The 57671-nt window shown below is 64.2% G+C and carries 54 protein-coding genes and 1 pseudogene; 10 read left to right on the forward strand and 45 right to left on the reverse strand.

What is annotated here, in order from left to right; translation table 11 throughout:
- Positions 1-201 precede the first annotated feature (201 nt).
- The 10 genes from Q7S20_02230 to Q7S20_02275 all read right to left on the reverse strand — a co-directional run bounded on the left by Q7S20_02230 (position 202) and on the right by Q7S20_02275 (position 11787).
- Positions 202-1269 (reverse strand): IS630 family transposase, encoded by a 1068-nt coding sequence (locus Q7S20_02230; protein MDO8500637.1) that lies wholly within the window; start codon positions 1267-1269, stop codon positions 202-204.
- A 153-nt stretch (positions 1270-1422) separates the two neighbouring features.
- Positions 1423-2802: a glucose-6-phosphate isomerase gene (locus tag Q7S20_02235; GenBank protein MDO8500638.1), complete on the reverse strand. Its 1380-nt coding sequence runs from the start codon at positions 2800-2802 to the stop codon at positions 1423-1425.
- Between the two features lie 10 nt (positions 2803-2812).
- Complete coding sequence (locus Q7S20_02240; protein MDO8500639.1) at positions 2813-3592, reverse strand: MBL fold metallo-hydrolase; 780 nt, start codon at positions 3590-3592, stop codon at positions 2813-2815.
- A 48-nt stretch (positions 3593-3640) separates the two neighbouring features.
- On the reverse strand, positions 3641-5059 hold the full coding sequence (gene pyk / locus Q7S20_02245) for a pyruvate kinase (GenBank protein ID MDO8500640.1): 1419 nt from the start codon (positions 5057-5059) through the stop codon (positions 3641-3643).
- On the reverse strand, positions 5056-6183 hold the full coding sequence (tal, locus tag Q7S20_02250) for a transaldolase (GenBank protein MDO8500641.1): 1128 nt from the start codon (positions 6181-6183) through the stop codon (positions 5056-5058). The genes pyk and tal overlap by 4 nt, the downstream gene beginning before the upstream one ends.
- Before the next feature lie 74 nt (positions 6184-6257).
- A complete protein-coding gene (locus Q7S20_02255; GenBank protein ID MDO8500642.1) occupies positions 6258-6650 on the reverse strand; it encodes a hypothetical protein in 393 nt (130 codons plus the stop codon).
- A 19-nt stretch (positions 6651-6669) separates the two neighbouring features.
- The gene (locus Q7S20_02260) at positions 6670-6861 is read right to left on the reverse strand and encodes a hypothetical protein (GenBank protein MDO8500643.1); all 192 of its coding nucleotides are present in this window, start codon (positions 6859-6861) and stop codon (positions 6670-6672) included.
- A 133-nt stretch (positions 6862-6994) separates the two neighbouring features.
- A complete protein-coding gene (locus tag Q7S20_02265; protein MDO8500644.1) occupies positions 6995-7837 on the reverse strand; it encodes a glycoside hydrolase family 16 protein in 843 nt (280 codons plus the stop codon).
- A gap of 53 nt (positions 7838-7890) precedes the next feature.
- Positions 7891-8979 (reverse strand): ATP-binding protein, encoded by a 1089-nt coding sequence (locus Q7S20_02270; protein MDO8500645.1) that lies wholly within the window; start codon positions 8977-8979, stop codon positions 7891-7893.
- A gap of 309 nt (positions 8980-9288) precedes the next feature.
- Entirely contained in the window at positions 9289-11787 is a 2499-nt protein-coding gene (locus Q7S20_02275; protein ID MDO8500646.1) for a vitamin B12-dependent ribonucleotide reductase, read from the reverse strand.
- 345 nt (positions 11788-12132) lie between these two features.
- On the opposite strand from Q7S20_02275, the gene Q7S20_02280 reads away from it, so the two are divergent.
- A complete protein-coding gene (locus Q7S20_02280) occupies positions 12133-12318 on the forward strand; it encodes a DUF5989 family protein (GenBank protein ID MDO8500647.1) in 186 nt (61 codons plus the stop codon).
- Between the two features lie 620 nt (positions 12319-12938).
- Here the strand turns inward: Q7S20_02280 and Q7S20_02285 are convergent.
- From Q7S20_02285 to Q7S20_02295, 3 genes are all read right to left on the reverse strand, one after another.
- Entirely contained in the window at positions 12939-13280 is a 342-nt protein-coding gene (locus tag Q7S20_02285; GenBank protein MDO8500648.1) for a hypothetical protein, read from the reverse strand.
- 168 nt (positions 13281-13448) lie between these two features.
- Positions 13449-16382 (reverse strand): hypothetical protein, encoded by a 2934-nt coding sequence (locus tag Q7S20_02290; protein MDO8500649.1) that lies wholly within the window; start codon positions 16380-16382, stop codon positions 13449-13451.
- A gap of 64 nt (positions 16383-16446) precedes the next feature.
- Positions 16447-18066 (reverse strand): N-acetylmuramoyl-L-alanine amidase, encoded by a 1620-nt coding sequence (locus tag Q7S20_02295; GenBank protein MDO8500650.1) that lies wholly within the window; start codon positions 18064-18066, stop codon positions 16447-16449.
- A 121-nt stretch (positions 18067-18187) separates the two neighbouring features.
- Here Q7S20_02295 and Q7S20_02300 point away from each other — a divergent pair, with 121 nt between their 5' ends.
- Positions 18188-19108, forward strand: coding sequence for a protein phosphatase 2C domain-containing protein (locus Q7S20_02300; protein ID MDO8500651.1), 921 nt, complete (start codon positions 18188-18190; stop codon positions 19106-19108).
- Here Q7S20_02300 and Q7S20_02305 read toward each other — a convergent pair.
- From Q7S20_02305 to murQ, 3 genes are read right to left on the reverse strand one after another with little or no spacing between them, the layout of a single operon-like run.
- Complete coding sequence (locus Q7S20_02305) at positions 19105-20448, reverse strand: AmpG family muropeptide MFS transporter (protein MDO8500652.1); 1344 nt, start codon at positions 20446-20448, stop codon at positions 19105-19107. The genes Q7S20_02300 and Q7S20_02305 overlap by 4 nt on opposite strands.
- Positions 20449-20498: 50 nt before the next feature.
- Entirely contained in the window at positions 20499-21683 is a 1185-nt protein-coding gene (locus Q7S20_02310; protein MDO8500653.1) for an anhydro-N-acetylmuramic acid kinase, read from the reverse strand.
- Positions 21680-22594, reverse strand: a complete 915-nt coding sequence (murQ, locus tag Q7S20_02315) for an N-acetylmuramic acid 6-phosphate etherase (GenBank protein ID MDO8500654.1) — start codon at positions 22592-22594, stop codon at positions 21680-21682. Before murQ ends, Q7S20_02310 begins: the two co-directional genes overlap by 4 nt.
- A gap of 75 nt (positions 22595-22669) precedes the next feature.
- On the opposite strand from murQ, the gene Q7S20_02320 reads away from it, so the two are divergent.
- Entirely contained in the window at positions 22670-23338 is a 669-nt protein-coding gene (locus tag Q7S20_02320; GenBank protein MDO8500655.1) for a hypothetical protein, read from the forward strand.
- Positions 23339-23365: 27 nt separating this feature from the next.
- Positions 23366-25171 carry a gamma-glutamyltransferase gene (gene ggt / locus Q7S20_02325; protein ID MDO8500656.1) on the forward strand — a complete coding sequence of 602 codons (1806 nt, stop codon included), beginning with the start codon at positions 23366-23368 and terminating at the stop codon, positions 25169-25171.
- A gap of 69 nt (positions 25172-25240) precedes the next feature.
- Here the strand turns inward: ggt and Q7S20_02330 are convergent, their stop codons facing one another.
- The gene (locus Q7S20_02330; GenBank protein ID MDO8500657.1) at positions 25241-26083 is read right to left on the reverse strand and encodes a hypothetical protein; all 843 of its coding nucleotides are present in this window, start codon (positions 26081-26083) and stop codon (positions 25241-25243) included.
- A gap of 90 nt (positions 26084-26173) precedes the next feature.
- On the opposite strand from Q7S20_02330, the gene Q7S20_02335 reads away from it, so the two are divergent.
- The 4 genes from Q7S20_02335 to Q7S20_02350 are packed head-to-tail and all read left to right on the forward strand — an operon-like array spanning position 26174 to position 30900.
- A complete protein-coding gene (locus Q7S20_02335; protein MDO8500658.1) occupies positions 26174-27970 on the forward strand; it encodes an ABC transporter ATP-binding protein in 1797 nt (598 codons plus the stop codon).
- Entirely contained in the window at positions 27963-28793 is an 831-nt protein-coding gene (locus Q7S20_02340) for a HAMP domain-containing sensor histidine kinase (protein ID MDO8500659.1), read from the forward strand. The genes Q7S20_02335 and Q7S20_02340 overlap by 8 nt, the downstream gene beginning before the upstream one ends.
- Complete coding sequence (locus Q7S20_02345; protein ID MDO8500660.1) at positions 28790-29152, forward strand: response regulator; 363 nt, start codon at positions 28790-28792, stop codon at positions 29150-29152. Before Q7S20_02340 ends, Q7S20_02345 begins: the two co-directional genes overlap by 4 nt.
- Positions 29149-30900: an alkaline phosphatase family protein gene (locus tag Q7S20_02350; protein MDO8500661.1), complete on the forward strand. Its 1752-nt coding sequence runs from the start codon at positions 29149-29151 to the stop codon at positions 30898-30900. Before Q7S20_02345 ends, Q7S20_02350 begins: the two co-directional genes overlap by 4 nt.
- On the opposite strand, the gene Q7S20_02355 is transcribed toward Q7S20_02350, so the two are convergent.
- The 17 genes from Q7S20_02355 to trpS all read right to left on the reverse strand — a co-directional run bounded on the left by Q7S20_02355 (position 30890) and on the right by trpS (position 48584).
- On the reverse strand, positions 30890-31267 hold the full coding sequence (locus tag Q7S20_02355) for a hypothetical protein (protein ID MDO8500662.1): 378 nt from the start codon (positions 31265-31267) through the stop codon (positions 30890-30892). The genes Q7S20_02350 and Q7S20_02355 overlap by 11 nt on opposite strands.
- The gene (locus Q7S20_02360) at positions 31264-32358 is read right to left on the reverse strand and encodes a hypothetical protein (GenBank protein ID MDO8500663.1); all 1095 of its coding nucleotides are present in this window, start codon (positions 32356-32358) and stop codon (positions 31264-31266) included. The genes Q7S20_02355 and Q7S20_02360 overlap by 4 nt, the downstream gene beginning before the upstream one ends.
- 21 nt (positions 32359-32379) lie before the next feature.
- Positions 32380-34653, reverse strand: coding sequence for a primosomal protein N' (gene priA / locus Q7S20_02365; protein MDO8500664.1), 2274 nt, complete (start codon positions 34651-34653; stop codon positions 32380-32382).
- A gap of 6 nt (positions 34654-34659) precedes the next feature.
- The gene (locus tag Q7S20_02370) at positions 34660-35718 is read right to left on the reverse strand and encodes a dipeptide epimerase (GenBank protein ID MDO8500665.1); all 1059 of its coding nucleotides are present in this window, start codon (positions 35716-35718) and stop codon (positions 34660-34662) included.
- Entirely contained in the window at positions 35715-36737 is a 1023-nt protein-coding gene (locus tag Q7S20_02375) for a protein kinase (protein ID MDO8500666.1), read from the reverse strand. Before Q7S20_02375 ends, Q7S20_02370 begins: the two co-directional genes overlap by 4 nt.
- A gap of 2 nt (positions 36738-36739) precedes the next feature.
- Positions 36740-37396 carry a GvpL/GvpF family gas vesicle protein gene (locus Q7S20_02380; protein MDO8500667.1) on the reverse strand — a complete coding sequence of 219 codons (657 nt, stop codon included), beginning with the start codon at positions 37394-37396 and terminating at the stop codon, positions 36740-36742.
- Entirely contained in the window at positions 37378-38454 is a 1077-nt protein-coding gene (locus Q7S20_02385) for a magnesium transporter CorA family protein (protein ID MDO8500668.1), read from the reverse strand. Before Q7S20_02385 ends, Q7S20_02380 begins: the two co-directional genes overlap by 19 nt.
- A gap of 77 nt (positions 38455-38531) precedes the next feature.
- Positions 38532-39458 (reverse strand): histone deacetylase, encoded by a 927-nt coding sequence (locus Q7S20_02390; protein ID MDO8500669.1) that lies wholly within the window; start codon positions 39456-39458, stop codon positions 38532-38534.
- A gap of 15 nt (positions 39459-39473) precedes the next feature.
- Entirely contained in the window at positions 39474-39800 is a 327-nt protein-coding gene (locus Q7S20_02395) for a hypothetical protein (GenBank protein ID MDO8500670.1), read from the reverse strand.
- Positions 39797-40123 carry a hypothetical protein gene (locus Q7S20_02400; protein ID MDO8500671.1) on the reverse strand — a complete coding sequence of 109 codons (327 nt, stop codon included), beginning with the start codon at positions 40121-40123 and terminating at the stop codon, positions 39797-39799. Before Q7S20_02400 ends, Q7S20_02395 begins: the two co-directional genes overlap by 4 nt.
- Positions 40124-40235: 112 nt before the next feature.
- Positions 40236-41579, reverse strand: coding sequence for a M20/M25/M40 family metallo-hydrolase (locus Q7S20_02405; GenBank protein ID MDO8500672.1), 1344 nt, complete (start codon positions 41577-41579; stop codon positions 40236-40238).
- Positions 41569-43095, reverse strand: a complete 1527-nt coding sequence (locus Q7S20_02410; GenBank protein ID MDO8500673.1) for a hypothetical protein — start codon at positions 43093-43095, stop codon at positions 41569-41571. The genes Q7S20_02405 and Q7S20_02410 overlap by 11 nt, the downstream gene beginning before the upstream one ends.
- Positions 43092-44441, reverse strand: coding sequence for a glycine--tRNA ligase (locus Q7S20_02415; protein ID MDO8500674.1), 1350 nt, complete (start codon positions 44439-44441; stop codon positions 43092-43094). The genes Q7S20_02410 and Q7S20_02415 overlap by 4 nt, the downstream gene beginning before the upstream one ends.
- A gap of 41 nt (positions 44442-44482) precedes the next feature.
- A complete protein-coding gene (locus Q7S20_02420) occupies positions 44483-45763 on the reverse strand; it encodes an adenylosuccinate synthase (GenBank protein ID MDO8500675.1) in 1281 nt (426 codons plus the stop codon).
- Positions 45764-45917: 154 nt separating this feature from the next.
- Positions 45918-46409, reverse strand: a complete 492-nt coding sequence (locus Q7S20_02425) for a DUF456 domain-containing protein (protein MDO8500676.1) — start codon at positions 46407-46409, stop codon at positions 45918-45920.
- Positions 46409-47440, reverse strand: a complete 1032-nt coding sequence (locus Q7S20_02430) for a M28 family peptidase (GenBank protein MDO8500677.1) — start codon at positions 47438-47440, stop codon at positions 46409-46411. The genes Q7S20_02425 and Q7S20_02430 overlap by 1 nt, the downstream gene beginning before the upstream one ends.
- A 139-nt stretch (positions 47441-47579) precedes the next feature.
- A complete protein-coding gene (gene trpS / locus Q7S20_02435; GenBank protein MDO8500678.1) occupies positions 47580-48584 on the reverse strand; it encodes a tryptophan--tRNA ligase in 1005 nt (334 codons plus the stop codon).
- A 30-nt stretch (positions 48585-48614) separates the two neighbouring features.
- Here trpS and Q7S20_02440 point away from each other — a divergent pair, with 30 nt between their 5' ends.
- Together Q7S20_02440 and ftcD are read left to right on the forward strand one after the other, a co-directional pair.
- On the forward strand, positions 48615-49451 hold the full coding sequence (locus Q7S20_02440; GenBank protein MDO8500679.1) for an inositol monophosphatase family protein: 837 nt from the start codon (positions 48615-48617) through the stop codon (positions 49449-49451).
- Positions 49452-49463: 12 nt separating this feature from the next.
- Complete coding sequence (ftcD, locus tag Q7S20_02445) at positions 49464-50987, forward strand: glutamate formimidoyltransferase (protein MDO8500680.1); 1524 nt, start codon at positions 49464-49466, stop codon at positions 50985-50987.
- 23 nt (positions 50988-51010) lie between these two features.
- Here ftcD and map read toward each other — a convergent pair whose 3' ends face one another.
- The 11 genes and pseudogenes from map to rplE form a co-directional block, all read right to left on the reverse strand.
- A complete protein-coding gene (map, locus tag Q7S20_02450; GenBank protein MDO8500681.1) occupies positions 51011-51763 on the reverse strand; it encodes a type I methionyl aminopeptidase in 753 nt (250 codons plus the stop codon).
- Positions 51760-52395 (reverse strand): adenylate kinase, encoded by a 636-nt coding sequence (locus Q7S20_02455; GenBank protein ID MDO8500682.1) that lies wholly within the window; start codon positions 52393-52395, stop codon positions 51760-51762. The genes map and Q7S20_02455 overlap by 4 nt, the downstream gene beginning before the upstream one ends.
- A gap of 12 nt (positions 52396-52407) precedes the next feature.
- Positions 52408-53739, reverse strand: coding sequence for a preprotein translocase subunit SecY (gene secY, locus Q7S20_02460; protein ID MDO8500683.1), 1332 nt, complete (start codon positions 53737-53739; stop codon positions 52408-52410).
- 1 nt (position 53740) lies between these two features.
- Entirely contained in the window at positions 53741-54193 is a 453-nt protein-coding gene (gene rplO / locus Q7S20_02465; protein ID MDO8500684.1) for a 50S ribosomal protein L15, read from the reverse strand.
- A 59-nt stretch (positions 54194-54252) separates the two neighbouring features.
- Positions 54253-54516 (reverse strand): 50S ribosomal protein L30, encoded by a 264-nt coding sequence (gene rpmD, locus Q7S20_02470; GenBank protein MDO8500685.1) that lies wholly within the window; start codon positions 54514-54516, stop codon positions 54253-54255.
- Positions 54509-55018 (reverse strand): annotated as a pseudogene (rpsE, locus tag Q7S20_02475) (30S ribosomal protein S5). The gene rpmD and the pseudogene rpsE overlap by 8 nt, the downstream one beginning before the upstream one ends.
- Before the next feature lie 351 nt (positions 55019-55369).
- The gene (gene rplR / locus Q7S20_02480) at positions 55370-55726 is read right to left on the reverse strand and encodes a 50S ribosomal protein L18 (GenBank protein ID MDO8500686.1); all 357 of its coding nucleotides are present in this window, start codon (positions 55724-55726) and stop codon (positions 55370-55372) included.
- Positions 55726-56265: a 50S ribosomal protein L6 gene (rplF, locus tag Q7S20_02485; GenBank protein ID MDO8500687.1), complete on the reverse strand. Its 540-nt coding sequence runs from the start codon at positions 56263-56265 to the stop codon at positions 55726-55728. The genes rplR and rplF overlap by 1 nt, the downstream gene beginning before the upstream one ends.
- Before the next feature lie 13 nt (positions 56266-56278).
- Positions 56279-56680, reverse strand: a complete 402-nt coding sequence (rpsH, locus tag Q7S20_02490) for a 30S ribosomal protein S8 (GenBank protein MDO8500688.1) — start codon at positions 56678-56680, stop codon at positions 56279-56281.
- Positions 56681-56741: 61 nt separating this feature from the next.
- Complete coding sequence (locus tag Q7S20_02495) at positions 56742-56927, reverse strand: type Z 30S ribosomal protein S14 (protein ID MDO8500689.1); 186 nt, start codon at positions 56925-56927, stop codon at positions 56742-56744.
- A gap of 37 nt (positions 56928-56964) precedes the next feature.
- Complete coding sequence (rplE, locus tag Q7S20_02500) at positions 56965-57537, reverse strand: 50S ribosomal protein L5 (GenBank protein ID MDO8500690.1); 573 nt, start codon at positions 57535-57537, stop codon at positions 56965-56967.
- Positions 57538-57671: the final 134 nt, after the last annotated feature.

Raw genomic sequence — 57671 nt, forward strand, 5'->3', positions numbered from 1 at the left:
GGAAAACCAAAGATGGTCGCGATGGTCGCTTGTATGAGGAAGATTCTGATCACCCTAAATGCAATGTTAAAAGCAAAAACGCGGTGGCAGGCTCAAACCACACCGGCCACCGCTTGACTTCTAACACAACTGCTTCGTGGCGAGTGCAGAGACATGGCAAAGGACAAGTACTTTCTCAGGTGAAATCGGACCGGCTAGTACTTACTTCCGCAAATGAGAGTAACGTTTTTGCAGGCTGACTGCATGCACGACCTCCTTGCGCCACTCGAAGGGCGCGGCCTTGGGATTGTAGACCTTAATGTACGCGTCGATGGCGTCGCGCACGTTCCAGGGGCTGGTGAAGCTGGCATCACGCAGCGCCGCGCGGTAGAGCAGGCTGAACCAGACTTCGACCTGGTTGAGCCAGCTGGCGTGGGTCGGCGTGTAGTGGAAGTGAATGTTCGGCCGGCGGGCCAGCCACCGGTCGTGTTTCGGTTTATGCGTGTTCAGGTTGTCGAGGACAATATGGAGCTCGGTGTCGGGCGGGTAGTCCGCAGCGACCTCGTTCATGAACTGCAGAAATTCGCGGCGGCGGCGGCGCCAGTAGTGTCCGGCTTTCACCTGGCCGGTGGCGACGTTGAGGGCGGCGAAGAGCGTGGTCGTCCCGTGGCGCGTGTAATCGTGGGCATATCCCGAGATGGCGCGCCCGTTGGGCAGTCGCAGATAGCCTTGCGCACGTTCCAGCGCCTGGATGTGCGGCTTCTCATCGACCGACAACACGATGGCGTTCGCCGGCGGATGGAGATAGAGCCCGATGATGTTCGCGGCCTTCGGCACGAACTCCGGGTCCGTACTCACGCACCAGCTGCGCCGGCGTTCCAACTGGATCTGCTGCTGCCGCAGCACACGCCAGACTTGCGAGGGCGACACGTCGCCCAGCTTCTCCGCCACGAGGCGGCCATTCCATCGCGCGTACCCACGGGGCGGCGCCTCGTCGAGCAGCGCCAGAATACGATCCTCGGTCACCGGCCCGTAGCGCACCGGCGCGCCTGGGCGCGCCTCATCCTCCAGTCCGCTCACGCGGTGCGCCGCGAAGCGCGTCCGCCACTTACTTACCGTCGCCGGGCGCACTCCAAACGCTCGCGCGATCTGCGTCGTCCCCTCGCCGCGCGCGGCAGCCAGGACGAACTGGGCACGTTGCGCGTACCGCTGCTCCGTCGACCCCGACCGTGTCCAACCCTCCAGCGTCCGGCGCTCATCGTCCGTCAACTCGATTGCAGTGGCTCCCATGGTGATGCCTCCAATTGGAGTCTCCAACCCATGGACGACAATGTACAACCTATCGCTTATTTATGGAAGTAGGTACTAGCCTGTCTCCCACCCTGTGAACCGACTGCCGAGCTAAACTGACCCCACTACCCAGACGCTCTCTCAGACGCTCTCTCAGACGCTCCAGCGCGGATCGGGCGAAGGCAGCGTATCCCACTCCTTTTTCGCCGCGTCCATTCCCGGGCTTCCGAGCAGCGCATAGGCGAACTGCTTGCCCAGCTCGACGCCAGGCTGATTGAACGCATCAACGCCGTAAAGCTGCCCCGCATACGCCGTTGCCAGCTCGAGCAGCATCACCAGGCCACCCACATGCCACTCGTCCACGCGCTCGAGATGGATGGTGAGATTTGGCCGTCCGCGCTTCGCCAATGCCCCAGCCGTCGCGCGCTGTTCGATGCCGATCAGCTCGGCCAGCGTATGTCCGCCCAGATATCCCAGCTCCTTCACCTCTGCGAATGCGTGCGGAATCGTGAGATCGGTCCCCCGCTCATCAACGGCGACGAAGGTCACGACCTTGTTCGTCGGACCCTCCATGAACAGCTGGACCTGGCTGTGCTGATCGGTAGCGCCGAGGGCGGCGAGCGGCGTCTGGCCAACGGACGACCCATCCGGCTTGTGCTTTCCCAGACTTTCCGCCCAGAGCTGCACGAACCACGCGGCGAAATCGCGCATGGGGTCGGAGTATGGCATGAAGACGTTGATCGTCCGGCCGTGGCGCGTGTCAGCGAGCCACTGCAGCGTCCCGTACGCTCCGGCGGGATTGTCCGGCAGCCGGTCGGTGTCGCACCGCTCCGCCATCTCCGCGGCCCCTTCCAGCATTCGTGCAACATCTATCCCGATCAACGCCGCGGGCAGCGTGCCGACCGGAGTGAGCAGGCTGAATCTTCCGCCAACGCTCGGCGGAATGTCGAGCGCCGGAATGCCGGAGCTCTGGGCCAGCGGTCGAAGCGCTCCCTGCGCCGGGTCGGTCACGAACACGATGTGGCTCTTCGGCGCCTGACCCATCCGCGTCAGCGCTTCGTGCACGATCAGAAACTGCGACATCGTCTCGGCCGTTCCGCCGGACTTGGATGTGACTATGAACAGAGTGCGCGGAAGCTTCACTCGCGTGAGCAGCGCGGCGATGGTCTCGGGGTCCACGTTGTCGAGCACGTGGAGCCGGGGGCAGCCGCCGCGGGCTTCATCCGACAGCATGTTCCACCCGCTCGGTCGAAGGGCCGTACGCAGCGCGATCGGACCGAGCGCGGATCCGCCGATACCGAGTACGACGACATCGTCGTAGCGCCCCTTCGCACGGGCCGCGAATCCGGTGGCCTGGTCTCGCAGCGAATCGTCGCGCACGATGTCGGCGAATCCGACCGTGCCCCCTTTGCGCAGTCCGGTAAACCCGGCGTGCGCTGCCTTGAACTGCTCCGCGGCCGAGCTCCATTCGGACTCGGTGATCCCTCCGACGGAATCACCGATCATGTTCGAGTAATCAATGCGGATCGTCATTGCATTCGCCTCAGTCTATCCGGACGGTGAGGCCATCGAACGCAGGCATGACGCCGCGTGGAAGCTCGGCCTCGAGATCCGCATGAAAATTGTCGTGCGTCAGATGCGTCAGATACGTCCGCTCCGCTCCCACCGCCTGTGCGACGCGAATCGCTTCCGGAATGCTCAGGTGCGTCGGATGGAATGTGCGGAAGAGCGCGTTGATGACGAGAACGCTCGCACCGCTCAGTGCGGCGATGACGTCATCGGAGATCATCTTGGCGTCGGTCACATACGCGAGCGGACCGATACGATATCCGAAGACGGACACCGGTCCGTGCGGAACGGCGACCGGAATGACCTCGACCCCGGCGATTTGCACAGCTTCCCTGTCGCGAAGGGGAATGGCGCGCCCCTCCGGCTTTGTCGTTCCAGGCAGGGCACGGATTCTGTCGTCGAAGATGTACCGAAACCGCTTCGCCAGCCGCTCGAGCGAATCCGCCGGCCCATACATCTCGAGGGGTGCTTCGCGGCGCACTGACAATGCGCGGACGTCGTCCAGGCCATGCGTGTGGTCGGCGTGGTCGTGCGTGAAGAGCACAGCATCAACGCGATCAATCCCGGCGGCGATGAGCTGAAGCCGAAGCTCTGGCGGTGTGTCTATCAGCAGCCGCACTCCCTCTTCTGTCTCGACGAGGGCGCCCACGCGACTCCGCTTGTCGCGCGGATCGGGTGAGTGGCATACCGCGCATCCGCAGCCCACCTGGGGCACGCCGAAGCTCGTGCCGGTGCCCAGGAAGGTGAGCTTCATTTCACTCGGCACAGCGTTCGAGACGGATAGCAGCGACGGAAACCCGCATCACACAGTCTCCACCTTCAGCAAGTTGGTCGTGCCGGGAACATCGAAGGGGACGCCAGCGGTGACGATGATGCGCTCGCCTTTCGGCGCGAGCTCTCTCGCGACCACCACATCCTTGGCACGCGCCATCATCTCCTCGTAGTTCTCGCAATGCGGCACCAGCTCGGGGATGACTCCCCAAACGAGAGCGAGCTGACGGAATGTCCGCGGCTGGTCGGTGAGCACCAGTATGGGCACCGGCGGCCGGTGGGCGGCGACGATACGCGCCGAGAATCCGCCTTTGGTGAACACGACGACGAGAGGAGCGTGCAGCATCTCCACCGCCGCGGTGGTCGCGGCGGCGATCGCCACTTCTGTCGGCACGGCGGCGGTGCCGCTCGCCTCTCTCGGCCGCATCATGCGACCCTGCGGCGGATGTTGCTCGATTTCGTTGATGATGCGTCGCATCGCTTCGACCGCAAGGCGCGGATACGCGCCCGCCGCCGTCTCCGCCGAAAGCATCACGGCGTCGGTGCCATCGAGAATGGCGTTGGCGACATCGCTGGCTTCGGCGCGCGTCGGCCGCGGATTCTCGATCATGGACTCGAGCATCTGAGTGGCCGTGATCACCGGACGGCCGAGGAGGTTCGCCAGCGCGATGATGCGCTTCTGCGCCCCCGGTACTTCCTCGAATGGCAGCTCGACGCCGAGATCGCCGCGGGCGACCATCACGCCGTCCGACGCCTGGATGATGCTCTCGATGTTCAGGAGCGCCACATCCTTCTCGATCTTCGCGATGATGAGCAGTCCCTTCGGGATCATGGCACGGAGCTGCTCGATATCGCTCGCACGCCGGACGAAGCTGAGCGCGAGATAATCGAGATCGTGCTGCACGGCAAAGTGGACGTCGGCAATGTCCTTCTCCGTGATGGACGGAGCGGATACCTGCACGCCAGGGAGATTGAGTCCCTTGTGGGGATTGATCGTGCCGCCGTGCAGTACGCGCGCCCTGACGCGCGGGGCAGCGACTTCCATCGTGATCAGCTCGATCAGCCCGTCGTCCACCAGGATGCGATCGCCGACATGCACGTCGTCGGCGAGTTGGTCATAGGTGATCGGGATCTCACCCGGTCCATCCAGCCCCTCGTACACGAGAACGAGATCGTCGCCCTGCTCCACGACGAGCGGCTCCGGTATGTAACCGATACGGATGCGCGGGCCTTGAAGATCGCCGAGCAGGGCGACGGGATGCGACAGCTCTGCCGATATGCTGCGCACGAGCTGAATCATCTCTGCGTGCTGCGCGTGCGTGCCGTGGGAGAAGTTGAGGCGGGCGACGTTCATGCCCGCCTCCATCAACGATCTGATTCCTTCTGCTGTCGCGCTGGCCGGTCCGAGCGTGCAGACGATCTTGGTGCGCGGGATGTATGCCGCAGTCACTTCGTCGCGGGAAGCTGGCTCATCTTCCGCTCGATTCCCGCGGTGAGAGAGTCGAACGATTTCTGGAAACTCGCCAGGCCGTCCACCAGCAGCTTGTCGGTTACGTCCTTCATGGATATCCCGACGGCCTCAATCTCACGCAGCAATCCCTCGGCCGCTCCGACTCTCTTGTCAAGGGTCCGCTGCACGTCACCATGGTCGCGGAACGCCTCGATGAGCTTCGGCGGCATCGTATTCACCGTGTCCGGACCGATCAGCTCCTCGACATACATCACGTCGCGATACGCGGGATTCTTGACGCCGGTGCTCGCCCACAACGGCTTCTGCAGCCGGGCTCCGCGCTCCTCCAGCGTCTTCCATCTCGGCTCCGTGAAGCGCCGGCGGAACAACCGGTAAGCGAGCCTGGCGTTGGCAACAGCCGCTCTTCCCTTCAGCATCTTGAGGCGGTCGCGGTCGGTGGGGTTTGCCGCCTTCACCATCTCGTCCAGCCGCTTGTCCACTTCGGTATCCACACGGCTGACGAAAAAGCTCGCGACTGAAAAAACGTGATCAATGGGATTGCCCGCCGCGAGACGGTCCTCGATGCCGGACATGTAGGCGTCGATCACGCGGTCGTGCGCATCCATCGAGAAGAGAAGAGTGATGTTGACGTTCACACCGTCGGCGATGAGCTGCCGCACGGCGAGGGCGCCCTGCTCCGTGCCCGGGACCTTCACCATGACGTTCGGTCTGTCCACCGTCTCCCAGAGGCGGTGGGCCTCCGCGACCGTCTTGTCCAGGTCATTTGCGACTCCGGGGGAGACCTCGATGGAGACGTAACCATCGGAGCCGCGGGTCGCCGAGTAAACGCCGGCGAACAGGTCGCACACGCGCTGCACATCGGTCGTCTCCACGAGCTCGAACAGCTCGGCTGGTGACGCACCGGCGGCCGCGCCTGAGAGCTGATCGTCGTAATCCGTTCCTTCGGCGAGCGCATTCTCGAAGATCGTCGGGTTGGACGTCACGCCGGTCAGCGATTCCTCGGAGATCCTTCTCTCGAGTTCGCCGTTGTGCAGCATCGTGCGGTCCAGATTGTCGAGCCAGATAGACTGGCCCTCGTCATGAAGCTTTCCGAGCCTGCTCATCGCTGCAGTTCCTCCATTCCTCAATTCTAACCGGGCAATGACGATTTTGCCGCGCGCCCGCCGAGGATTGGAGGTTATCGCGTCATTATCAGGATGGCGCCGCCAGCGTTGCCGGTACCGAACCGCGTTGTCGCATCAGCGGCGTTGATGTACTCGATTCGCACGATCTGCCCGGCGCTCAGTGTTTTGAGCGACTGCAGATTCCCGAAGAAGATGCTGTCCAGATAGACCTTTGCGGTGACGGGGACCGCGTCGCTGAGTGACATCGCTCCGCGCGACCGCAGGAACTCCGGGCGGAGAAGAGAGATGAGATCGTAGGCCGTCCATCCCACTCCTTTCGCCGCCTCCATTTCCTCGGCGATGAGGACACTGCGCTTGCCCGCGCCGGGGGACCCGCTCTTGACCGGCGCCGAACCGCAGGCCGCGCTGATTGCCAACATCGCCGCGACGAACGCGATTCGATTCATCACCGCCTCCGTTCACATCCTAGAAGTCCCGCTTTTTCATCTCCGCGAAGAATCTCTCATTTTCCGCCTGCTTCTTGATCGTCGCCTCGTCCACGGGGTCGTCGGAGAGGTTTGCGTCGTACTTCTTGCCGAAGCTCTTGGGGATCTTCGATGTGCTGCCCGATTTGGCGGCGTTCTTTCGTGCCAGGGCGGCAAGCTTCCGTGGGTCCATGATTCGCCGGGTGAAGGTGATCCCTAACGGAGTCACATTTCACGCCTCAGCGCAAGATCGGATGGCATGGCACGCGCGTTATAAACCCGTGGAATAACCTCAATCAGGAAAACACCATGAGATACAAACGCGCTCACTCGAAGTACGGCTTGACCCGCTGGTAGATCCGCACGTAATCGATGTCGTGGAACTGCGGGAACACCGTCGTCGAATCCGGATTCCCCGGCCAGTCGCCGCCGACAGCAGTGTTCAGAATGATGTAGTGCGGCGTATGCGGAATTCCGTTGACAGTCGAGTGAACGAGCTTGCCATCTATGTACCAGCGGATCACGTCCGGCTCCCATTCGAGCGCGAACAGGTGGAAACCCTTCGTGAAATCAAAGTCTGCTTTCCATGTGACCGAACTCGTCTTTCTCTCACCGGCGAACGTGCGGTAGTGAAGAGTTCCGTAAAACACGTTCTGCTCGTGGCCGAGGAACTCCATGATGTCGATCTCGCTGTACCACGGTCTCGCTTCGGGAATCGCCCGCTCGCGTTTCTCCTCCACTGTTTTGGCCATCAGCTCTTCCATCGCCCAGTCGCGGTTCTGCGGATAGAGCCAGTGCGCTGGCCATAGTCCTTTCCCGCCGGGGAGTCGCGCCCGAATCTCGAACCGGCCGTAAGTCGGAGCGAACCTGCCGTCGGTGCTGACGCGTCCGCTGGTGTACTTCATCCCGCCGTAGTTTCGAACGCGGCTGCGCAAACGAAGCCAGCCGTTCTCCACGTACGCTTCGTCGGGAACATAGTACTGGAGCTCGTTGTGCTTGCTCTGCTCGCGGAAGAGGACGTTCCATTTCTTCGTGTCGAGCCTGGTGCCGTTGAACTCGTCGGACCAGACGAGCTTCCAACCTGCTGGCAAGTCGGGAGCTCTCTGTCCCAGTGCCGCGCTGGCGCTCAGGAACAGAAGCGATGCAGCGGAAAGAGTGGCGACTTTCATTAGCGGTCCCGGGATTCCGGCATGTGCGCAATAATAACGCGTGCGAGAACCAGTCACACAACCGGCACAATGAACAGTCTGACCCAGACTCCGAAGAAGGCATCCTGGAGGCGGATTGTGGCGCGGCCCTCGGCCATCTCTTCGAAAAGGACGCCCTTCTCGAGGAGGCCTCCGATTGCGCGCTGCATTCCGGATGCGCTCATGCCATAGCGTCGAAGGCGCGGCTGCGACGACAGTCCTCCAGAGCCTTCGTGAACCACTGACAGAAGAGCGGTCCTTTGTGGGCCCGACAGGTTCAGCCACTGGGGGCTGTAGATGGGATCCAGCCTTCGAACCATGTCATCCGCTGTGCGACTGACTTCTGCATCGGTCCATGGTCTGGTCACGCTTCCCTGCGTTAGCGCCGCCCAGCAGGCGTCTGCAAGAACCTGCACATTCCACGGCACGCGCTGAGCGATCGACAGGATCGCGTCGATTGCCGACGCATCCATTCTGAAGCCGCCGTCTGCAAAAGCTGTTTCGAGGAACTTTCGAAAGTCGGAGTCAGGCACCGCTCCGACGTGGAGTCGCGATCCGAGATTGAAGAACGGTGCTCCGGGATCGCTCGTGACACGCGCGAGGTAGTGCGTTTTCGAGCCGGCGAAAACATACGCAACGTGCTCATGTTTCTGCACCGCCGCCCGGAACTGCCGCTCCGCCGGTTCTCCTTCTTTCTCGAGCAGCTCCTGCACCTCGTCGATGATTACGGCCACAGGGCGCTTTGCGTGAGCCGCCCATTTCTCGATGCCGTCGAGGACGGTAATCAGGAGAGGAAGCGCACCACCGGCCTCTGCCGCATCGACAGCAAGGCTTGCGGAAATGCTCTGATCTGCGGGATTGAATGTGACCGTGGGGCGGAGGCGGCCGAAGAACCGGGAGACCGCCTCTTGAGCCCGCTTGATGGCAGGCTCGAGACGCCGCGTCGCTTCGGCCAGGATGGCCGTCGCCATCTGCTCCGTGCTGGTGAATGCCTCGGCGTCGAAGGAGAGAACGACTACGCGCTGTCGCTCCGCCGCCAATGCAGCGACGTTGAGAATCGACGTCTTGCCGTGACGCCGCGGGCCGATGACGAAAAGTTTTCCCCCGCCGAGACGGTAACGCAGTATTCGCCGACGACGAAACGTACGTCGGCGGGACGGGGAGATTCGACGGCGCTACCGGATCGAGCAGAGTCGAGGGTACCGCGCACCTCGACTTCGTAACGGGAGTCTTTACCGGCGAGTACACTTCGAAAAGAACAATCACGTACTGACCGGCGGCTCGGCGAATATCGGGACATGCACTGTCGCGACGCGCCGGTCAGCCGCCTGCGCACTTAATGGAACAATCGGCAGCGCGCTCCTCAGAGGAATGCGCTGCCGGTTCCATTCCCTTTCCGAGAGCCAGTGGATAAACTCGGTGCAGCAGTTAAATCAGCCGCACTCGGAGAATCCGCATACATGGCACTTCGCGCATCCTTCAGCAAACTCCAGCTGCGACCCGCAATCCGGGCACGTCCCCATGCGCGACTCATCGCGGTTGACACTCTCGAACTCGTATTGCGCCTGAGCGCCGCCGGCGCTCGCCGGTACGACAGTGGCAACTGGCGTCACGGCGGTCTGCGGCCCGATCGCCGTCTCGGAGCGGAGAAGCTCCTGCTGCACACCCTGCTTCTGGCGCATCCAGCTCTCGAGCGCGATACCGATCGCGTCCGGAACCGACAGCACTTTGTTCGGTCCAAGCCCCATCGCGCGATCAGACGCGATGCCACGAAGCTGCCGGTGAATCGCCTGGATCGAGATTCCTGACCTGAGTGCGAGCGAGATCAGTCGCCCGATGGCCTCGACGTCGGCCATCGCCGCGCCGCCCGCCTTGCCGAGATTGATGAACACCTCGAACGGCTGGCCGCGATCGTCTTCGGTGATGTTGACGAACATCGTGCCCAGCGGCGTCTCCATCCTGTTCGTCGTCCCGCGGAGCGTATCGGGGCGCGCGCGCTTCTGGCGGCGCTGAAGGTTTTCTGCCTCCGCGTCGAACAAATCCTTCTTGAGCTTCCCGATCTCCGCCTCGAGCTCGGTGATCGTGCCCTTGAGATCTCCTACCTCGCCGCGCATGTCCATGGACCCATCGCGCTCCGCCTTGGCCTTGTCGGTGGCTCCCGTGAAAAGGACCTGGTTGTCGCGCGATCCGTCACGATAAACCGTGACGCCCTTGCACTTGAGGTCGTAGGCGAGCTCGTAGATCGCGCGCACGTCCTCGCGCGAAGCGGTGTACGGGAAGTTCGTCGTCTTCGAGATGGCCGAGTCGCAGTTCTCCTGAAAGGCGGCCTGCATGCGGACGTGCCACTCGGGAGTGATGTCGTGCGCCGTGACAAACACGCGCTGCCATTTCTCCGGCACTTCGTCGAAGTGGATGTGTCCCTGCTTGGCGATCCTCTCGATCAGCTCGTCGGAGTACCAGCCCTCGGCCTTCGCGATGGCGAGGAAGTCCTCGTTCACGTCGGGCATCATCACCCCCGCCTGGTTGCGCATGAACGCAACGGCGAACAGCGGCTCGATTCCCGACGAGCAGCCGGCGATGATGGAGATGGTTCCGGTCGGAGCGATCGTGTTGACGTTGCAGTTGCGGAGCACTTGCACCGGACGGATGCGCTTGCCCTCAGCGTCGCGCGCGCAGGTCTCGTCCGGACCCCAGATGGAGCGCGCCCACTCGGGGAACGGCCCGCGCTCGTCGGCCAGCCGCTCGCTCTCGCGCTTGGACTCGACGTCCACAAACGACTGGAGCCTGCGACCGAATTCAATGCCCTCGTCAGTGTTGTACGGGATGCCGAGCTTCACCAGCGCGTCGGCGAAACCCATCACGCCGAATCCGATTCGGCGGATGCGCTTCGAAAGGGCATCTATCTCCGGCAGCGGATACTTGTTGGCGTCAATGATGTTGTCGAGGAATCGGACCGATGTATGGATGTCGCGCCCGAGCGCATCCCAGTCCAGCGTCCCGTCAACGACGTAGTAGCCGATGTTGATCGAGCCGAGATTGCAGACGTCGTAGGCGAGGAGCGGCTGCTCTCCGCACGGATTGGTCGCCTCGTACGATCCGACGTGCGGAACCGGGTTGTAGCGGTTCGCCTCGTCAATGAAGAAGCAGCCGGGCTCACCCGTCCTCCACGCGCCGTCAATCATCTTGTCCCACACTTCTCGGGCATCCATCTGGCCGGTGACATTTTCGCTGGAGGGATCGACGAGGTCATAGCTCGTTCCCGCCTTCACCGCTTCCATGAACTTCGTCGTCACCGCGACGGAGATGTTGAAGTTCGTGATCTGCGTTAGGTCTTCCTTGCAGTTGATGAACATCATGATGTCCGGGTGATCCACGCGCAGGATGCCCATGTTGGCGCCGCGGCGCGTGCCGCCCTGCTTCACCGCATCGGTGGACGCATCGTACAGCTTCATGAACGAGACCGGTCCCGACGCGACACCCGTCGTCGACCGCACCATCGATCCCGACCCGCGGAGACGCGAGAAGCTGAAGCCGGTTCCACCGCCCGACTGATGGATCAGCGCCATGGATCGCAGCGTGTCGTAGATGCCGTCGTGTCCGTTCGACAGCGAATCCCCGACCGGCAGCACGAAGCACGCGGAGAGCTGGCCAAGCGGACGGCCGGCATTCATGAGCGTCGGCGAGTTCGGCTCGAACCGGCGCTGCGTCATCAGATCGTAGAATTCCCGCGCCGCCGCCGATACCGCCTCGTCACTCGCCCCGTACCGCCGGTCAGCCTCGGCAACGGTGCTCGCCACCCGCCAGAACATGTCCTCCGGCTGCTCTGTCGGCTTGCCCTTGGCGTCCTTTATCAGGTAGCGCTTTTCGATGACTGTCCGCGCGTTCTGATTGAGCTCGGCAGGTCCGACAGGTGGGGCAGCTGGGATGGGCATTTATACAACTCTCCGTGGAAAAAACTGGATGTCAACAGCAAAACGAAAACAAGGACTTCAGCCGGTCGGCAGAATCGGTCGTCAGGGTTGGGGTGCGCAGTTTAGCCGCGTTCGTGATTCCGCGCCAGTGCTGATGTAACTGCATATACCACAATGGCTTAGAGTATCCACATCACGAATGATTCGGGCGCCCTCCGATTTCCACCTGAATCTCTCCCGGAACCAGCACGGCTTGCCCGGAATCACGTGCTTGAAGCGGTCGCCGGATTGAGAGAAAAACGATACCGCATGGCGTACTCGGCACATCTGGAAGCATTATCACGCCCTCGCATCCATCCGACTCCAATGTCATCGTTTCTCACAGAGCTTGGACTGTTCTTCCGCACCCATAAGCGACTGCTGCTCGTCCCGGTGCTGCTGCTCGCCATCGGTATCGCACTGCTGGTGGTCATCCTGGCGCGACGATCCGAGCTGGCACCGATGATCTACACACTCGGCTCCTCGAGCGGGGCGACCGTGATGCCGGCGTGAGCGCCGGCTCCGGATCGGCCGACCTTCGCGCCTGGGAGCCTCGCGAAGGCGGCCCGCTGGCCCGCGTATCGACGGGAATAGTCTGGACTGGCTTTCTCTACGCGGTGGCGTTGCTTGCGTTCGTAATCTACCACCACGGCCGATGGATCCATCTCAGCTCGCGCGCTACGGCGTACCTGCTGCCTCTTGCCACGATTGTTCTGCTGGCAACCGTGCTTCGCTCCCGTCCGGCAGTCCGGATTGCCGCTGCCCTCTTCATTGGCCCGATGCTGGTCGTGAGCATCGCGGCTAATCTGATCTTTGCCATGCCCGATCGCACAATACGAACGTGGGGTTGGAGGATCATGTCCGAACGATACCGGGAGGCGATCGCGTCGGACCTTCAGAAACATGGAATCCGCGCCTACCCGTTCGTCACTCCCGCTGAATTCGGGTACGGCGCGAGGATGCGGCGCGAGGGAGATACGCAGCTTCTTCCACTGGCCGGCATCTCGCGAGTACGCACGGTCATGTGCGCCGAGGGCGCCCTCATCGTCTCGTATGACAGCGACGAGCGTGGCTTCAACAACCCCGCGGGTCTCTGGAGCCGCGACTCGGTCGACGTCGCTCTTGTCGGAGACTCATTCGTCTGCGGCTCCTGTGTCCGCGCCCGGGATCACTTCGCGACGATCGTCCGCGATCGCTTTCCACGCACGCTCAACGTCGGCGGACTTGGCAACGGCCCGCTCACCGAGCTGGCCCTGCTCCGCGATCTGAGAAGGGCTCTCAACTTCGAGGTCGCCAGCGACGAGCGACGAGTCAAGCCCGACTTCGTGCTGCTCCGGCAGGTCATCGCCGAAGCGAATCGAACTGTCGGCGAATGGGGAGGCACGTTGACGCTGGTGTACCTGCCGGAGCAACACCGCATGGAGCCCGATTCCCCGCAGCCGCTCGGCAGGGTTCACGACATCGAGGCGATTCATACGAGCGTCATGGAGATCTCGCGAGACCTCGCGCTGCCTGTGCTGGACGTGAGCGCGGTATTCGCCAGGGACCCCGGGCCGACGGGCGGTGTGGTGGCGGCCGCGAACTCATTACAGCCCCTACGACGGCAATCGCGCACTCGCGACCGCAGTACTCGCTTATCTCCGCTAGAAGGACGAGCCGATAGTCAGATAGACGCTGACGGCGTCCGCTCTACCCGCCGCTCGATTCACGACCGGCACCGCGACCCCCAGCCGGAACCGCGCCGGCACGTCGTACTGGAGCGCGGTGTCGAAATCCAGCTCGGTGCCGGCGGACGCCAGCCACAGACCCCCACGCTGGCCGGCAGTGCAGATCTGTGTCTGTCCCGCCGAAGCGGGACAATATGCGCGCCCTGCCTCTCCGAAAGTCGAGATCGAGATTCGGTCGAAGAGAAGAGGAATGAACGGCACCCGCTTCGAAGGCGCGGCGATCGGCGCTCGATACTCCAGGCTTCCGGCGAACGCGCGAATTCCCTGCTCCGCCGACGGGGGAAATCCGCGCACGCCGAATGTGCGTCGTTCGCCACCGACAGTGAGTCCCTCCAGCACGTCGAGACTTCCGCCGCTAAGGCCACCGACGGAGAAGCTCGAGATCGCGCGGCTGTCGGCGTAGCCCGCGGCAGCACGCGCCGCGATTACATGGTGCGCGAATCCCGGAAGATCCAGCGACTTGTAAACAGCGGTGACGCCAACGATGCTCCTGCTCGCGCTGCCGATGTCCCCGCTCTCCCACCGCTGCCGCGCGGTAGCGCTGACGGAGATCCCGTCCTCACGTGAAATACTGAGCGCCGGGCGCATGGTGTTCGTCCAGCTCGCCGAAGTGAACACCGATGGGTAGCGATGCGTCTGGGCGAACAGAGCGGGCAGCCGCGCGAGCAGCGTGTCCGGGTCGGTGCCGTAAGTGCGCGACTCCAGCTCGCCACCAAGAGAGAACGACGAGTACGTTCTCGCGCGCGGCCGCACGAAGCTCGCGCTCAACCCCGCGATGCGAGCGCGCCGCGCCAGATCTCCAACCTCTCGCCCGGAGTTGTTGAAGATGGAAAAATGCTCCCATTCCTGCTGCGCGCTCAGATTGAGATACGGCTGGCCGAACCCGCCGTACTGATACGCGCCAAACGCGCTCGTCTCACGATAGTTCGTGTTGAACGATGCCTCCGCATAAAGACTGTGGCGTCCGATGACGTCCACGCCGCTTGTCGCTGCACCGAACGCCGTTCCTGTGCGCGTTGCGTGACTGAGCAGCGGCTCCCAGTAGCGCGGTGCGAGCGATTGCCACGGCGAGTAGCGTCGCGCCGGCCCGACGTCCCCGATCGAAAGGGGCGGAGCGATCTGAGCGGCAAGCCGGCAGCCGCGGCATCCCTCACGCTGACCGCGCGCTCGCGACATGACAGCCGCGGTCGGGCTCGTATTGGCGGGAGCGACTCCGACATGATATCCGTCGAATCGGAAGCTGAGGCCGGAGAGGTTTCGCTCGTTCGGCGAAAGCTCGGGGTTGAAGAATCCGGTGGACGCCGCGGATACTCCTCTGCTCGCGGACTCCGTTCCCTGCCCACTCGCCGCAACGGCGTACGCCTGCGTCGAGCCGGATATCGTTGACGTGTAGAACAGACTGCTACCCGAGGGAAACCAGGACGGGGACGCCAGAACGGCGCGCTGCGAAACAGGCACGCCGATCACCGCGCCAAGCGTGTCGAGCATGACGAGCTCCGATATGCCGCCACGCCGGATGCGAATCGCGGCAATCCCGGACCCGGTGGGCGACCACCGCGGCTCCGCCCACTGGACCTCCGCATTGCCTGTCGTTATCGGCTGAACCGGCCGGCCGTCCCTCCAGACGCGGACGATTCGCGTTGACCCGGGGACCGACTGGACCGCGACTACAGCGCCGTCCTTCCTCGCATCCGGCTGCGTGAGACGCGCGCCACGCGTCAGGCGTGTCTCTTCACCGTTGTTCTCGACGTACAGGTCGGTGCGAAAGTGGAACGGATCGATGTAATCCGGCTGCGCGAAGACGACCGAGCCGTCGGGAAGCGGCGAATTCGCGTCGAGCGCGTTGCGCCTCCCAAGGCGCGTCACCTTTCCATCGAGCGTTACCGAATACGCCGACGCAACTTCACGCCCCGTGGACGCGACGTACATGATCGCTGTGTCGCCGAGCCAGCGCGGGTACTCCGCGTAGCGGCCATCATGGGTGAGATCGCGCCACCGCGGCAGTGGCTCCGTCCCCCTGCCGCTCACGCGAACGAGCGAATCACGCCAGTCCCGCCACGCATTTTCGAAGCTGATACCAAACGCACGCTTGGCGCGCGCGTTGAGCGAAATTGGCAGCAACAGTCTGCTTGTAATGTCCACGAACTTCGGTATCGTTTCCGGCCCGCGCGTTCGCGACAAGTAGTCGAGGACGAATGCGCCGTAGGCGTAGACGGTCTCTCCTCCGGGAAAGCGGCTGGTGGCGCGAGAGAGCTCCCCAAGTCGGGGAACGCGTCGCACTTCGGCAGCGGAGCGGGCGAGCATGTAATGCTCCGCCCCTTCGAGTCGTCCCGCGCCGGTGATGCGCGATTCGTAATAGACCGCCAGCCCTTCCACCAGCCAGGCCGGCTGGTACGAGTTCGGGAACAGTCCCGGATGCCGGCCGAAGACGCTTCGACCGAGCCGCCACACTCCGTCTGCGCGGTCGAGATGAAAGATGTGCGTCAGCTCGTGAGTGATGACGAGCTGGCTCCAGTCATCGTAGTTGCGGAGCTCCGGCGCATCTATCGGTGGATGGGCGAAGACCACGATGCGATTGCTCGGGAAGGTCGTCGCGTATCCGTTCACATAGTCTATGTTGTCAGCGATTACGAGATCCACCTTGCCGCGCGGCGCTCTCAACTCGGTGCTGAGCTGCGCGAAGGCGCGCTCGCCGTTGACAGCTCCGCGACGCGCCTCCGCCTCCAGCGCTTTGGTGAAGTGCACGCGGAAGTGCGCCGTCTCGATGGTGTACCACCTGTCGTTCGGCACCAGCTGCGCCCGCGCCGCAAGTGAAGGCGACATCACCATCGCCGCCGCCGCTGCGATCATTCGCGCCCGCCGGAGCCGGCGTATCACTCGCCAGATTCTTCCCCCATTCGTGAGCGATTTCTCCTCAACGCCCGGCGGCGCCAAGTGACCGGAAGTAATTCTCCAGCCCGTCCACTATTCCCTGCGCGTACCGCTGCTGGTATTCCGGATTTCGCAATGCCGCTTCCTGGTCAGGCACGATGATGAAGGCTCCCTCGACGAGCACGGCGGGCATCCACGTCGGTCGTACGAGCGCGAAATTCTCGCGCTTCACTCCATTGTGGCGCAATGCCATCTGCGCCACGAGTGCCCGCTCCATCGCCTCGGCGAGGGGCGCTGAATGGAGATGATAATGGTATGTCGCCGTTCCGTTCACGCGCAGCGGATTGATCCCGTCCGGAACCGCGTTGAGGTGAATGGAAACAAGCGCGTTGGCGTTGGCGCGACGCGCCATCGTCGGACGGAGATTCAGATCCACCGGGTCGGACGTAGTGCGCGTCATGACGACGTTCACTCCCTTCGCCTGCAGCAGCTCGCGGACCTTGAGGCCGACCTCCAGTGTCGGAACCGGCTCCCACAATCCCGTTGGCCCCGTGGCGCCGACAGGCGGATGTCCGGCGTCCACCGCGATCGTGAGGCCGAGGAGCGGCGACGTCGGATCTACCCGCGGAGGGCACCGCACACGAAACGTGAGCTTACCATCTTCCCATAGCGGCTGGTAACCGTAGACAGGACCGCGCAGCGCGATTGTGTACTGCATCTCCGGGCCGGCCGCCGCGGCAGAGACGGTGGTGACGTAGCTGCCGGCAGCGGCTCGGACGGGCTTCTGACGCCGAATCGGACCCTTCGTTCCGTAGAGCGTGAGCGTAAGCGCCGAGTCTCCTTCCTCGACGAGATACGCGGGACGCTCGGTCATCCGGATGACCACGTCGGTCCACTCCGGCGCGTTCCGCAACCTGAACGACGACGCACGCAACGGCTTTGGTGCCGCGGCAGCGGAGTCGAGCATCGTGAGATCGCTCTGCGCGATGCGAATCGTCTGCATCGTGTCGAGCTGCACATATGCGTCGCTCCCTTTCGTCCCGACGACCTTCACGACTGTGCCGGGAATGAGGAACCAGCGCTGGATTCCCCCGGTTACCGCGTAGCCGGTTACGACCCGGTCCGTATCACTGGGATACGTCGCGGGCCCGATGAGCGATGCGTAGCGCGCCGGTGACATGGTGACGACAGTGTCTGGCGGAGGTGGAGGAGCGGTCGGTGGACCGGCGATCTTCACGGGGTGGACGAGCCGCGCAGTATCGAGGCCTGTAGTGACGACGATCTCGTATTGCGGCGCGGTCGCCGGCGGGTTCGGCAGCCAGGCCATGAACGCACCGTTGGGCCAAACGGGTGTCAGCACGCCGTTGATCGTGAGGCCAGCGTCTCCGTTTCCCACACTGCCAAAGACGAAGTTCGAGTCCCGCGACTGGATAAGCTGTCCCGCTGGCGGGTACACGACCTTGATCTCGAGGGGTCCGCTCACATGCGGAACCTCGGGGAGCGCCGGGTTCACTTCGGGAACCGGCGCACGCATGACCACCGGCGGAGCGACAGCGGGAGCCGCCGCCGGCACGGGAACTGTCGCCACCCGCGGGGTGGCGCACGCTGCCGCCGCGAACGCCACGATGAGCGGAGATAACTGAAAAAGTCTCGTTGTGATCATGTATGCCTGGTCGTCTTTGGATAAAGCTGAACGCATGGTCGGTACCAGACCATGGAGGCGCGGCACCTGAACAAAAGTTTCGGCGAACCGCGCCTGCCTCACCTATATTCTCGCGAATGCCGTGGTCCCAGCACATTACAGATTCCTCTTCGCCCGCCCGAAGCTCGGGCGCGCCGACAACATTGTGACTCGCTCAGAGCCATTCACAGCCGAGTTTCCTGCGCTGCCGGCAGGCACCATCGAGATCGCCGCCCGCACCGACATCGGCCTGATCAGGGAGCACAACGAAGATTCTTTCCTTGTCGGGAATCTGGCCACCGGAGAGGTGTTCAGCGAGAACGACGCCGGCCTCTTCCTCGTAGAGGCTGCCCCGTCACTCCTGATGGTCGCCGACGGCGTCGGCGGCGCTGCCTCGGGAGAGATTGCCAGCTCACTTGCGACTCAGGTCTCCTTCGAGCGCCTGCGCGAGCGATTCGACCGTGGAGCGCTGAAGGGCGCGGTCATCATCGCCGACTCGCTTCAGCAGGCTGTGCTTTCAGCCAACCAGGCGATCCACGAGCACTCGAAGGCAAACCGGACTCACCATGGCATGGGGACGACCGCCACGGTCGCTCTGGTCGTAGGCGGAATGATCTACTTTGCCCAGGTCGGCGATAGTCGCGCGTACATCATTCGCGACGGGGTGGCAAAGCAGATGACGAAGGACCAGTCTCTCGTTCAGAGGATGGTTGACGCCGGCAAGCTGACTCCGGAGCAGGCGGAGCGAAGCGAGCACCGCAACATCATCCTGCAGGCGCTCGGTCCGGAACCGGCCATCGTCCCCGAGTTCACGCGGGACAGACTGATGAGCAACGACATCGTGGTTCTCTGCAGCGATGGGCTTACCAACCAGATGACGGGGCGGGAGATCGCCGCGATGGCGGAGAAGCATCGGGACCTCGAGGCCCTCTGCAACGCCCTCGTCGATCGCGCCATCGAGACGGGAGCCCCCGACAACGTCACCGTAGTCGTCGGACGCTATCGCATCCCCACGGCAGGCTAACGCCTCGTCGAAGAGATTCCGGGATCGTCCTGTTCGCCGATCCTTTCCAACGCCGCCTCCGCATCCGCACCGCGATGCACTGATCCCACGGGACTGTCGGCGTTCCACGGCGCAATGAACGGCAGAAGCGCGATGCACGGTAGCCCTGCGATCACGGTTATCAGGAAGAAACTTGGCCACCCCATCGACTCGGCGATCTTCCCGCCCGGCGCAACCAGAATGTCACGGCTCGCTGCAACGACACTCGACAGCAGCGCGAACTGAGTGGCCGAGAAGCGCCGGTTGCACATGCTCATGATGTAGGCGACCAGCGCCGCGCTCACGAGACCGACTCCGAAATTCTCGACGACGATTGCCGCGACCATGTAGGTGTGATTGCGGCCGGCAAGCGCGAGCCCGTAATACGTGAGATTGCTCAGCGCCTGAAAAACGGCGAACGCCCACAACGACCGGTTGAGACCGATGCGCGCTATCGTCGCGCCGGCGGCGAGCGAACCGGCAATCGTCGCCAGCAATCCAGCGCCGCCGAAGACGAGGCCTACCTCGGTCTGGGTGAACCCTGTCTTCAGCAGAAACGGAGTCGTCATGCTGCCGGCGAGCGCATCCGAGTACTTGTACAGCACGATGAAGATCAGCACGCCGACGCCAAGCCCCGGACCGACGCGCTGGAAGAAATCGCGGAACGGCATCGCCACCGCTTCGGCGAGAGACTGCGGCGGCGCTTCCCTGAGCACCGGCTCGGGCGCGAGGAACGTTGCAAGAATGCCGACGAGCATCAGCGTCGAGAGGAGGGCGTACACCGTGCCCCACGACAGGCGTTCGGCCAGCACGAATGACAGCGAGCCGGTGAGGAGCAGCGCCATCCGGTAGCCCAGCACCCAGATGGCGGCGCCGGCGCCCAGCTCGCGGTCCTCGAGGATGTCAGTCCGATACGCATCTCCGGCGATGTCCTGCGACGCGCTCAGGACCGCGATGAGGATCGCGTTGAAGGCGAGCGCGCGCAGGCCGGTCGTGGGATCGTGCAGCGACATCGCGGCGATGGCGACGAGCAGCAACACCTGCGTAATCAGCAGCCATCCGCGACGGCGGCCGAGTATCGGTGGGATGTAACGGTCGAGCAGCGGAGACCAGAGGAACTTGAGCGAGTACGGCAGTCCGATCATGCTGAACAATCCGATTCTCGTGAGATCCACACCGGACGCGGTCATCCACGCCTGAAACGCTTTTCCGTTGCCGATGAGATTGAACGGCAGCCCGCCCGCGAATCCGAGGAAGATGAGCGCCGCCATCTTCGGCTGAGTGAACGCGCGCACCATCGAGCCGCGAGCCCTGTCATTCATGTGGAAAGCTCCCTGAGCCTGCTGCAGCTCGTGTTGCCGGCGCTTGCGTGCTACGCCGGAGTTCGCTTGCCGAGTATCCGGGGACCTGACGCGCCCGTCGCGGTTGGCACGTTCCCGGGGCGGCCGGTCAGATGGAGATACCCAAGCAATGCAAAGGCCACGGCTTCCTTGGCCTCGCCGTCGAAGAAGGTCGCGTCGAAGTCGCGAACCACGCGTGGTGCGACAGCTTCGGTGATCGCCTTCACGAGAGCCGGGTTCTTCGCTCCACCGCCGGAGAGAAACACTTCCGACACGGGCTCGGCGATGAACCGCTCATATGCGTCGCCGATGCTGCGCGCAGTGAGCGACACGGCGGACGCAACGATGTCCTCATCAGTGCATCCCGGTGATTCGGTACGGCAGGAGGCCATGAGGGCTTCCGTGTACCGCGGGCTGAAGAGCTCGGGACCAGTGGATTTCGGCGGCGCGGCGCGGAAGTAATCGTGCGAGAGAAGCCGGTCCACAACCGCTTTGACCGGGGTTCCGCCCGACGCGAGGCGACCGTCAACATCATACGCGAGATCCGGTCTCAGCAACCGCACGACCTTGTCAATGACGCCGCAGCCGGGGCCCGTATCGAACGCGCGCACGCCGGACAAGTCGCCGCCCGGGGGCACGACGGATACGTTGCCGATTCCGCCGAGGTTCTGCAGCGCACGCCAGGCGGACTCATCCGCGAACAGCATCGCGTCGGCCATCGGTACGAGCGGGGCACCCTGCCCTCCCGCTGCTACGTCGCGCACGCGAAAGTCGCTCACCACATCAATGCGTGTGCGCTCGGCAATCACGGACGACTCGCCCATCTGCCACGTCGAGTGTCCGGGCTCGTGCCAGATGGTCTGGCCATGTGATGCAATCGCCGCGATGTCCTTGCGCGACACACCCGCTTCGGCGATGGCGGCTACCGCAGCGTCGGCGAGCCAGCCGCCGAGGTCGAAGTTGAGACGGCAGTACTCGGAGGGAGTGGCGCCGGTGAGCCCCGTGGCGAGACGCTCTCTCTCATCGGGAGAGTAGTCGCCCACGGTGAATGACAGCAGCTCGGGGGTCACGCGGCCGTCGCCTGATGGAGTGAACCGCACGACGGCCGCGGTAATTCCATCGAGTGAAGTGCCGGACATGAGGCCGACGAGAATCATGCTTTCGTCGGTCGTGCGATCGGACGTGTCGCGGTCCACAGATGGCGCGTGGCTCGTCATTCCGGGACCGGCGGCGGCGCGTCGGGGATTGCGCGCCTGATCACCCCACCCGCCCGATCGAGCGCGGCGAGAGCGTCCTCGCGGCCGACCCCCAGTTTCTGCATGACGATTGCCGTCTTGACGCTTTTGTCCGCCGCCTCGAGCAGCGCGCGCGCTTCCTCACGCGTCACGCCGCACACTTCGACGACGATGCGCTCGCTTCTGCCCTCCAGCTTGTTGTTGGTGGCGCGCAGATCCACCATCAGGTTTCCGTACGTCTTGCCGAGCCGGATCATCGCGCCCGTGGTGATCATGTTGAGCACGAGCTTCGTTGCCGTTCCCGCTTTGAGACGCGTGGATCCGGTGACGACTTCCGGGCCAGTGATCGGAACGATCGCTACGTCCACGACATTCAACACACTATCGGGAACTCTCGAGCAGGCGACGATGCCTGTCTTGGCGCCGAGAACGGCGGCGCGCTCGATGGCCGCGTGCACCCAGGGCGTAGTTCCGGAGGCGGCGATGCCGACGACGAAATCGGCCGGGCCGACGTTGTGCGCGTCCATCTCGCGCGCGCCGTTCTCGACGATGTCTTCGGCGCCTTCCTGCGCGCGGGTGAGCGCGGGCAATCCGCCGGCGATGAGTCCCTGCACCATCTCGGGATCCGTGCCGAACGTGGGTGGACACTCGCTCGCATCGAGAACCCCCAGCCGTCCCGATGTTCCCGCGCCAACGTAGAAGAGCCGTCCACCGGCGCGAAAAGTTCGCTCGGCGATGCGGATGGCTTCGGCGATCTGCTCGCGCTGAGTCGCGACCGCTTCAGGAACCATACAGTCTTCAGCGTTTATCACATCCACGATCTCGAGGATAGACGCGAGATCAATGGACGCGGTCCGTGGATTGCGGCGCTCTGTCGTCCGTGGATCAATCATTCAGGAAAATGCGGTGGGTCACGCCTGGGAAGTTACCGGGCGCTTCTCGCGAGCCGCAAGACAAATGGAGATAGAGTGAGCCGACATATTGCCCTGTTTCTCATGATTGTTCTCGCCGCACCGGCCGATGCTCAGGTGCGCCGGCGCGTGCCGATTATGCCCGAGCCGTCCACCTGGGTCTCGCTCGGAATCGGCCTGTTCAACGGCAATGGCGTGAGTGACGGCGCGACGGGCAGCACGTGGGATTTCGGACAGGCGTCGAATCCTCAATTTCGTGGCTCGCTGGAGAAAGCGATCAACCCGACGACGTCCATCGGCGCGACGGGAACGTACGTGAAGGTGCCTTTCACCTACATTGGAACGGGCGGCGCTGCCAGCTGCACCCGCTGCGCGGCGCATCTGGACGTAATGTCGCTCGGTGCTTCATTTCATGTCGGCGGCGGGCTCGGATTACACCAGGTGCTGGAAGCGTCCGCTGGAGCTCTTCAGTACCGGAACCTGCGCCGCGACAGTGACGGCGCCGCGCTTGCACCTTCCGGCGGCAACGTGGATCCGTATTTCACATTCGGTTACGGATTCGGATACACTTTCAATCCGGCGATGCAGCTGAGCGTGGTGCAGGACTTCGGGCTCGGGCTTCACGAGCGGACGAATCTGACCAGCGAGCAGAGCAACACGCTCAGACAGAGAACTCTCAGACTGAACCTTCGCTACGGTTTCGGAAGCCGGAACGCGAGGAGATAGCGCTGAACTGACTAACGAGGCCTCCAGGTGATCAATTCCGGCATGCAGCATCTCATTCTCTTCCTTTCGCTTGCCGCCTGTTCACCCGGGGGACTCGCGCTGCCCGCGTCGAGTCAGGTCCCGGCTCACATGCCTCCGCGCGCGCCCGCAGTCTTTACCGATGGATGGAAGTATCCGGCGGGCTCGAGCGCCACGGTGGCCGAACATGCGATGGTGGCGAGCAGCAGCCGGACCGCTGCCGAAGCAGGCGTGGAGATTCTCAAGGCGGGCGGCAACGCAGTGGACGCCGCTGTCGCGGTGGGATTCGCGCTCGCGGTGGCGTATCCCGAGGCCGGAAATATCGGCGGTGGTGGATACATGGTCATCCGGATGAGCGACGGGCGCACCGCTGCGCTTGATTACCGCGAGGAAGCACCCGGCGCGTCGTTCCGCGACATGTATCTCGATTCGGCTGGGCGGCTCACGAGCCACGCTGAAGCCGGACGGTCCGCCTCGGGAGTGCCGGGTGCGGTCGGCGGTCTCACCGCAGCGCACGCACGTTACGGCTCCCTGCCGCTCGCCGCGGTGATGGCCCCCGCAATCCGCCTCGCGGCCGAGGGCATGATCGTGGACACCGCTCTTGCACGATCGGTGGCGAACAATGCTTCGCTCATCGCCAGGTATGATGGCGCATCGCTGTTTCTCCTCGATGGAAAGCCAATCTCGAGAGGATCGCGATTCGTGCAGCCCGCTCTCGCCGAGACGCTGCGCGCCATCGCGCGGGACGGCGCGGCCGGATTCTACAAGGACCGGGCTGCGGCGCTCATCGTCGCGGAGATGGCGCGCGACTGCCCCGCCGGAGTGAAAGAACGCGAGCGCGCGTCTCACGGATGCGGATTGATCACGGCTGACGATCTCGCGCGCTACAGTCCCGTCTGGCGCACACCCGTGAGCACGCGATTCCGCGGATACCGGCTGCTCTCGATGCCGCCGTCGTCTTCCGGCGGGATCACTCTCGGCGAGGCGCTGAACATACTCGACGGGTTCCCGGCTCTTCCTTCATTCGGCAGCGCGGAGTATCTGCACCTCCTCGCGTCCGCGTTTCAGCGCGCGTTCATCGACAGGAACGCGCTGCTCGGCGATCCCGATTTCGTGAAGATTCCGATGGCGGTGCTGGCGAGTCGGAAGTACGCCGCCCGGCTCAGAGCGACGATCGATCCCGCGCGCGCGACGCCCACGCGCACTCTCAGGATGCCATCGCATGAAGGAACGGAGACGACGCATTACTCGGTAGTGGACGCGTCCGGCAATGCCGTTTCCACCACCACGACTCTCAACAGTCTCTATGGATCGGGAGTGTTCGTGCGCGGCGCCGGCTTCTTCATGAACAACGAGATGGACGATTTCGCGGCAAAGCCGGGCTCGCCGAACCAGTTCGGACTCGTGCAGGGCGAGGCGAACGCCGTCGCGCCGCGGAAGCGGATGCTGAGCGCGATGTCGCCCACAATCGTGCTCGATCCGCGTGGCGAGCTGTACATGGTGCTCGGCGCGCGCGGCGGACCGCGCATCATCACGAGCACGGCGCAGGTGATACTCAACGTCATCGAGCACCGCATGAGTCTCGCCGACGCGATGAATGCACCGAGGATCCATCATCAGGCATTGCCTGACACGATCCGGTTCGACGCCGGCGGCTTCGACAGCGCCACAGTCGCGCGGCTTTCGGCGATGGGCTACGGCCTCACGCCTCAGAGCTACATTGGCGGATCGGTCGTGGCGATCAGGCGTGTGAACGGCGGATTCGAAGGAATGGACGATCCGCGGGGGTTCGGGGGAGCGGCGGTAGGCTACTGAGCTCGCGGGAAAGGCTGACTAAAGCGGCGGTGAGAATCTCACCGCCGCTTCACCCATCACCCTGTCAGCTCAGACCTGCACTGTTGCCGAATTGTCGAGCGTGATCGTGATTCGCCCGCCCGACGGCACGCATCCCTCGTAATTCGCGGTAGCCGCAGCAGCCCCTGCACCTGCCGCTGCGCCGGTCGCCGCGCCGATCACCGTGGACTTGGTGTCCTTGCCAAGCACCTGACCGACGATCGCGCCAACCGCAGCGCCGCCGACGACCTTCTGCACGTCCTTGCTCTTCGGCTGATTGCGAATGCGATCCACGTTCGCGTAGGTGGTGGTCGCGGTGATCGGATAGGTGCGCCCGCCGAAGGTCACGGAAACGACGCGGAATCCCATGCGAATCTCGTCGTTTACGTTCTCGCTGCGCTTCAGCTCGGTGATCTCGACCATCGCCGTCGCGCCGGCGGGGATGACAGCTCCATTCGAGCCCTGCACCGAGTTGCTCACGGTCGCACTGAACCGCTGGCCGACGCGATGCGTGTTGGTGCATACGCGGGAATTGGAGGTAAGGTTGATTTCCGAACCGGCCGGAATCGTCCCGAGAGCGCGCTCCGATCCGGTCGTTCCGCGTGTGACGATGTTTCCGCTGGCGGGCGTCGTCGTACGCGGAGTCGTCCGCACGGGAGTTCTCACCGTGGCGCGGGGAGCGGTCGCCACCGGCGCACGAGTCGGTGCTGCAGTCGCCGGCACGTCCTGAAGCGCTGGCTGCGCCGCCGTGTCCTGATTGGCCATCTGCAGGTCACGATTCAACGCCGTGTCCTGCGCGAGCGTGTCGCTCTTCTTGTTGTCTACACATGCGCCCGCCAACAGCGCTGCCGAGAGCGCGAGCGGCGCACTCCAGCGAAAGATATATTTTGACATCAGGTCCAGCCTCCGTTGTGTGACGATTGTCCGAAATTCCTGCGGAACAAGTCTTTGGACGAGCTTAAAGCGCAATCGTCGTGCCATTTCATGAAACAAATCAGGCGCCTTCTCCCCTACTATTCCCCGTATCGGGCCCAGCTGATCGCCGGGCTCGCGCTCGTAGTGGTCTCGACGGCCATCACAAGTGTGATACCCTGGCTTATCCGGCTGGCAATAGACGGAATCCGCGCCGGCGCTGCGCTGAGCGGCACCTGGAAGCTTGCCGGTGGGATCGTGGGAGTCGCAATCGCCGGCGGCATCATGCGCTACGCCATGCGCGAGTACATGAACGGGATCAGCCGGCTCATCGAATTCGATCTCCGCGACGACCTGTTCAGACACCTCGAGAAGCTCGACGCATCGTGGTTCGCGCGGAATCGTACCGGCGACATCATGGCCCGCCTCACGAACGACCTCGGAGCGGTCAGAATGGCCGCCGGCCCCGCCATCATGTACCTGATGAACACGATCGCCGGCGGCATTTTTGCGCTCGTCTTCATGCTGCGCATCGATCCGACCCTTACCGTCCTTGCTCTACTCCCGATGGTAGCTCTTCCCATCATCACCGCATGGCTTGGCAAAGCGATCCACCGCCGTTTCGAGTCGGTTCAGGAGCATTTCTCGACACTCACCACGCACGTGCAGGAAAACCTCACCGGTACGCGGATCGTCCGCGCCTACCGGCAGGAGAGCGCCGAGATCGCACGGTTCGGCGCTCTCAACGACGAGTACATGGCCCGCAACATGTCGCTCGCACGCCTCTACGGCACGATGCACCCGATGTTCGCCCTCCTTGCTGGCGTGGCCGCCGTGGTGGTGCTGGGCCTTGGCGGGCTCCTCGTACTGCGTGGAAGGATCAGCGTCGGGTCTTTCGTCGCGTTTGGACTGTACCTCAACCTTCTGACGTGGCCTCTGATCGCGCTCGGATGGGTGATCAATCTCTTTCAGCGTGGCAGCGCGTCCATGGGGCGGCTGACCGAGATTCTCGATGCCCGTCCATCACTTGATGAGCCCGACGCCGCATCAATGGTTCACCTCCCGCCGGCAATCGGCGGACGCTCGATCGAATTCCGAAACGTCGGCTTCCACTATCCCGCGCCTCCCGGCGAGGAGCGGTGGGTTCTGCGCAATGTGAGCTTCGTCGTTCCCGCCGGCGCTACACTGGGCGTCGCCGGCGCGACCGGAAGCGGAAAGAGCGCGCTCATGGACCTCATCCCGCGCCTGCATGATCCGCAGGAAGGCGAGATACTGATGGACGGCGTGCCCATCCGCCACGTTCCGCTCCATGAACTGCGGCGTGAGATCGGCTTCGTGCCGCAGGAGAGTCTCCTCTTCAGCGACACAATCGGCGCGAACCTTCGCTACGGAGGGGCAGACGAAGCCGGGATGATGTGGGCGGCGCACGTCGCCCAGCTCGACGCTACCATCGAAAGCTTTCCCGGGAAATATGAAACGATGCTGGGTGAGCGCGGTATCAATCTCTCCGGTGGCCAGAAGCAGCGGGCCTCGTTGGGCCGGGCACTGGCGCGCCGGCCGGCGATAATAGTGCTGGACGACGCGTTGAGCGCAGTTGATACTCATACCGAGGCGGAAATCCTGCGCGGCCTGCGCGACGCGCTCACGGCACGCACGGCGGTGATAGCCTCCCACCGCGTGAGCGCGATCCGCGACGCGAGCTGGATCATTGTGCTGGACGACGCCCGAATAGTCGAACAAGGGAGACACGACGACTTGATGATGGCCGAGGGCCGGTACTGGGCGCTGCTTAGAAGACAGCAGCTGGTGGAATCGATCGAAAGCGACGACGAGCAGAGCGTCGCCCTCCAGGAAGCGACCGGTGACTGACGCCGGTCTCGCCAGGCCGGGTGCTTCGTTCATCGCCGCGAGCGATCGCGTAGCGCGCCTGCAAGCGGAGCTCGCCGAGGCGCAGCGCATCATCGCCGACCTGCGCGACCGCGACGCGCTGAAGACGCAGTCTCTTTCGAACATATCGCACGACCTTCGTACGCCTCTCACGGCAATCATCACTCACGCCGAGATACTCCGCGATGGAATACTCGGCGAGGTAAGCCCGAAGCAGAAGGAGAGCATCTCCGTCATCATCACGGGCGGTCGCCAACTGCTCGACATGATCGCCGAGATACTGATGCACGCGCGCGATTCGAGCGAGCCGCTTACCCTGGTCGAGTCGGAGTTCTCGCTTCACGACGTCGTCGAACAGGTGACGACGTTGAACGAGTCTCTCGTCGCGAGAAAGGGATTGACGCTGGAGCGCTACACGTCCACGGAGCTCCCTCCCATCCGCGGCGACCGGGACAAGGTCATCCACGTTCTCACGAATCTTCTCGGCAACGCATTCGAATTCACGCCGAGCGGCGGTCGGGTATGGGTGAACGCCTGCATGAGTCCCGAGGATCCGCAGGGGCTCGTGCTGATGGAGGTGGGCGACACCGGCCGCGGGATCGCCCCGGACCATCACGAGCTCATTTTCCGCGAATTCGCTCAGGTGGACTCGTCGGCGTCGCGCGTGCATCACGGCACCGGGCTTGGCCTGACCATCGCGCGGCGGTTCGTTGAGCTGCATGGCGGCAGGATCTGGGTGGAGAGCGATCTCGGATGCGGGAGCCGGTTCTTCTTCACTCTCCCCGTCGGACGGCCCGCGGAATGAACGGCCGTGTGCTGCTCGTCGAGGACAGCCCGATGATCAGCGGCGCCCTCAGAATGCTGCTCGAGGCCGGCGGTTTCGAAGTGACCCTCGCAACGACCGCGGCCGAGGCGATGGCGTGGAGCGGCCCGGAGCGCGCGGACGTGATGCTGCTGGACATCGGGCTTCCCGATGCGGACGGATTGTCGGTGATCGGCGCGCTCGACGCGCGCGGGCTCAGGCCGGTGACCACATACGCGATGACGGGACACGGCGACGCGGCGACGCGTGAGCGCTGCCTCGCCGCCGGATGTGACGACGTGCTGCTCAAGCCGGTGCCAGTCCAGCAATTGCTTCGCATCGTATCCGAAGCGGTGGCGTGACGGAGCGGCGCGCGTATCAACGCGCGGGCCCGCTCCTGCGCTGGTACTACGCGACCAAGTACCGCCTGTTCAACCGGGAGCGCCGGCCCCACGACGGGCGCCGCGGTGTCATCATGCTGCAGGTAGACGCGCTGGCGTATGCCGACCTGAGGCGAGCGATAGACCGCGGCTTCTGTCCTACCATCGAGCGCCTTCTGCGCGAGAGCGACTTCACGCTGCGGCGGTGGTTCTGCGGCCTTCCGTCGGCGACGCCCTATTGCCAGGCAGGAATCTTTCACGGCGAGAACCCGGGGATTCCGGCATTCCGCTTCTACGACAAGCCGGCGCGGAAGATCATCACCTGCAACGCTTCGGACGGCGTGCAGTACATCCGCGACCGGATCAAGTCGCCGGGGGCGCTGGCCGGCGGATCGAGCTATGTGAACCTGATGGACGGCGACGCGCAGACGGTTGCGTTCACGGTGGCGACGCGGGAGCGCATGTCGGTCTACCAGCGGCTTGGCGGCGGGCGCATGGCAATGCTCATCGTTCTGCATCCAATCCGCATCGCGCGAATGGTTGTTCAGAGCGTGCTCGAGTACCTGCTGGAAGAATGGGAGCGGCTGCGTGGCGAGCTCGCGCGGCAGGCGACGCACTCCGAGGGCATTTTTCCATTCATCAGAATCCTGAGCAACGTCATCATCCGCGAGCTGCAAACGATGGCGATACTGCTCGACGTTTATCTCGGCGTGCCGGTGATCTACAGCACGTTCATGCAATATGACGAGCTCGCGCATCATTTCGGGCCGTCGAGCAAGCAGGCGCTGAGCGACCTGAGGCGCACTGACGCGCGAATCTCCGAGATATGGCGCATGGCACGACTGGCGGGCGGTCGCCAGTACGATCTCGTGATTCTCTCCGACCACGGAATGACTCCCGCGCAGAGCTATCGTGTGCAATTCCGCGAATCGCTCGGCGCCACCGTGGAGAGGATGCTCGACGGCGACGTTCTCGCGAGTCATTCGGAGGCGAGCGAGTACGCGCACATAGGTCCGGAGGTAATCGAAGCGGTTGCCGTCATCACGCCCCCGGCGAGGGAGCGCACGCGGCGCGCGCTCCGGCTGGTGCGCGACTGGCTCCGCAGCCGTTATGGGCTACGGGAGATAATCCTTCCGGAAAAGTACCGCGTCGCCGCCACGCACGACGTCGTCGTGACATACAGCTCGTGCCTCGCGTTGCTCTACTTCGCAGCCGACGCGCGTCAACTCATGCTCAGCGATATCCTCGGCGATCCGCGCCGGCGGCGGCTCTATTCGGGTCTGCTCGACCACGACGGAATCGGCCTGATCATCACGCGCACGCCCGAAGGCGTTCATGTCGAGGGAAAGGCGGGCAAGGCACTGCTGAAAGACGGGGCCGTGCGCGTCGTCGAAGGCCGGAATCCGATGGATCCCTACGGTACGGAGAGCTACGTCGTGAACGCCGTGGAGTATCTCGCGACGCAGTCAAACGCCGGCGATTGCATCCTTTTCGGCGCGTACGATGGCTACGACATCGTGTCGTTCGACGACCAGGTCGGTGCGCACGGCTCGGCCGGAGGCGATCAGGTGTACCCCTTCATCATCGCACCGTCATGGCTCGGCCTCGCCGACGAGACTCTCGAAGACGCGCGGGACATTCATCGTGCCGTGTTGTTGAGGTATTCCGATCCTTCAGTGGATCGAGGAAGAGCATCGAGCCCGATGCAGGATAGATCCGCTACGATTTGAGAGTGCTTGCTTCGGGATGGCCCACGATCGTACGGAACTCCGAAGCCGAGAGTCGCTCGGGCTCGAACTGCTCCCCAGCCCGCTTCATCACGCCCTGCACTACCGCGTCCACCGTCAGCAACGGAGCGTCTGCCTCGGCGGTGACTTCCACTTCCCACTTTCCGCGCTCGGGACCTTTCAGCGTGTTGCGATAACTGGCGCTGTACACGGTGTGCCGCCCCTGCAGAGGCACGCTTGCCGCTATGACGGCGGCGCCCGTCTCGACACCGCTCTGCCTGATCGGGGGAAAAAGGTGCACCATCTCGACGTTTTCCGTGCCAACCCTGTCGGCGATCTCCCTCAGAAAACGCTCGGTCGTTTCGATCATCTCGTTTGCGTGCCTCTGGCTGTAATCTCGCGCTCGACGTAGAGCCGCAGAATGTGCATGAAATCCTGCGCGTTCGTCACGACGCCGAACGCCTGATGCGTGCCCCGGTCCTTGAGCTTGCTCACCACGAACTCCGACGAGTCCACGCAGATCGTGGGCAGCTCGCGCAGAGCTCCATCCTCACCCGACACGAATGCGGGCAGCATGTTGCCGGTAGCGATGGCGTGGAGCGCGGTCGCGACGAGGATCGCCATCGTCGCTTTCGTCGTGTGGCGTCTCATCGCGTCCTGCCCGGCGAGTGCGTCGGTGATCACTTCCGGCAGCGGGCCGTCGTCGCGGATCGAGCCGGTGAGGACGAAGGGCACGCCGCAAGTGACGAGCGCATGCATGATTCCGTGCCTGATGAGGCCACTCTTCACCGCCGCGGCGATCGAGCCGGCGGCGCGGACCTGGTTGATCGCGCGCATGTGCAATCCGTGTCCGCCGGGAGTAGCGACGCACGTACGAGTCATGCCGAGGGTCGTGCCGAAGATCGAGGCCTCGATGTCGTGAACCGCGACCGCATTCCCCGCCAGCAGCGCAGCGACGAATCCGTTCTCGATGAACCACACCATGTCGGTGCGGGCCCGCGCGTGCACCAGCGCCGGACCCGTGACCCAGATGGGATATCCGCCACGGTCGCGCTCATCGAGAAGAATCTGAGCCATCAGCGAGTAGTCTATCGGCTTCTCGCGCGATACCTCGCTCGTCATGAACCTGAATTCGTCGCCGTCGCCCGCGCCGGCCATCGAGTGCACGTAAATCCCTTCCGAGCCGTCTTCCGCTCTTCCCACCGCTATGCGGTCTCCCGCTTTCACCCGCCGTCCTTCGCGAATCCAGAGATCCCCATGGGGGTCGAGGAACAGCGCGGCATCCATCCGCGGCTCGCGCGGAAGCCGCCATTGTCCGCCAATGCGCACCCATGTCGGCAGGTTCGTCGTCGAAAAGAATCGCTCCGGAAGAACTCCATCGGCCGGCGCTTCGACGAACGTTGCGTCCGGCGCGCCAGCGAGCGCGGCGGAGCTGAAGTCGGGTGTGGAAAGAATTGACACGCCTAAAGATGATCCACTGGTCTACAGCAGCGCCACGGGATCGCGGTCGAGCGTGACGCGGAGTGCCGCAGGAACCGGGAATCTCTCCATGAAATAGCGGCCCACGCGCGTCAGATCGGCGGAGTTCTGCGATTTCAGGAGCACGTGCCATCTCCACCGCGTCTTCACCCTTTCGATCGGGCATGGCGCCGGTCCCACGAGTGCGATGTCACCGGCCGTTCGGGCATCGAGCAACTCGCGGATCCAGTCGGCGCCCTTCGTCGCGAGATCAGCGGTAGCGCGGGCGTTCGTTCCGCTGAAGACAATGTTCGCGAGACGCAGATTGGGCGGGTACGGGGGGTTGATCCGACCCTCCAGCTCCTCGCGCACGAAGGTCGCGTAATCGTGCGTGAGCGCGCATCGGACGGCGTGGTGCGCCGGCACACGCGTCTGGATCAGCACCTTCCCGCCCTTCGGCCCGCGACCCGCACGCCCGGCAACCTGGCTCAGCAGCTGGAAGCACCGCTCCGACGCGCGAAAATCGGGAAGGTTGATGCCCACGTCGGCATCCACTACCCCCACCAGCGTCACGTTCGGAAAATCGAGCCCCTTGGCGATCATCTGCGTGCCGAGAAGAATGTCCACCTCCCCGCTCGCCACCCGGTCCAGTATCTCGGCGTGCGCCCACTTGCCGCTGGTCGTGTCCACGTCCATGCGCGCAATTCGCGCCGTCGGAAACCGCTCGCTGAGCAGCCGCTCGACCTGCTGAGTGCCGAGCCCGCGATGCTTCAGTGTCTGGCCGCCGCACCGCACGCACTCCGCGCGCAACGGCTCCTGGTGCGCGCAATAGTGACAGAGGAGTCGCTCCGGCGCGCGATGGTGCGTCAGTGTGATGCTGCAGTTGGGACACACCACGACGTCGCCGCAGTCGTTGCACTGTACGAACGACGAGTATCCCCGGCGGTTGAGAAGCAGGATGCTCTGCTCCTTCCTTCGCAGCGTCTCGGAAAGCGCCCGGTCCAGCTCTTCGCGGATTACCGCAGAATACCCCGTGCCAGGCCCCGTGCTGCTGTCGGGCATCGGTGCTACGCGGTGTCGCAAATCCACCACTTCCACTCCCGGCAAACGCCCGCCGCCGACTCGATCGGGGAGTGTCAGTAGCGTGTATTTCCCCGCGGTCGCGTTGGTCCACGATTCGAGTGAGGGCGTCGCGCTGCCGAGTACGACTATCGCTCCTTCCGCTCTCGCGCGGACGATCGCCACCTCGCGCGCGTGATAGCGCGGCGTCTCCCCCTGTTTATAGCTGGACTCGTGCTCCTCGTCCACAATGATCGCGCCGAGGTTTTCGAGAGGCGCGAACACGGCGGAGCGCGCACCGACGGCGATGCGCCTGTCGCCGCGCTTGAGCGCCAGCCATGCGTCGTAGCGCTCCCCGTCACTCAGCGCCGAATGCAGCACAGCGATCCTGTCACCGAAAACCGCGCGGAACCTGTCCACCGTCTGGGGTGTCAACGCGATCTCGGGAACGAGAACGATCGCCGTCTGCCCGCGCCGGTCCACTATCTCGCGCAGCAGCTCGATGTAGACGAGTGTCTTTCCGCTTCCGGTGATCCCGTGAAGAAGAAATACCTCGCCGGGCGATGCCGTGGTGAGCTTCTCGATGGCCGCGGATTGTGGTTCTGTCGGCACGTGTGGACGCGGCGCTTCGCCCGCCCTCAGCGCGAACGGATCGCGATCCACTTCCTCGGCATCTATCTGGATGAGGCCGCGCTTCTCCAGGGATTTCAGCACCGACGGTGAGAAGGCGAGCTGTTGCAGCAGATGCTCGAGCGTGCTCGTCCCGCCGAGCGACTCCAGCATCTCGAAGACGGCCCGCTGCTGCGGCGCTCTCGCGAACGCCTTGTCGCGGTGCATCAGCGTCGGCAGATCCTCCCGGAGGCGGACGACGCGATGCGTCTTTCGCGACGGCCGCGGCTGCGCTGCGCCGGTGAGCGACGCGGGAAGAGCGGTGCGCAGGGCGAGACCGAACGGTACGACGTAATAGTCGGCCATCCACCTGCAGAGCGCGATCATTGATTCACTGAGGGCCGGCGTGTCGTCGGGTACCTCAATGATGCGCTTCACCTTTTTCGGCAGGCTCGCCGGATCGGCCGGCCCGAGGCAGATGCCGATCTCTTTTCGGTTGCGGAAGGGTACGACGACGCGCGATCCGGCGAGTGGAATTCGCTCCGACTCCGGATTCAGCTCGTAGGTGAACGTCTGGAAGAGCGGGACCGGAAGCGCTACTTCCACCAGCCCCGTTGGCTCGGAGGTCATGACCCGCTAGCGAGCGCCCCCGCTCGCCGCCTGCTCATCCGCAATGCCGGTCCGCTCCACGCCGAGGCCTGGCCCTTCGGCCAGACGAATATGCCCTCCGTCAATCGTCGTGCCTCGAAACGGATCTTCCGCGAGAAGCGCCGCGCCGTCGAGATCGGCATAATCGAGCAGCGGGGCGAGCTGGGCCACTGCGGAGATACCGAGGCTCGATTCGATCATGCACCCGGCCATGACGCTCATGCCGAACGATCGCGCCGTGTGAACGATCCTGATCGCCTCGCGCAGACTGCCGCACTTTGCCAGCTTCAGGTTGATGCCGTCCACCGCGCCAGCGAGACGCGGTACGTCGGTCGCGACGAGGCAGGACTCGTCCGCGATGATCGGCAGCTTCGAGCGCTGGCGCACGAACCTGAGCCCTTCGATGTCGTGCTGCGCCACCGGCTGCTCGACGAATTCCACGTCGTTGTCGGCGAGGAAGTCGATCATGCGGACAGCGTGAGCCGGTGTCCACGCCGCGTTGGCGTCAACCCTGAGCCGCTTGTCCGGAGCGGCGTCGCGCACCACGCGCACGATCTCCATGTCGCGATCGGTTCCCAGCTTCACCTTGAGGATAGGATACTGCGCCGCGTCTGCAACCCGCTGCCGCAGACCGTCGTTATCGGCGATTCCGATGGTAAAGCTCGAATCGGGAGTGTCCCCCGCGTCGAGGCCCCACAGCCGATGGACCGGGATGCCCAGTCGCTTGCCGATGATGTCGTGCAGTGCCGCGCTCACCGCGCTCTTCGCCGATCCGTTACCGCGAAGAGTTCTCGTGAGACTCGCGTCTATCGCCTCGAGCGACCAGGAGTCGGCACTCCCCAGCACAGGTGCGAACTGCTCGAGCGCCGACGCAACCGTCGCCACGCTCTCACCGTAGTACCGGTTCGGCGCCGCCTCGCCCCAACCCTCCACTCCGTCACGGTCAACGATCCGCACGACGACGTTCTCGTGCGCCGTATAGCCCCCGCGCGCGATGACGAAAGGATAACGCGTCCTGAGGCGAAGGACTTCGTGGGAGAGCTTCATCCGCCTACCGGAGACGTCGCAGGTCTTGTCGGTGACCTGACGCGCGACGTCCATGCGGCCCGCACTTCTTCCGGCGCCGCCGATCCACTGAGGAACGAGATCAGTGCATCGGCCAGCTCGTGGCCCCGCTGATATCTGTCGGCCGCGCGCTTGGCGAGACATTTCATGACAATTGCGGAAAGCTGCGGTGGAATGCGCGAATCCACGACGTCGGGCGCTGCCGCCGTCTCGGTTACGTGCTTGTAGCTGATCGAGTAACCATCCGCTCCGTCGAACGGCGGGAAGCCCAGCAGCGTCTCGTACATCACGACGCCAAGCGCATAGAGGTCGCTCCGTCCGTCGAGCAGCTTTCCCCTCGCCTGCTCGGGAGACATGTAGTGCGGCGTTCCCATGACGTTTCCCGTCCCCGTCATCCTCGCCCGGAAATGTCCCGTGGCAATGCCGAAGTCGGTCACCAGAGCGTTCTCGTCCTCATCGAACAGAATGTTGTCGGGCTTGATGTCGCGATGCACCAGTCCGTGCCGGTGCGCGTAATCCAGCGCGCACGCAACCTGCGCGGCAATCGCGGCGGTCCGCTCGGGCGGGAACGACCGGCGGTTGTTGATTCTGTCGGCCAGCGTTCCGCGCGCCAGATACGGCATCACGAGGTAGACCTGGTCGCCGACCGAGCCGAAGTCCGTGATCGGGCAGATGTGCGGATGCACGAGCTGCGCGGCGGACTCGGCTTCTCGCCGGAAGCGCTCGCGCATGTCGGCGTCGCGGGCAAGGTGGGGATGCATCACCTTGATCACCACCGGGCAATCGAGCGGGATGTGCAGCGCGTAATAGACGTTCGCCATCCCGCCCTCGCCAACGCGGTGCATCACGCTGTAGCGACCTCCGGTGACGTGGCGCAGCGCCGTTATGGCGGGATCCGGAGGAGTCGCGCTCCGGTTCGTGACCAGCGGCAGCAGCTCGCCGCAGCGAAGGCAGCGAGCGGCCGAGCCGCGATTCCAGGACCCGCAATCAGTACAGAACATTCTTACCCGCCGAACTGCATGCGCACGAAGTCATATGGTGGCCATGGGCCGGTCAGGTGGAAATCCAGAGCCGTCTGGCGCAGATCCTCCTTGGCGACCAGATCGGCGAACTCCGACCAGCGCTCCAGATCCACCAGAAATGAGGCCTGGGCAATCACGGAAGTCTCGCCTTGAGGGAGCGGGAGGGACACGGTGGCCGTCGCCTGCCCGCGCAGCACTCTCATGCTCTGCGATGCGGTGGCGAGGAGCTGCTTTGCGCTCTCCTTCGCTTCGGGACCTGTCGCGTTGACGGGATCGAAGCCGGCTGGCTTCGTGATCGTCAGCCGGGCTTGTCCGTGGCCTTCGATCGCCCCCATTGCCTGCGTGAGCGTGAAGTAATGCAGCTCCATCCAGCGGGCGAGACTTTCCCTCGACTTGAAGACGGTACCGGAAGGCGCGGGCAGTACCGCGGTGCTCGCCTGGACTTCCTCCAGCACCCTCGTGTACTCCGCCATCTCGCTCTCGTCGAGGACGACGCGCGCGTAGCGGCACGGCGCCACGACTGCCGCCAGCGACCGGAACTGCAGGAGAGAAGTTCCATCGGCCAGTGTATCGCGAAGCGCCGCCTCGTGCGCGGCGACGCCGAACAGTCGAAGGGCGTTTACAGGAGCTTGCGCCATCTGAGGAATGCGAGGAGGAGAGCGCCAAGGCCAAGTTGCAGTACGACCATCGTCCAGAAACCGTGGCCCGTGTGCGACAGGGGAATCTGGTCGAAGTTCATTCCCCACATGCCGCTCACGACCACGAACGGAAGCGATATGGTGGCGACGACGCTGAGCGCCTTCGTTACCATCCCGAGCTTGTTGGACACCTGTGTTAAGTAACTATCGAGAGTGCTGCTGAGCAACTCGCGATACGTCTCCAGCGAATCATTGATTCTGAGGACATGATCGTAGATGTCCCTGTAGTACACCTGCGATTCCGGCGAAAGCAGAGTGCTCGGACGGTTCGTCAGGACGCTGAACACGTCGCGTTCCGGGCCGAGATGCCTGCGAAGTGACAGCACCAGCCGCTTCACGCTGAATATCTCTCGCAACGCAGTCTGATCGAACGAAGCGAACACCTTCTCCTCCAGCCCGTCCATGAACGTTTCGAGCTGATCGAGTATTGGGAAATAGGCATTCACTGCTTCGTCAGCCACTGCGTGCATCAGTCTCGCCGGTCCCGAAGACGCGAACTCAGGCCATTTCTCCAGTACCTGCACGGTCGCCTCGACGGGACGCGAATGCGCGCCGTGCACCGTGACGAGGAAGTTGGCACCGAGAAAGCACGTGAAATTCACGGTCTCGATGTCGTACGGGTCCTCCGTGTCCTCGAGAAAGGCAACGGTTCGCACGATCAGGATTGCGAACGTGCTGTATTCCTCGAACTTGACCCGCGATTCGGGATTAAGACTGTCCTCAATCGCCAGGGGATGAAAATGAAAAACATCGCCCAGAAGAGCGACTTCGTCGGGCCGCCGGATGTCTATGTCCACCCACAGCGTTCCCTTCCCCGAAGCGAGAATGGCGCGCATGTCGTCCACTTCGACGTGCGTGCGCGAATCACCCCCCGAGGAATCGTGATACCAGCTCCACGGAGCCGCGCGCGCCGGATCCACGGCTCTCACGGCCGCTTCCTGGCCAGCGGTCAAAACGGTGGCGGTGGCTTCCGGGTGAATGCCGTGATGCCTGGTCATTACGCTCGATTGACGGAGGAGTGCGGTGGCCGCATCAAGTTAGCCGCGTACGCTCGAGGGAGTCAGAGGCGCGTTGTTCACGCGAGGGCGGCAAGGTGCGCCATGCAGGCCGCGCCGAGGCGGTCGGGAGCGTAGCCACCTTCGAGCGAGCTGACCACTCTTCCGCCGCACCACGCATTGGCCCGCTCGACGAGCGAACGCGTGAGCGCAGAGACGTGCTCAAGCTCCAGCGTGAATCCGCCGAGCGGGTCGCCGGCGAGCGAATCGAAACCGGCCGAAATGAGAATCAGATCCGGCGTGAATCCCGCCAACGCCTGGTCAATGCCGCGCTCGATCGCGTCGACGTATTCCTCCGGCGCGAGCCCGGCTGCCATCGGCACGTTCCAGACGCTATCGTGAGGCCCGCGATCGTCTGCCGCACCGGTGCCCGGATACCACGGCCACTGGTGCATGGAGACGAAATGGATGTCGGGCTCGCTTTCCACCAGCGCCTGCGTCCCGTTTCCGTGGTGGACGTCCCAGTCCACGATGAGAATTCGCCTCAGCGAGTGGCGAGACCTCGCGTAATGCGCCGCGAGCGCGACATTCCCGAACAGGCAGAATCCCATCGCACGGTCGCGAAGCGCATGGTGTCCCGGTGGGCGCACGGCGCAAAAGGATCGGAGGTTGGCGCCCGATACCGCGCGGTCCACTGCGTCGAGCACGCATCCCGCCCCGGCCGTCGCAGCCGCCCACGAGCCGGCGCTTGCAACCGTGTCGTTGTCGAGCTGCGCACCGCCGTCGGCAGCCGCGCGCTCGACGAGCGCGATGTATGCGGGATCGTGCGCCAGCGCGAGCTCGTCCGGTGTCGCGTGCCGCCCCTCGAGATGCTCGACGCTCTCGAACAGGGCAGGCTCATTCCGCAGCGCGCGGGTTATTGCGCGCAAACGGCCGACATGCTCGGGATGTCCCCAACCCGTGTCATGCCGGCCGCAGTCCGCGTGCGAAATGAAGCCGACCTTCATCGCACGTCCCTGGCTCTATCTGACAGGCCTCCGCCTGCGCCACGCCACGAGAAGAGTCGAGCCGTTTTTCACTCCGGACTCCGACAGCGATTCGTTCTCGTGGAGAACCTCGAAGCCGCGCAATTTCACGACGAATTCGTCATCCGGCACTCCATTCGGATAGAACGCCTCGAGAGCAGCCGCCTTGACCGCCGCGACGGACTCGGTATCGGCCGCATCCACGCGCAGTGTGTCCCACAGCTCGGCTGCCTGCACGCGCAGATGCAGCACCTGACCGTTACCGCCGCCGACGACGATCACGTCATCGCCGGTGCGCAGCTCGGTCACGAATGGTGTCGTCACGCGGTGGCTCCCGCGGGAACGGCTTCGGTGCCGACGGCCATGGAATCGGATGTCGGGAGCGTCGCGAGAAAGCGCGCGACCTGCTGGTCGAACAGGTACGTCGAGCCGGTCACCCTGGTCTCACCGCCGGCCGGCGCTGTGCCGATCGCGATTTCCTCGCCGCCCTGGCCGCGGAACGTCGCGTAGCTTGACCCTTCCTTCTCCAGGAACGCAGCGTAGATGCCATTTCGACGAGAGAAAAACGCTTTGGCGGCGGCGATGACCTCGACCGGAGAGGCCGTCGTGACCACCTCCTGGAGTGTGCGCCCCTGCTGTGAATTCACTGAAGAAGCCATCTGGTTATTGAAGAATCTCTGGATGAAAAAAAGCGCGGCCTGCAACACTCGCGCTCAACGCAATCTACCGGCCAGCGGAGCCACGCGACAAGGCGAGCCGTTATGACGCTACCCGCCGCACCGCCTCGAAGATCAGCCGCGTTCCGAAATGAAGTGATTTCACGGGAACCCGCTCATCGTGACCATGCATCCGCTCCTCGTCCGGCTGCTCCATGGGAAAGGGGAGTATGCCGTACGCCTGGATGCCGATCCGGCGCAGATGCGCGCTGTCGGTGCCGCCGGTGCTCAGATACGGAACGACGGTCATATCAGGATCGAGCTTCCCCGCCGCTTCGGCGATCGCGGCGAACATTGCTGAGTCGGGGTCCGATCCCGGAGCCTCCTGGCCATGTGTGCTGATGGCGATGGAGACTCCCGGATCATCGAGCCATGCAGTCATGCGATTGACGATGTCCTCGATCCGGTGACCGGGAATCGTCCGCACGTTCAGCACCGCGCTCGCCTCCGCGGGGATGACGTTGCCAGCGATCCCGCCCATCAGCCTCACGGCGGAAATGCCGTTTCGCATCACGGCGTTGAGTACGGGCATCCCGGAAAGGACCTCCGCTCCGCGAGCCGACTCGGCTGCATCCTCCGAAACGAGTGCCGCCATCGCCTCGCGCTCCTGCTCGACCGGCCAGACGCGGGACAGGAGACCGAAGAATCGGCGCGTCGTCTCGGTGAGCGTCACTGGCTCCCTGTATTCGGCCAGTTTCGCGAGCGCACGCCCGAGGTGGAAGATCGCGTTGCCGGCGAGAGGTATGGCGGCATGTCCCGCCGGGCCGCTGGCGGTAACGGTGACCATGTGCGAGCTCTTCTCCGTCGTCTGGATGGCGAGAAAGCGCTTGCCACCCTCGATGATCCGGGCGCGGCCGCCCTCGTTGATCGCGAACTCGGCGTCGAGAAGATCGCGATGCTCGCGCACCAGCCATTCCATGCCGAACGCGCCGCCCGACTCCTCGTCGGAGGTCGCGACGAATACGACGTCTCGCGCCAGCTCGACGCCAGCGTCAACGACGAAGCGCTTGAGCAACAGCATCGCCATCAGGTTGGCGGCGAGCATCCCTTTGTCGTCGATCGCGCCGCGCCCATAGAGGTAACCATCGCGCACCACTCCGCCGAACGGATCGCACGACCATTTCTCCTTTTCGACGGCGACGACGTCCATGTGCGCCAGCAGCATCACGGGACGCCTGGCTCCATTCCCTTTCAGGCGAGCGATAACGGCGGCGCGATCGGGACCCGGAATAAGGAGCTGGCTCTCGATTCCATCACCTTTGAACAACGTCACGAGATGCTCGGCGAGCGGCAGCTCGTTGCCCGGCGGATTTGTCGTGTCGAATCTGATCAGCGCCTGGAGCTGCGACAGCGTCTCCGCTTCGATGGCCGGCCAGTCAGCTTCCAAGGAGCTTCTCGATGTTCCTGATGAGCGGGCCGAACGAAAGCTTCTCGCCGATTATGGCGACGCGCGCCGCAAGCTCTTCGGCAGTCTCGCGCTGACCTTCGGCCCACAGCTCGCCAATCATCCACCGGCCTGCCGCCGGGTTGCGATACCAGTCCACGTCGAAGCGTGAAACGAGCGTCTCGTCGAGCACTGCCTGAAGCTGCCATGCGCGGAGGTACCGCGTCGAATAGTATCGCGGATCGAAATCCACGAACGCGTCGGCCGCGCGATACTGGAAGTTGGTGGCGCGCGTGAGAGTTTCGACGTAGATGTCGGGCAGGTCCTTCCAGTCCACGTCGCCGCCGTAAGCATCCACTTCGTAGATCAGCTTGGCGCAGTATCGCCGGAGATAGTGAAGCTCCTCGAATCCGGCGAGCCGAAGAAACTTCTCTACGTTGCCCGGACCGATCTCGGTGTAGCGAAGAAGCCAGCCACGATCCTGCATGCGATGATCGAACAGCATCGCGTACGATTCTGTGACCGAGTTGTCGCCGAGCCATCGGTATTCGAAGGGATAGTCGTGGCGCACGTTGGCGAAGTGCAGCGCGTGTCCCGCTTCGTGGAGCAGCGTCGTGTAATCGCTCTGTCCGCCATGCGGACGCAGCACGAGGTAGACCTCTTCGGGAACGCGAGTCGGCGCACAGAAGGCGCGGGCGCGCTTGCCCTCGCGATCGCCAAGGTCGTAGATGATTCTGCCACCCGCCGTCGGATCAATGTTCATCTCGCGAAGCTGCCGCGACACCGATTCCTGGAGCGAGTCACCCGGAAACGCGGCGTCGTATTCCGACGCACGCAACAGCGCCAGCGCGTCCGAGCGCGTGGCTTCCGCCGGAGTTATCCCAAGCGAATTCTTGAGGTAGTGAGGCAGAGTCTCGTCCCACATCGCCTGCGTGTCGCGCAGAAACGCCGCGCACTCCGCGGCAAGCCCGGCCAGCGAGACACCGGTGATTTCCTCGAACGCGGCATTGTAGCTCGGCGCTATTCCGAGTGATTCGATGTAGTCCTTCTCGCGCTGAAGTCGCTCGAGCCGGATCGGCGCGTGCTCGCGCTCGACCAGCTCAGCTCGCGCGACATCGAGCGCCAGCCGCTTCTTCCGGTCCTTCTCGTTCGCGATCGCGATCGCCGCAGCCTGGTACTGTATCCGAGCACCATCCGACGTCTCAATGACCGCCGAGCTCTCCCAGGCAATCTCCCGCTCGTCGAGCTCGGCCAGCGAACGCGACGCCTGCGAGTCGAGCTGCCACTCGAGCAGAAGACTCGCCGACCGATGCTCCTCGGTGCCCTTCGCCGTCCCCTTGAAGCTCTCGAGCGTCAGCGCAAGCGCCTCCTCGCCGAGCACATGGGCGTACTTGTCGTAGATCGGCTTGAATTCGGCGACCGCCTTGTGCCCGGAGTGCGCGAGGTAGCTCTCGCGCGAGATCTCTTCGGTGAACGCTTGGCCGTCGTGACGCAGGCGGTCCAGCGTCAGGTCGGTCATTCGATGACGCGCGTGCGGATGTAGTCCCGCAGCGCATCAACCGAGACCCTCTCCTGCTGCAGCGTGTCACGGTCCCGCACGGTAACCGAGTTGCCCTCCGCCGACTCGCCGTCCACGGTGATGCAGAACGGCGTGCCGACTTCGTCCTGTCGCCGGTAGCGGCGCCCGATCGCACCGCTATCGTCGTAGAACACGGCGAACGACGGGCGGAGATCGTCGGCGATCTTCTTCGCCATCTCCGGCATGCCGTCCTTCTTCACCAGCGGGAACACTCCGGCTTTGATCGGAGCCAGCGCGGGTGACAAGCCGAGCACGACCCGTCCCTCCGTCTCGCCGGCCACGGCTTCCTCACGATAGCCATTGACGAGAATCGCCAGGAGCGTGCGGTTCGGACCGACGGCGCACTCGACGACGTATGGCACGTATCGCCTGTTCGAGCCCTGGTCGAAGTACTCCAGCTTCTTCCCCGAGAACTGCTGGTGCTGGGTGAGATCGAAATCGCCGCGGTTGTGGATGCCCTCGATTTCCTGGAAGCCCAGTGATCCACCAAAGTCGAACTGGACGTCGAAGGCGGCCTTGGCGTAGTGCGCCAGCTCGTCCTTCGTGTGCTCATGGAACTGAAGCCGCTCCTCGGCCAGGCCAAGCCCGCGGTGCCAGCGCATGCGCTCCGCCTTCCAGTACTCAAAGCTCTCCATGTCGGTGCCGGGCTCTACGAAGAACTGCATCTCCATCTGCTCGAACTCGCGCGTGCGGAAGATGAAGTTGCCCGGCGTGATCTCGTTCCTGAACGCCTTACCGATCTGCGCGATTCCGAACGGGATCCGCTGGCGCGTGGACTGCTGGACATTCAGAAAGTTCACGTATGTTCCCTGTGCCGTCTCCGGGCGAAGGTAGACGACGGCGGCGCTGTCTTCGACCGGACCCATGAACGTCTTGAACATGAGATTGAACTGGCGCGCCTCACCGAGGGTGCCCTTCATGCCGCATGCAGGGCATTGGGCATCAGGAGTGCCGGGCGTGCCCTTGATGCGCGGATCGTCGGCCCGGAAACGCTTCTTGCAGTTGCGGCAATCCACCAGCGGGTCCACGAATCCACCGACGTGGCCGCTCGCTTCCCAGACACGCGGATGCATCAGGATCGCCGAGTCCAGCCCCTCGATGTTTTCACGGGTCCGGACCATTTCGTTCCACCAGCGCTCCTGCAGATTCCGCTTGAGCTCCACACCCAGCGGCCCGTAATCCCAGACTGACCCGGTGCCGCCGTAGATCTCGGATGACTGGAAGATGAATCCGCGCCGCTTGCACAGCGACACTAGTTTTTCCATCACGTCGGGCTTATTCGGCATAGGGTGCTAAATATAGTAGGGGCCGGCTGGTTCCCCCGGCGTCACGCCCCGATGATCTGGTCCCGTCTCGTGCCTACGCTAACGTAGGCGATGGGCGTTTCGACAAGCGATTCAATGCGGTCCAGATACTTTCGCGCCGCGCCCGGGAGCTGGTCGAGCGACCGGGCATCCGCGGTGGACCGCTGCCATCCATCCATCCACTCGTACTGTGGCTCGGCGCCTTCCAGCGCGGCGAGGTCGCCCGGGAATTCGGTGTAGATGTCGCTTCCGACCTTGTATCCGGTGCAGAGGGCGACCTTCTCGAAGGTGTCGAGGACATCCAGCTTGGTCACGGCGAGGCCCGTGAGTCCGTTCACGCGCGCCGCGTATCTGACGACCACTCCGTCGAACCACCCGCAGCGCCGGGGGCGGCCCGTCGTGGCGCCGAACTCGTTGCCCAGCGCGCGCATGCGCGATCCCTCGGGCTCGCCGAGCTCGGTCGGAAGAGGCCCGTTGCCGACGCGGGTCGTGTACGCCTTCACGATTCCGAGCGCCGCGTGGATCGCCATAGGCGCAATACCGACACCGATCGCTGCGCCGCCGGATGTCGTGCTGCTCGACGTCACGTACGGATATGTTCCGTGGTCCACGTCCAGCAGCGAGCCCTGTGCGCCCTCGAGCAGCACGCTCGCGCCGGTAGCGATAGCACGGTGGATCACGAGACCGACGTCCTCGGTAATCGGCAGTATGCGCGGAGCCAGACGCTCGAGCAGAGAGACCGTGGTATCCACGTCGGCGCGCTCGGGCACTCCGAACGAAGCGAGCAGAGCGTTCGCGTGCGAGACGCCGCGCTCGACGAGTGCCCGCAGACGCTCGGGGTGACGCAGATCGAGAACGCGCACTCCCCGCCTTGCGACCTTGTCTTCATACGCCGGCCCGATCCCCCGTCCGGTCGTGCCGATCTCGCGGCTGGCGGAGCTGAGCGAATCCACGAGCTTGTGGAACGGAAGCACGAGATGCGCGCGGTCACTGACGTAGAGACGTCCCTGAACGTCCACACCGTCGGCGATGAGCTCGTCGATCTCCGTGAAAAGCGTGTCGGGGTCGAGGACGACGCCGTTCCCGATCGCACAGCGTACGCCGGGATGGAGAATGCCGCTCGGGATCTGGTGGAGAACGAAGGACTTGTCGCCGATGTGAACGGTATGCCCCGCGTTGGCGCCGCCCTGGTAGCGGACTACCCAATCGGCGCGCTCGGCGAGGACGTCAACCAGCTTCCCCTTCCCCTCGTCACCCCATTGCGCACCGACGATGACGACCGTGCGCGTCTTAGAATCGAACATGCCGCTCCATTCTCGCGCGGTTGGTTCCGCTGGCGGGTCACGCGCGGTGCGCGGACGCAATTAATTGAAATGGAAAACGCCCCGGCGGGCGTCGTCGGGGCGTTGAGTGAATCTATCCGGGGCCGAGGCCGTGTCAATCAGTCCGGCTGGCGCGCTACGCCATCGCGGCCAGGAAGATCCAGGCAGCGATAGCGCATCCGACTGCCATTTTCATCGCGGTAGCCACCACGCGGCCGACCAGTGCGCCCTTTGCCGCACGCGCGGAGACCGCGCCAGTGGAGCCCACGCTCAGCTCCCCGAGGAGCGCGCCGGCGAAGCTGCCAACGAATGCGCCGATGAGCGGGCCGACGATGGGAACCGGGACTCCAATGAACGCGCCGGCCATTCCGCCGATCATCGCGCCCCAGCCGGCGCGGCGCGAGCCACCGTACTTCCGCGCGTACTTGCCCGACAGGGTGAACTCGATGTACTCGGCGATGAGAGCCAGCACGCCGACTCCCACCAGCGTGAACCAGCCGATCGGGTCGGTGCCGACGACGAGGTTGTACACAACCGCGCTGGCGATCATCACCCACAGGCCGGGCAGGCCGAGCGCGATGAGCACGAGCGAGAGAAGCAGTACCAGCGTCAGTAGTACAAATGCCATCACGAAAGCTCCTCGACGATTGCCGCAAGCAGGCGAGCGGCATGTGCGATTCCCGTGCCTTCGATGAGCTCGGCGCGGTCCCTCGATGTATGTACGCGGGCGAGAGTGCCGAGGTTTCCGCGGCTCAACGTGAACGATTCCCAGCCGGCATCAGTGAATGCGATGTTGTCGGCGAGGATCCCGGGGATCATGCCGCGCAGCCGCACTGCGTCCCGCCGTCGCGACTGCGCCGGCAGAGTGTCAATGCCGAGACGCGTTGCGGCTCTGTCTATCGCCGAGTCGAGGCGCCCCGACTTTCGTCCGCTCGCCATGCAGATGAACCGCCCGTCATCGTCTATCGTGTCGCAGTTGATCGCGGTGCCTGCTTCCGCTTCATCGCGGGCGAACGCCCTGGCGCCGGCGAGGCCCAGCTCTTCGCCGCTGGTGAGCAGCACACCGACGTCTTCACGATGGCCGGGCATCTCCGCGGCGAGAAGAACCGACGCCACGCCGCTCGCATTGTCGGCGGCGCCCGGTGACCGGTTTCCGATGAAGCACAGAATGATCGGCAGAAGGCTGACGCTCGCGAGCACCGACATCACGTGAACCACGTGCAGCATCCGGTCGCGAAGATCCGCCGACTGCGTGGCGAGCATCGCGACCATCGCCGCCAGCATGCCAGCGAAGCAGAGCGCGAACGCCACCACCGCCGCGATCCGGAGGAGCATCGGAATCGTCTGCGATTTGGAATCGAGATGCGCCACCAGCCACAGCCGCGGTCGCGCGGACGACTCGCGCCGCCGAACCGCGACGAGATTGGCCGACCGCGAGCGAGCCCAGCGCATCCCGAGCGTGCCCGTCCGCGCGATCCGCGCTCCGATACTGCTTACGATCGTGAATCCGGCGAGCCCGAACAGCAGCGCAGCAGCGGGCGCATGGTGCCTGACCGTGAGGTGGCCGGCACCGAGGCTGAGTATCGCCATCGCCACGGCGCCGATGCATGGGCCCCACTTCGCCGGGGCCTCCGAGAACTCGAACGGTTGCTCCGACACCACAAAACCCGCAGCTGAAAGCCTCTCCGCGCAGAATGCACGCGTGCCGGTCTCGGCCTCGCTCCCCGCGAATCGCGGCACCGCCGCGAGCCGGGAGACTACGTCTCGCGCGCTCTCCGCGAGCTCGGAGTTTGTCGTCTTACGCGAGCCCCATCAGCTCTTTTGTCTCGCGGATCGTCTCGCGCGCAACAGCCCTCGCGTGCTCGGCGCCCGCCGCGAGGATCTCATCCAGCTTCGACGGATTCGCCTTTATCTCCGCGGCCTTCTCCCTGATCGGCCTCAGCTCGCGCTCCATTGACTCTAACAGGACCTCCTTGCAGTCAATGCATCCCCAGCCCGCTGTACGGCACTGCACGGCGACGTGCTCGACCATCTCGCTCGTGCTGAATGCTTTGTGCAGGTGATAGATGTTGCACACTTCCGGGGTTCCCGGATCGGTGCGCCGCACGCGCTTGGGATCGGTGACCGCCGGGCGCAACTTCTTCCAGATGTCCTCCGGCTCGTCGAGCAGTCCGACCGTATTTCCGAGCGACTTGGACATCTTCGCCTGGCCGTCGAGCCCCATGATTCTCTGCGTCGGCGTGAGGAGCGGCTTTGGCTCGGGGAAGAATCCCGCCTCGCCCTCGGCGGTGTAGCCAGGCGAGAAGCGAGCATTCCACCGGCGCGCGATCTCCCGTGACAGCTCGAGGTGCTGGATCTGATCCTCACCCACCGGCACGAGATCCGCCTTGTACAACAGGATGTCCGCCGCCTGAAGGATCGGATAATTGAGCAGGCCTGCGGCGATGCTCTCCTGCCGGCCCGCCTTCTCCTTGAATTGCGTCTGCCGCTCGAGCTCGCCGAGAGGCGTGATCGTGTTGAATATCCACGCCAGCTCGGTATGTTCCGGAACCGCCGATTGCACGAAGAGCGTGCATGCCGACGGGTCAATGCCCGCGGCGATGAGTGAGATCGCCATGTCACGCGTCCGGCGCCGAAGATCCTCGGGCTCGTACGGCACGGTGATGGCGTGATAGTCCACGATACAGAAGAAGGACTCGTACTCGCGCTGCAGCGCGACCCAGTTCTTGACGGCGCCGAGGTAGTTGCCAATGTGCAGCTCGCCAGAAGGCTGAATGCCGCTGAAGATCCGGGACTGAGACATCGGGCGAAGTTAACGAGGGTGAGGAACACGTTGCAAGCAAACGAATATCCAGGGCTGAGAGATAGCGAGTCGCCACGTGAGATCCTCGACGTCGCGGTGGAGGCGGCGCGCGCGGCGGCGGAGGTGATCGGCGATGCCGCACCGGGCCTCGATTCGCTCGTCTGGGTAGAGAAAGGCGCGGCCGATTTCGTCACCGAAGTGGATCGCGGCGCCGAGGCGCGGTTGACGGAGGTGATCCGGTCGCGATTCCCCGACGCCGCAATCGTCGGCGAGGAGCTCACGCCGGACGGTGCGACGCTCGGCGACGGCCTCACGTTCATCGCCGACCCGCTCGATGGAACGACCAACTTCCTTCACGGTTTCCCCCATTACGCAGTATCCATTGGCGTCATGCGCGATGCAGATCTCATCGCGGCGGTGGTGATGAATGCGGCCCGCGGAGATCTGTTCACCGCATGTGTCGGCCAGGGCACGTATCTGAATGGCGAGCGCGTCAGCGTCTCTTCGCTCAGCACTCCGTCCCGCGGGCTCATCGGCACCGGCTTTCCTTTCAAGGCCCCAGAGCTGCTGGAGAGCTACGCACGCCAGTTCGTCGAAGTGAGCCGCCACACCGCCGGAATCCGCCGCGCCGGCTCGGCGGCACTCGACCTCGCTGACGTAGCGAGCGGACGATTCGACGGTTTCTGGGAGCTCGTGCTCGCCCCGTGGGACATCGCGGCGGGCATTCTCCTGATCCGCGAAGCCGGTGGAATCGTCACCGACATCGCCGGCTCTCGCAAGCTTCCTTCACACGGCCCGGTTGTGGCGGGCAATCCTGACATTCACCGATGGCTCCTGCGCACGCTGCACGGCGCCGGTGCCAGCTGACATCATCGCAAAATGAAACTCATCGAGTGCGTACCCAACTTTTCCGAAGGCCGGCGACCTGAAGTTGTGGGAGCGATCCGCGACGCAATCGCCGCGGTCGAAGGCGTCACCATCCTCGACGCGTCGTCCGACGAATCGCACAACCGATCGGTCATCACCTTCGTGGTGCCGATTGAACGCGCGGTTCAGGCCGCGTTCGCGGGCATCCGCGAAGCGGCGGCTCGCATAGATCTGCGCGAGCACACGGGAGAGCATCCACGCATCGGCGCGGCCGATGTCGTGCCGTTCGTGCCGCTCGAGGACTCGACGATGGACGATTGCGTGGCGCTTGCCCGCGAGCTGGGCGAACGGGTCGGCCGGGAGCTGTCGATTCCGGTCTATCTCTACGAACGCGCGGCGACGCGGCCTACCCGCGTGAATCTTGCCGACGTGCGTCGCGGCCAGTTCGAGGGGCTTCGCGGCGAGATCGGGACAAATCCCGAGCGCGATCCGGACTTCGGCCCGCGTGAGATCCATCAGTCGGCCGGCGCAACGGCGATCGGCGCGCGTCCTTTCCTCGTCGCCTACAATGTCTATCTTGGTCCGGCGTCGAATCTTCCGCTCGCCAAGTCCATCGCCAAGGCGGTGCGCGAGTCCTCCGGCGGCTTCAAGGCAGTGAAGGGACTGGGCCTCGAGGTTGACGGACAGGCGCAGGTCTCCATGAACCTGGTGGATACCGAACAGACCGCGCTGCACACCGTCTTCGATTTCATCGGCGACAAGGCGCGCGCGGAAGGCGTGGAAGTGACGTGGAGCGAGATCATCGGGCTCGTTCCGGAGCGGGTATTGTTCGATGCGTCAAAGAACCATCTCAAGCTCGCGCGTTTTAGCGCCGATCAGGTTCTCGAGCGTCAGGTCGCCCGCGCGAGGCGTGCGTCAACTTCCGCGGATGATTTCCTCGAGGCGGTCGCATCGTCCGATCCCGTTCCCGGTGGCGGCAGCGTGGCCGCGTACGCGGGCGCTCTCTCCGCAGCGCTCACGCGAATGGTCGCGGGGCTCACGATCGGGAAGAAGAAGTACGTCGCGGTCGAGCCGGAGATGACTGTCGTGGCCGCGAATGCCGACTCCCTGTCCACTGCGCTCGCCGGTCTGGTTCAGCGCGACGCCGATGCGTACGCCGTGGTTTCGGCGGCGTACAGGTTGTCGAAGGAGTCGGCCGGCGAAGCAGAAGCGCGAACAGCGGCCATCACGGCGGCGCTGCTCGGCGCAGCCGAGGTTCCGCTCGAGACCGCCCGCCTTTGCGCACAGGCCGCAGGTCTCGCTGCAACCGTTGCGGCAAAGGGAAATACCAATGCCGTCACCGACGCCGGCGTCGCCGCATTGCTCGCGGAAGCCGCGTGCAAGGGCGCCGCGTACAACGTGAGAATCAATGTCGCGTCGCTGTCGGACAAGTCGGCCGGTGCGCATCTGGACCGGGAAGCGCGAGCTCTCGTCGCCGATGCGTCGGCTGCAGCGGCGGAAGCTTGCGGGGCAGTCGAGACCGCCTTGTCAAGTTAGGCGCGCGCGAATCAGGCGGGCGTTTACTCCGCGGTCAGTATTCTCGGACCGTTCTCCGTAATCGCGACAGTGTGCTCGAAATGCGCCGACCGCGTGCCGTCCACAGTCACTACGGTCCACCTGTCCGGCATTGTGCGGATTCCCGGCTTGCCGACGTTCACCATCGGCTCGATCGCGATCGTCAGACCCGGAACGAGCCGGATGCCGCGCTTCGGCTTGCCGTAGTTCGGCACCTGCGGCTCCTCGTGGAATCCGGTGCCGATGCCGTGCCCGACGAGATCGCGTACCACGCTGAATCCCGCCGCTTCCACGACGGACTGGATCGCCGCTCCAATATCGCCGAGGTGATTCCCTGCCCTGGCCGCCGCGACGCCCGCATCGAGCGATTCCCGCGTCACCCGCAGCAGCCGCTTCGATTCCTCGCTCACGTTGCCGACCGCGACAGTCGTCGCCGAATCGGTGTGATATCCTTCGTACTGCACGCCGACGTCTATCGAGACGACGTCGCCCTCGAGCAGAACCCGCTTCTTCGAGGGTATGCCGTGCACGATCTCGTTGTTGATCGAGCTGCAGATGCTCGCCGGGAAGTCGTAGAGTCCCTTGAATGACGGCACGGCGCCCGCGTGGCTCCGGATGAACTCCTCGGCGATCCTGTCGAGGTCGGCCGTCGTCATGCCCGGCTTCACCGAGCGCTCCATCAGCTTCACGGTGTCGGCGAGGATCTTCCCACCGCGCGCCATGATCTCGATCTCACGCTGGGACTTGAGTTGAATCACGCCTCGAGCGCCTTCATCGCGCGATCGCTGATCTCGCTCACTTCACCAGTCGCATCTATCTCGACGAGGTTCAACTTCTTCTCCTTCACCCAGTCGATCACAGGCTCGGTCTGAGCCCGGTACACCTTGAGACGGTTGCGGATGGACTCCGGCTCGTCATCCTTGCGGCGCACCAGCGTTCCACCGCACTTCTCGCACCGTGTACCCGGCTCCAGTCCGCGATAGGGAGTCTGGCAGCTGTCGCAGACGGTGCGCCCGCCCAGCCGGTTCACCAGCTCGTCGTCCGGCACGTCGAACAGAAGGAACTTGTCCACCTTCCGGCCCAGCTCGGCGAGCATCATCGTGAGTCCCTCGGCCTGCGGTACGGTGCGCACCACGCCGTCGAGGATGGCGCCTTTCGCCGCTGACGGCGACGCGAGCACCTCCTTCATGATGCCGAGGATTACGGAGTCGGGGACGAGGTCACCCCGGTCCATGTAGGCCTTGGCCGCCAGTCCCTGCTCGGTACCGTCACGCACCGCCGCCCGGAGGACGTCGCCCGTGGCGATCCTGGGGATTCCGAGCCGTTCGGCGAGTATCTCGCCCTGAGTTCCCTTGCCCGCGCCAGGCGGGCCAAGCAGCACGACGATCATGCGAGTGGCGGCTTAGAAGCCGCCCATCGCCTGACGACCGCGATAGCGAACGCGGCCCTTCTTCATGAATCCGTCGTATTTCCTGAGCAGCAGGTGCTGCTGGATCTGCGCCAGCGTGTCGAGAGCGACACCGACCACGATCAGCAGCGACGTTCCGCCGAACTGGAACGGCACGTTGATCGCGTCGGCGATGAACACCGGCAGGAGCGCGATGAAAGTCAGGAAGATCGCGCCCGGAAGCGTGATCCGCGTCACGACGTGATCGATGTACTCGGCCGTCTTCGAACCGGGTTTGACGCCGGGAATGAAGCCACCCTGCTTCTTCAGGTTCTCGGAAAGGTCGAGCGGATTGAAGATGATAGACGTGTAGAAGTACGTGAAGAACACAATCAGCACCGCCGACAGCACGTAGTAGAGCCACGTGCCCGGCTGGAAAAGCTCCGACAGCCGTTGCGCCTGCTGGTTGCCGCTGAACTGCGCGATAGCACCGGGAACGATGATCACCGACTGTGCGAAGATGATCGGCATCACCCCCGCCGCGTTGACGCGGAGCGGGATGAAGTTCTTCGCCGCCTCGCGCATCCGGCCGCGGGCCATGCTGCGCTGCGGGATCTGGATCATGATCCGGCGAGCAGCCATCGTCACCGCTACCGTCGCCGCCACCACGCCGACCATCACGAGCCCCAGCACGAACAGCGAGAACAGTCCCACCGCCTGCGTCTGAACGAAGCGGAAAGTCCCCAAGATTCCCGGCCAGAACCGCTCGATGATCGAGAAGAAGATGATCAGGCTGGCGCCGTTGCCGAGGCCGCGCTCAGTGATCTGCTCACCCAGCCACATCACGAAGATCGCGCCGGCCGTGAGGAACAGCACCATCTGGACCTTGAATCCGAAGCCCGGATTGATCACCGCGTTCTGCAGCGACGACGTGAACAGGGCGAAGCCCCATCCCTGCACCACCGCCAGAATCACGGTGAAGTAGCGCGTCCACTGGGTAACCTGTTTCCGGCCTTCCTCGTCCTTCTGCATCTTCTCGACGGTCGGCACGACTGCGCCGGCGATCTGCATGAAGATGCTGGCCGAGATGTACGGCATGATGCCGAGCGCGAACACCGTCGCGCGAGACAGACCGCCTCCGACGAACAGGTCGTAGAGGCCAAGGAGTCCGCCGCCGCTCTGGCTCGCGAAGAAATCGCGGATCGCTACTACGTCAACACCCGGCACCGTGATGTGCGCGCCCGTGCGATAGATCACGAGGCACAGGAAGGTGAAGGTGATCTTCTGCCACAGCTCGGGCGTCCGGTAGATGCTCTGGACCGCCGCTGCCGGGTTGTTTTGTGCCATTCTACTCCTCGACGCGGCCTCCGGCCGCTTCGATCTTTTCGCGTGCGCCAGCGCTCATCCTGATTCCGCGAACGGTGACGGCGCGGGACAGATCGCCATTGGCGAGCACCTTTGCCGGGCCCTTGCGCGCACTGATCAGGCCGGCCTGCACGAGACTCTCTCTCGTGACCTCTGCTCCGGCGGGCATGCGCTGCTCGAGATCGCTCAGACGAACGACCTGATGCTCAACCCGAAAGATATTGGTGAAACCACGCTTTGGCAGTCGCCGCGTGAGGGGCATCTGGCCGCCTTCGAAATGCGGCTTGCCGCCGCCCGGCCCGTGATGGCCCGCGCGCGCCTTCATTCCCTTGTGTCCCTTGCCGGACGTCTTGCCCGTGCCCGATCCGGGTCCGCGGCCGAGCCGCTTGCGGTCACGGTGCGAGCCGGGGGCCGGCACCAGATTGTGCAGGCCGATCCGCTCTGACGCGTTAACCACCGTTTCTGCGCGCGTTGCCTTCTCTGCGCTCTCTTTTTTCATTTCTGCATCTCATCCTTCACCGGCGTCACTTCGACCAGATGACGCACGCGTTTGAGCTGACCCCGCAGCGCGGGTGAATCCTGCTGGATGACTTCTGCCTGGTGATGGCGCAGGCCGAGCGCCTGGAGCGTCAGACGCATGCGCGCCGAGTGCCCGATACCGCTCCTGACCTGCTTGATGCGAACACGGCCGGTCGTCAGCTCCGACTTCGGAGTGCTGCGCGGGCCCTTCGTGTTCCACCATACGTGTGTTCTAGCCAAGTTGTGCCTCCCTTACCTTCGCTCTCGAGCGGTAGCCGAGCGAGCTGACCTCGACGCCGCGCTCGCGCGCGATCTCTTCGACGGTTGTGAGCTGCTTCAGTCCGTCCAGCGCCGCCAGAACCATGTTGTGCGGGTTGGTCGAGCCGAGGCTCTTCGTGAGAATGTCGCTGATGCCGGCGCATTCCATGATCGCGCGCACCGCGCCGCCGGCGATCACGCCGGCACCCGGAGCAGCGGGCTTCATGAGAACCTTGCCTGCACCGTGCTCGCCCACGACCTCATGCGGAATCGTTCCGCCGGTCATCGGCACACGCTGCATGTTGCGGCGGGCTCCGTCCACGGCCTTGCGCACCGCTTCCGAGACCTCGTTGGCCTTGCCGGTGGAAAAGCCGACTTTACCCTGCCCATCGCCGACGGCGACAAGCGCGTTGAAGGAGAAGCGACGTCCGCCCTTGACGACCTTGGCGACACGGTTGATGGCGATCACGTTCTCGACGAGCTCGCTGCCACCCTCGCCGCGTCCGCCGTCTCCGCGTCCGCCGTCACGGCCTCCCTTGCCGTCGCGCGACCGGCCCTGGCCGCCATCACGACCACCACCGCCGCCCGGAGGACCGCCACGACCGGCGCCCGGACCACCACGTCCACCACCACCGCCGGGTCCACCACGGCCGCCGCCACCGCGACCGCCACGGCCACCGGGGCCGCCTACTCCGCCGCCCGAGCGCGCGCTGCGTCCGCCGCCGCTACGTGCCGGGGGCTGAGGCTGGGGCTGGGGCTGGGACGACTGCTCGGCGCCCGCGCCCGGGGCTGATCCTGAGGCTGATGCTTCCTGATTCTCGTTGTCTGCCATTTCCTAGAACTCCAGTCCGCCCTCGCGGGCTCCGTCGGCCACCGCCTTCACGCGGCCGTGATACTTGTAACCGCCACGGTCGAATACGACCTTCGTGACGCCAGCTTCCTTCGCCTTCTGGGCGATTCTCTTGCCGACCTCGGCGGACTTCTCCGTCTTCTTTCCCTCGAGACCCGAATCCGTCACCGTCATCAGCGTACGCTGCGACACGTCGTCCACCAGCTGCGCGTAGATGTGCTTCAGCGAGCGGTAGATCACGAGGCGCGGACGCTCGCTCGTTCCGTTCACCTTCTTGCGAACGCGGAAGTGGCGGCGGGTGCGCAGGCTATCGCGCGACTTCGTGAATGCCGTCTTGCTCATTACTTGCCTCCCGCCTTTCCGGCCTTACGCCGGATCTGCTCGCCTGCGTATTTGATGCCCTTGCCCTTGTACGGCTCGGGTGGACGGAGGCTGCGGAGCTCTGCGGCCACCTGTCCGACGATCTCCTTGTTCGCGCCCTCGACGATGATCTGCGTCGGAGCGGGCGCGGTCAGCTTGATGCCCTGCGGCGCCTTGTACTGGACAGCATGCGAGAACCCGAGCGCCAGCTGCAGCCCGTACGGCCGCGTCTCCGCCTTGTAGCCGACACCAACGATGTCGAGCTGCTTGGAGAAGCCCTTCGTGACGCCCTCGACCATGTTCGCGATCAGTGTCCGCGAGAGACCGTGAAGCGCCTTGTGCTTCTGGTCGTCGCTCGGACGGGTGACCGTCACCTGGCCGTTCTCGCTGGCAATCTTCATGTCGGCGGGAATGACACGGGAGAGCTCGCCCTTCGGGCCCTTCACCGTGATCCTGTTTCCGTCGAGTGTAACCGTGACGCCGGCCGGAACCGCGACCGGATTCTTTCCAATACGTGACATTAGTGAGCTCCCCTTACCAGACGAGGGCGAGGATCTCGCCGCCGGTGCGCGCCTGGCGCGCCTGACGGTCCGACATCAGACCCTGCGACGTGCTCACGATCGCCATTCCAAGGCCGTTGCGGACGCGCGGAATCTCCGACACGCCGACGTACTTCCGGAGGCCGGGCGTGGAAACACGCTTCAGCTCACGGATGACCGGCTGCCCGCCCTGCGCGTACTTCAGTACGACGCGAAGCGTCTTGCGGCCGCTCTCCTCCTCGAGAGTGCGATAGTCCTGAATGAAGTGGTTGTCCTTCAGGATTCTCGCGATCTCGAGCTTCATCTTCGAGCCGGGCATATCGACGCGGCGGTGCTTCGCTCCGCACGCATTGCGGATGCGCGTCAACATGTCGGCGATCGGATCGGTCATGCTCATGCAGTTCTTGTCCTCATTCCACCGTATCCGGCCATGGGCCGGACGTGCAGAACGTGATTGGTTACCAGCTAGCCTTGCGCACGCCCGGGATCAGTCCCGAAAGTGCCAGCTCGCGGAAGCAGATTCGGCAGAGGCCGAACTTTCTCAGGAAGGCGCGCGACCGGCCGCAGCGCTGACAGCGATTGTGCTGCCGCACTTCGAACTTCGGCTTCCGCTTGCTCTTCTCTACCATGGCTTTACGCGCCATTAGCGATTCTCTCTACTGAAGTGGTTGCTGTCGCTGATCACGACTGCACGATGATGGGCTTGTCTTCGCCGCGGAACGGCATGCCGAGCTCGCGCAGAAGCGCCAGCGCCATGTCGTCCTTGTTCGTCGTCGTGACGAACGTGATGTCCATCCCGTGGATCTGCTCGACCATGTCGTAGTTGATCTCCGGGAAAATCATCTGCTCCTTGACGCCGAGGCTGTAATTGCCGCGGCCGTCGAACGACCGCGTGTTCACGCCGCGGAAATCGCGGATGCGCGGGATCGCGACGGTGATGAAGCGATCCATGAACTCCCACATCCGGGCTCCGCGCAGCGTCACCGCGGCGCCGATTTCCTGGCCCTCGCGAAGACCGAAGTTGGCGATGGACTTCTTCGCCTTCCGGCGCACGGGGCGCTGGCCGGTGATGATCGCCAGCTCCGCCACGACGGTGTCGAGAACCTTGGGATTCTTGATCGCCTCGCCGACGCCGCAGTTCACGACGATCTTCTCGACCGTCGGGATCTCGTGCTTGTTGGCCAGCCCGAACTGCTCCTGGAGACGCGCGCGGACGGTGTTCAGGTAGTACGCCTTGAGGCGCGGCGGGGGCACGGGAAGACCAGCGCCCGCGTGCGGGCCCTGCTTGATCTCGGCTCCCTTCTTGTCTCCGCCCTTCGCCTTGGCGCTCTTCCCCTGCTGGGGAGCGCCGCCGCCCTTCGCGGGCTTCGCGGGTTTCGCGGGCTTCT

The sequence above is a fragment of the Gemmatimonadaceae bacterium genome, assembly GCA_030647905.1.
GTDB lineage: Bacteria > Gemmatimonadota > Gemmatimonadetes > Gemmatimonadales > Gemmatimonadaceae > UBA4720.

Coding starts and splice junctions, on each gene's coding strand:
- Q7S20_02335 (MDO8500658.1), top strand. CDS start 26,174: ATGAAACAAATCAGGCGCCTTCTCCCCTACTATTCCCCGTATCGGGCC.
- Q7S20_02455 (MDO8500682.1), bottom strand. CDS start 52,395: ATGATCGTCGTGCTGCTTGGCCCGCCTGGCGCGGGCAAGGGAACTCAG.
- murQ (MDO8500654.1), bottom strand. CDS start 22,594: ATGATTGATCCACGGACGACAGAGCGCCGCAATCCACGGACCGCGTCC.
- Q7S20_02345 (MDO8500660.1), top strand. CDS start 28,790: ATGAACGGCCGTGTGCTGCTCGTCGAGGACAGCCCGATGATCAGCGGC.
- Q7S20_02375 (MDO8500666.1), bottom strand. CDS start 36,737: ATGTTCTGTACTGATTGCGGGTCCTGGAATCGCGGCTCGGCCGCTCGC.
- Q7S20_02495 (MDO8500689.1), bottom strand. CDS start 56,927: ATGGCGCGTAAAGCCATGGTAGAGAAGAGCAAGCGGAAGCCGAAGTTC.
- Q7S20_02255 (MDO8500642.1), bottom strand. CDS start 6,650: ATGAATCGAATCGCGTTCGTCGCGGCGATGTTGGCAATCAGCGCGGCC.
- Q7S20_02370 (MDO8500665.1), bottom strand. CDS start 35,718: ATGAAGCTCTCCCACGAAGTCCTTCGCCTCAGGACGCGTTATCCTTTC.
- tal (MDO8500641.1), bottom strand. CDS start 6,183: ATGAGCAGGCTCGGAAAGCTTCATGACGAGGGCCAGTCTATCTGGCTC.
- Q7S20_02280 (MDO8500647.1), top strand. CDS start 12,133: ATGTCATCGTTTCTCACAGAGCTTGGACTGTTCTTCCGCACCCATAAG.
- Q7S20_02415 (MDO8500674.1), bottom strand. CDS start 44,441: ATGCCGAATAAGCCCGACGTGATGGAAAAACTAGTGTCGCTGTGCAAG.
- secY (MDO8500683.1), bottom strand. CDS start 53,739: ATGGCACAAAACAACCCGGCAGCGGCGGTCCAGAGCATCTACCGGACG.
- Q7S20_02295 (MDO8500650.1), bottom strand. CDS start 18,066: ATGATCACAACGAGACTTTTTCAGTTATCTCCGCTCATCGTGGCGTTC.
- Q7S20_02355 (MDO8500662.1), bottom strand. CDS start 31,267: ATGATCGAAACGACCGAGCGTTTTCTGAGGGAGATCGCCGACAGGGTT.
- Q7S20_02265 (MDO8500644.1), bottom strand. CDS start 7,837: ATGAAAGTCGCCACTCTTTCCGCTGCATCGCTTCTGTTCCTGAGCGCC.
- priA (MDO8500664.1), bottom strand. CDS start 34,653: ATGACCTCCGAGCCAACGGGGCTGGTGGAAGTAGCGCTTCCGGTCCCG.
- Q7S20_02235 (MDO8500638.1), bottom strand. CDS start 2,802: ATGACGATCCGCATTGATTACTCGAACATGATCGGTGATTCCGTCGGA.
- Q7S20_02425 (MDO8500676.1), bottom strand. CDS start 46,409: ATGGCATTTGTACTACTGACGCTGGTACTGCTTCTCTCGCTCGTGCTC.
- ftcD (MDO8500680.1), top strand. CDS start 49,464: ATGAAACTCATCGAGTGCGTACCCAACTTTTCCGAAGGCCGGCGACCT.
- Q7S20_02285 (MDO8500648.1), bottom strand. CDS start 13,280: ATGAATCGCCTCGATGTCGTGAACCCTGCCGAGCGGCTGCGGGGAATC.
- Q7S20_02380 (MDO8500667.1), bottom strand. CDS start 37,396: ATGGCGCAAGCTCCTGTAAACGCCCTTCGACTGTTCGGCGTCGCCGCG.
- Q7S20_02240 (MDO8500639.1), bottom strand. CDS start 3,592: ATGAAGCTCACCTTCCTGGGCACCGGCACGAGCTTCGGCGTGCCCCAG.
- rplR (MDO8500686.1), bottom strand. CDS start 55,726: ATGAGCAAGACGGCATTCACGAAGTCGCGCGATAGCCTGCGCACCCGC.
- Q7S20_02230 (MDO8500637.1), bottom strand. CDS start 1,269: ATGGGAGCCACTGCAATCGAGTTGACGGACGATGAGCGCCGGACGCTG.
- Q7S20_02420 (MDO8500675.1), bottom strand. CDS start 45,763: ATGTTCGATTCTAAGACGCGCACGGTCGTCATCGTCGGTGCGCAATGG.
- Q7S20_02330 (MDO8500657.1), bottom strand. CDS start 26,083: ATGTCAAAATATATCTTTCGCTGGAGTGCGCCGCTCGCGCTCTCGGCA.
- trpS (MDO8500678.1), bottom strand. CDS start 48,584: ATGTCTCAGTCCCGGATCTTCAGCGGCATTCAGCCTTCTGGCGAGCTG.
- Q7S20_02410 (MDO8500673.1), bottom strand. CDS start 43,095: ATGACCGACCTGACGCTGGACCGCCTGCGTCACGACGGCCAAGCGTTC.
- Q7S20_02385 (MDO8500668.1), bottom strand. CDS start 38,454: ATGACCAGGCATCACGGCATTCACCCGGAAGCCACCGCCACCGTTTTG.
- rplF (MDO8500687.1), bottom strand. CDS start 56,265: ATGTCACGTATTGGAAAGAATCCGGTCGCGGTTCCGGCCGGCGTCACG.
- Q7S20_02310 (MDO8500653.1), bottom strand. CDS start 21,683: ATGACGAGCCACGCGCCATCTGTGGACCGCGACACGTCCGATCGCACG.
- rpsH (MDO8500688.1), bottom strand. CDS start 56,680: ATGAGCATGACCGATCCGATCGCCGACATGTTGACGCGCATCCGCAAT.
- Q7S20_02305 (MDO8500652.1), bottom strand. CDS start 20,448: ATGAATGACAGGGCTCGCGGCTCGATGGTGCGCGCGTTCACTCAGCCG.
- Q7S20_02275 (MDO8500646.1), bottom strand. CDS start 11,787: ATGCCCATCCCAGCTGCCCCACCTGTCGGACCTGCCGAGCTCAATCAG.
- Q7S20_02260 (MDO8500643.1), bottom strand. CDS start 6,861: ATGGACCCACGGAAGCTTGCCGCCCTGGCACGAAAGAACGCCGCCAAA.
- Q7S20_02290 (MDO8500649.1), bottom strand. CDS start 16,382: ATGATCGCAGCGGCGGCGGCGATGGTGATGTCGCCTTCACTTGCGGCG.
- Q7S20_02390 (MDO8500669.1), bottom strand. CDS start 39,458: ATGAAGGTCGGCTTCATTTCGCACGCGGACTGCGGCCGGCATGACACG.